Here is a 54,354-nt window from a genome sequence, read left to right as displayed (position 1 = left end):
CGGTGCAGGAACCGGATGACCGCGAGTACACGGCGATGGGGGGTCCTCAACAGCCGAAGCCGAAGCCGAAGCCGAAGCCGAAGCCGAAGCCGAAGCCGAAGCCGAAGCCGAAGCCGAAGTCGGAGGCCCGTCGAGCCCGGCGTTGGTTCAGACCCGCCCTCGCGGCACAACCCCCAACGCCGTCGCGTCCGCGAGATGCTGCCCCAGGCGCAACCGCTCCGGCCCGATCGGACCCGACAGCTCCGACAGCAGGCTCAGCGAGCCCACCGCCCGGTCCGAGGCCCGCAGCGGCACCGCCACCACACACGCGAAGCCCAGACTGCGCGCCATCGCCGTGTACGACGGCCAGTTGGCGCGCGCGTACGGATGCGCGAGCGGGACGCCGCTGATGGCCGTCGCGGAGCTGCGGCAGTCCAGGCCGGGGCCCTCGCCCCACGTCAGCGCGGCCCGCTCCAGACGTAGACCGCGTGGATCGGACGCCGCGACCTCGACCCGGGCCGCGGGCGGATTCAGCACCGCCACCGCCGAGGCCACCCCGAGCAGCGACACGCAACTGCCGACGAGCGCGCCGAGGGCCTGAGTACCACCCCGTACGGCGGCGTCGGCCACTTCCACGAACGCCGTCGCCAGCCGCTCGCTGTCCACCTGATACGGCTCGTACGGCACGCCACGCATGACGGCCCCCTCGCCCCTGTCTTGTCCGCCCCGCACGGCGCAGCCATCCGCCCTGCCACCTGCCCATCGGGCGGACTGTGCTCAGGGGGTATGCCCCCTGAATGGGCCGCGCGAACCAAACTCGCGCCGAACCAACCCGCGTCGGCCGAAGCCACGCCGACCACAGCCGCCCGTACCGGCTCACATGTGCACGGCCCCGTCGCCGGACATCACCTTCGGCCGCCCCGGCCGGTACAGCAGCAGCGTCACGACGAAGCCGACGCCGAAGAACGCGGCCGACCACCAGTAGGCGGTCGAATAGCTCTCGATCGCGGCCTGCGCCCGCACCAGCGGCGTGGGCCGCTTGCCGACGAGGTAGTTGGTCGCGGCGGTCGTGGCCAGGGTGTTCAGCAGCGCCGTGCCGATCGAACCGCCCACCTGCTGACTGGTGTTGACCATCGCGGAGGCCACGCCCGCGTCGTGCGTCGCGATACCGGACGTGGCGAGGTTCATGGCCGTGGCGAAGATCATGCCCATGCCGATGCCCATCACCAGCGTGGGTGGCAGTACATGGGCGGCGTAACTGCTGCCGAGGTCGAGGAAGGTCAGCCAGATCATCGCCACCACCGCCAGGGCCATGCCCAGCGGGACGATCGGCTTCGGACCGAACTTCGGCGCGAGCACGTTCTGCGTGACGATCGACGAGAAGATCATGCAGGCGACCATCGGCAGGAACGCCACACCGGTCGACACCGGCGAGAACTCCAGGATCTGCTGCAGGTAGTACGTCAGGAAGAGGAACACGCCGAACATGCCCGCACCGGCGATGAACATCGCCAGGTACGACGCACCGCGGTCCCGGTCGAGGGGCACGCGCAGCGGCAGCAAAGGATGCGCGGCCCGCGTCTCGAACCAGGCGAACGCGGCGAGCAGGATCGCGCCGATCACCAGGAAGCCCCAGGTCGCGAACTCGCTCCAGTCGTGCGTCTCGGCGTTGGAGAACCCGTACACGATGCAGAACAGGCCCGCAGACACCAGGATCGTGCCGGGCACGTCCAGCTTCGGCCGCTCCGCGGGGCGCCCGCCGTGCAGCAGGCGCAGGCCGCCAAGGAAGGCGAAGGCGGCGAAGGCCAGGTTCACGAACAGGCACCAGCGCCAGTCCAGATACTCGGTCAGCACACCGCCGAGCAGCAGCCCGACCGCGCCACCCGCACCGGCGATGGCACCATAGATGCCGAACGCCTTGGCCCGCTCCTTGGGGTCGGTGAACGTCGTCGTCAGCAGGGAGAGCGCGGCCGGCGCCAGCAGCGCGCCGAACGCGCCCTGCAGGGCACGCGCCGCGACGAGCATCTCGAAGCTGCTCGCCGCACCACCCAGCGCGGAGGCCACAGCGAAGCCGACCAGGCCCGTGAGGAAGACGGCCTTGCGGCCGACGAGGTCGGCGATCCGCCCGCCGAGCAGCAGCAAACTGCCGAACGCCAGGGAGTAGGCGGTGACGATCCACTGCCGGTTGCCGTCGGAGAACCCGAGGTCCTGCTGGGCCGACGGCAGCGCGATGTTCACGATGGTGGCGTCGAGGACGACCATCAGCTGGGCCAGGCCGATCACGGCGAGGATCAGCCAGCGGTGCTCGTGCTTGCCCCCGCCCGCGTACGGCACGGAGCCGCCGCCTGGAGGGGAGCTCTGTATGCCGGGCTCGGAGCCTGCCGGGGTGGTGTCGGGCGAGCGATCCATCGTGGCCTCCAAACCACCGGACCCCCCGATCGACTTCGCCCACCACGCTAAGCGCCCTGGTCATCGCGGGCGACTGGAGAGAGAACGGGGCCGTTCTCCATGACTGGAGAACGGCCCCGTCGGGTGCCGGGTTCGGCGGTGTGCGCCGAGGATCGGCGGTGGATCGGTGTGCGCCGAGGATCAGCGGTGGATCGTCAGCGGCTGTGCTCGTCCACGGCGGCCGGTCGGTCGTCGGGCTTCTCGCCCGGCTTCCCGTCCTCGTGCGCGACCTGTCCGGCCTGCGCCACCTCCGCGGCCTCCGCGACCTGCACGGCCTCCGTGCCCTGCTCGATCGCACGCGGCTCGGGAACCACGCCCACGGCCACCGCCGCGGGCTGCGGGAACAGCCGCTGCGCGAGGGGCTGGACGAACCGCGCGGTCAGCGGGCCCACGATCACCAGGATCAGCACGTACGCGGTGGCCAGCGGGCCGAGCCTCGGCTCGATGCCGGACGTCACGGCGAGGCCCGCGATCACGATGGAGAACTCGCCGCGCGCGACCAGCGCGCCACCGGCCCGCCAGCGTCCCTTGACGGAGATCCCGGCACGGCGCGCCGCCCAGTAGCCCGTCGCGATCTTCGTGCAGGCCGTGACCACGGCGAGCAGCAGCGCGGGCAGCAGCACCGGCGGAATGCTCGCCGGGTCGGTGTGCAGACCGAAGAAGACGAAGAACACGGCCGCGAACAGGTCCCGCAGCGGGGACAGCAGCGTGTGCGTGTTCTCGGCGACCTCACCGGACAGCGCGATGCCCACGAGGAACGCGCCCACGGCCGCGGACACCTGGAGCTGCTGCGCGAGGCCTGCGACCAGGATGGTCAGGCCGAGCACCACGAGGAGCAGCTTCTCCGGGTCGTCGCTCGACACGAACTTCGAGATGTGCCGCCCGAACCGCACGGCGATGAACAGCACCAGACCCGCGGCGCCGAGCGCGATGGCGAGCGTGAGCCCGCCGGCCGCCCAGCCGACACCGGCGAGCAGCGCGGTGATGATGGGCAGATACACGGCCATCGCCAGGTCCTCGAGCACCAGGATGCTGAGGATCACCGGCGTCTCGCGGTTGCCGAGTCGGCCCAGGTCGCCGAGCACCTTGGCGATCACGCCCGAGGACGAGATCCAGGTGACACCGGCGAGCACCACGGCGGCCACCGGACCCCACCCCATGAGCAGCGCGGCGGCGGCACCGGGCAGCGCGTTGAACGTCATGTCGACAAGGCCGGCCGGATACTGCGTCTTCAGGTTGGTGACGAGATCGCTGGCCGTGTACTCGAGGCCCAGCATCAACAGCAGCAGGATCACGCCTATTTCGGAGCCGATGGCCACGAATTCCTCGCTGGCGCCGAGCGGCAGCAGACCGCCCTCGCCGAACGCGAGCCCTGCCAGCAGATACAGCGGGATCGGTGAGAACCGCAGGCGTCCCGCGAGCCGCCCGAGCAGCCCGAGCGCCAGCGTGATGGCACCGAATTCGATCAGAAAGAGAGCACTGTGCATACGGTCACTCCCGCCCCAGAATCGCGGCCGCCGCGTCGACGCCCTCGCGGGTACCGATGACGATGACCGTGTCGCCGCCCGCGAGCCGGAAGTCCGGCGTCGGCGACGGAATCGCGTCGGCGCGGCGCAGCACGGCCACGATCGACGCGCCCGTATCGGTCCGCATCTTCGTCTCGCCGAGCAGCCGCCCGTTCCAGATCGAGGTGCCCGGCACCTCGATGCGTTCGGCGACAAGACCCAGGTCGGTGGTGTGCAAAAGGTTCGGGCTGTGGTGCGAAGGCGCCAACGCGTCGATGAGATACGCCGCTTCGCCCGACGTCAGCTTCAGCGACAGGTCGCAGGCGTCCGGGTCGTCCGCCCGGTAGGCGCTGAGGGTGCGGCCCCCGTCCCGATGGGCGACGACCGAGAGCTGACGCTGCTCGCGGGTCGTGAGGTCATAGCGGTAGCCGATCCCCGGCAATGGTGTCCTGCTCAGGCGTGAAGCGGGCACGTCTCTCCCCTTGTCCGTGCGTGGCCGCTGTCCCGGCGGCCAATAGATGGCAGATGCAACTTTAGATGGATGTCCGTCACCCTATACGCGCCAAGCTTTGGCAAAAAAACGGTCAGGTGTGGAAAAGGCCATACGGGGTCATGCGAGGTCATGCGTCCACGCCGAAGCGGCCGGCTGTCGGCACGTCAGGTGTCGAGCGACGGATGGGCGGCGAGCACCGCCTCCACCGTGTCCGCCTGCTCGGCCGACTTGTCCTCCCGGTACCGCACCACGCGCGCGAAGCGGAGCGTCACGCCCGCCGGGTAGCGCGTCGAACGCTGCAACCCGTCGTAGGCGATCTCCACGACCAACTCGGGCCGCACGGTCACGACATGACCGTCGTCACTGGTGGTCGACTCGAGCAGCCGCTCCGTCTGCCAGGTCAGCAGCGCGTCGGTGAGCCCCTTGAACGTCTTGCCGAGCATCGCGTACGTACCGTCGGGGCGGCGCGCGCCCAGGTGCAGGTTGGACAGCTTGCCGGTGCGCCGCCCGTGCCCCCACTCGGCGGCGAGCACGACCAGGTCCAGCGTGTGCACCGGCTTGACCTTCAACCAGGACGCGCCACGGCGGCCCGCGCTGTACGGAGCCTCGAGGCCCTTGAGCACGACACCTTCGTGGCCGCGCGCGAGGGTGTCGGCGAAGAATGCCTCGGCGGCGCCCCGCTGTTCGGTGATCTCCTCGCCCTCGTCCTCATTGACCACGACGCGCCGTACCCGCATCGGCTCCGGCACGAGCCGTGCCAGCTGCTCGTGCCGCCTGGCGAACGGCAGGTCCAGCAGATCCCGCCCGTCGACGTACAGCACGTCGAAGAACACGGGGGAGACCGGCAGCGCCTCCGCGGCCCGCGCGACGTCGACCCGCGACCCGACCCGCCCCGCGACATCCTGGAACGCGCGCGGCCGCCCGTCCGCATCGAGCGCGATGACCTCCCCGTCGAGAATGAACCGCTCGCCGGGGAACTCCCGTACGGCGTCGGTCACTTCGGGAAGCCGATCGGTGATGTCGTCGAGCGTCCGCGTGTAGATGTGCACGGCATCGCCGTCCCGATGGACCTGCACACGGATGCCGTCGAGCTTCTCCTCCACGGCGCAGGTGCCCAGCTTGTCGAGCGCCTCGCCGACACCACTCGCGCTGTGCGCGAGCATCGGCAGTACGGGCCGGCCGACGGTGAGCCGGAACTCGTCGAGCGCCTCGGTCCCGCGCGCGAGCAGCGCCTGTGCGACGTCCTGCAGCCCACCGGCCAGCATCACGGCGCGCCGTACGTCGGCGGGGGCGGCGCCCGTCGCCTGCGCAAGCCCCTCGGTCGCGACGGCGTCCAGGGCGCCCTGCCGCACCTCGCCGGTCACGAGCCCGAACAGGAACCGCTGCTCGCTTTCGGTGGCGGCCCCCATCAGCTCCCCGACCAGACGCTTCCGCTCGGCCTGGGACCCGGCGCCGGACACATCCCCGAGCTCGGTCATCAGCGCGTCGACGTCCTGCACGCTCAGCCGCGGCTCCGGCGCCGCCTCGACCCGCTCGCTCAGCACCCGCCACCCGACGCCGAGCCGCCCCTGGGGCAGCCGCCCCGCCAGATACGGGATGACGATCGGCACGTCGTCCGGGTCGGCATCCCGGAACAACTCGGCGAGCAGCGCGATCTTCCGCGACCGCGCGGAGGCGGCGGCGACGTCCTGGGACACCTGAGCGAGCCGGGCGAACAGCATGTAGCCATGGTGCTACGGGGGGAGTGGAGGCGCAGCGGGGCGGGCGCGGAGCGCAGGCGCGCGCCCAGCACTCAGCCCCCTGCGCCACGGCCCTCAGCTCTGCGCCGAGAGCTCCCGCTCGATGGCCGCCACGACCTCCGGCGCGTCCGGCGTCGTCTGCGGCGAGAAGCGGGCGACGACGTCACCGGAGCGCCCCACCAGGAACTTCTCGAAGTTCCAGCGGATGTCGCCGGTGTGCCCCTCCGCGTCCGCCGTGTCGACGAGGTTCGCGTACAGCGGGTGCCGCTCCTCGCCATTGACGTCGACCTTCTCGGTCATGGGGAACGTGACGCCATACGTGGCCGAGCAGAACTCGGAGATCTCGTCGGCGGTACCGGGCTCCTGCCCCATGAACTGGTTGCACGGCACGCCGAGCACCGTGAATCCACGGTCCGCGTACTGCTTCTGGAGCTCCTCCAGCGCGGTGTACTGCGGCGTGAGCCCGCACTTCGAGGCAACGTTGACGATCAGGACGGCCTTGCCCTGGTACTGGGGCAGGTCGGCGGCGCCGCCCTGAAGGTTGTCGATCTGTACTGCGTCGTAAATGGTCATGCTGCGGAGCCTACGCCGGGGCTGTGACAACAACGTGACCGCGCCCCACGGACGTAGGATCGCGGTCAGGATTCGTTCGGTGGAGTGGAGTTGACCGGCCGTGCCATGGTCCACATCCGCGCGGCCGTCCGACGCAATGCGCCCAACCCCTGGCCGCTCCCGGGCACGTCCTGAGGGCCCAGAGGGCGACACGCGCACCGTGCGACTTGCCTGTCGGCTTGCGCCGAAAATCGAACACGCGATCTAATCCGTCTCATGCGGAACACGATCACTGAAGATCTCGTGCGGTCACGGCGGGGCCCGACCGGCGGGGCGAAGGCTGGGGCGGCTCGGTGGGCGTATGGCGACTGAGATAGTCGTGCACCGTCCGTCGCCGTCGGGCGGAGGGCGGCGGGTCACGGTCGGCGGTGTGGACTTCGGTCTGGCCCGTGACGATCACGACCTGGTCGAGTTCCTGCGCCGGGCCGGGCTTGATGACGCCGATCAATTGGTGTCCGGGGACTCGCCGATCATCCAGTGGCGCGGCGGGCCTGCGCACGAGTACGAGGCTGTCGGGGGATAACCCCACCCTGATCCGGACGGCCGCCCCAGTGCGCGGCGCGTCCCGGGCGGGCATCGTGGTGAACTTGACTGGCCGGCTCTTGCGTCTTGAGCGTCGGTCCTCTCGGCTGTGAAACCGCACTTCGCGCCCCTTAGGGGTGGCTCCCAGAGGTTTCCCCGAGATACGTCAACTCCTCTCGTTTTCTTAGCCTTTATTCCGTTACCTGTAGGTATGCCCGACTACTTGATGTACGGCCTCCTTGTTTTGTGCGTCATGCCGCCGCTGGTGCCCAATTCATGGCTGCTCGTCAGTGCCGGGGCGATGGCGGCCGACGGTCGTCTCCAGCTCGCCGTCGTGCTGCTGGTGGTGTCGGGCGCCGCCGTCCTCGGGGACCTGCTGGTGTACCGGTGCACGCGGCGGTTCGGCGGGCCGGTGCTGCGGCGGGTGCGACGCAAGCGACGGCGTGCTGCACTGCTCGATTGGGCTTCCGTACGGGCGCGTCGGCACGGGATCCCGTTCATCATCGGGATCCGGTTCCTGCCCACCGGGCGGTTCGTCGGCGCGGTGGCGGCCGGGCTCGTCGACTTTCGGCCGGGCCGGTTCCTCGTGGCCTCGGGCGTCGCCGAGGCGGTCTGGGCCTCGTACTCGATAGGAGTGGGCCTGCTGGGCGGGATCGCCGCAGGCGGCCCTTTCGCCGGCGCGCTGCTCGGGATGGGCATCTCGGGCGCCGTCGCGGCCCTGGCCGGATGCGCGCAGTTCACATGGCGCGCAAGGACTCCGCGAGTGCCTGGTTGAAGGCCTGCGGATGCTCCATGTTCGGGTAGTGGGCGGCGTCGGGGATCGAGACCGACCGGCCGTCGGCGACACTGCTCGTCAGGCGCTCCGCCATGCCGATGTGGTCGGGCGAGTCGAGCGCGCCGTTGATGGCGCGGACCGGGACCGTGATCCTGGCGGCGCGAGTCCAGGTGTCCTTGAGCGGGACGCTCCAGTCGGGTTCGTCCGCGGTGTGTTTCGCCATCGTGCCCCACGTCATCGCCCGCAGGCGCTCGACGACTTGGGGGTCCAGGTCGTCCAGGGTGCGGTGCGGGCCCGACGCGAAAGTGGTGAACGCCTCCACCGCCGCGGTCACGTCGCCCGCGGCCATCGCCGACTGCCAGGTGGTCCAGAGTCCGGTCGTCCAGGGGTCCGTGAAGTACGGCTCGCTGGTGCCGGCTCCGCTGGTCACCACGCCGCTGACCAGTTCCGGGTGCTCCAGCGCGGTGTCGATCGCGATGCTCGCGCCCATCGACACGCCCACCAGGACGGCGGGGCCGGTGTCCAAGTGACGCAGCAGCGCCGCGAGATCGTCCGTGTGCCGGAATGGCCCCGTGGCGTTGGGGGAGCGACCGTGGCCGCGGGCGTCGGGCGCGATGACGCGGTGGTCCGACGCCAGGTACGCGATCTGGTCGTCCCACATGTGACGGTCGAGGAAGCCGCCGTGCAGCAGAACCAGGGGGCGGCCGGTGCCTTTGTCGCTCCAGAAGAGGTCGGACATGACAACCAGGTTGTCATCCTCGCCATTCACTGGCAAGCAGAATGACAACCCAGGTGTCATGATGGTGGGGTGAGCGAGAAGACGGGGCGCGGTGCTGTGCCCGCAGATGTGGCAGACCGGCTCTCCAAGGTGTTCGACCTCGTCGGGCCGCTGTACCGGCGCGCGTACGTGAGAGTCGAGCGGGACGTCGCCGCCGAAGGTCTGTCGGTGGGCGTGCGAGCCGTGCTCAGCATGCTGCACGGGCGGGGGCCCATGACGGTTCCTCAGATGGGGCGGTTCCAGGCGCTCAGCCGTCAGTTCGTGCAGCGCATGGTGAACGACGCGGCCGCGCGGGGACTCGTCGAGACTGCCCCCAACCCGGCCCACAAGAGGTCCTCCCTGATCCGGCTGACCGAGGAGGGGCGCACCGTCATCGGCGGCGTGCTCGACCGGGAGCGCGAAACCCTGCGCGGGGTCGACGGCGATCTCACCGAGGACGACATCGACGCCTGTCTGCGCGTCCTCTCCGGCCTCCTCGCCGTCATGGACGACTGAGCCGCCCCGCCCCTATGGACGACTGAGTCGCCCCCGCGCCACCAGTTCCACCGTCGTGGCCACCGCGATCGCCTGTACGGCCATCAGCGCCACCAGGACGAAGAGTTGCACCGCCCCGGCGGTCACCGGTGACGCCCCGCCCAGGAGCATGCCGACGAACGCGCCCGGGAGCGTGACCAGGCCCACCGTCCGGGTCTGGTCGAGGCCGGGGAGGAGGGCGTCGGACGTGGTCGGACGGACGATTTCGAGGCGCGCCTCGTGGGGGAGCAGGCCGAGGGCCAGGCACGCCTCCACCTCGCCCTTGCGCGCGGTCAGCTCGTCGAGGGCGCGACGCCCCGCCAGCACGGTCGCCGTGAGCGCGCCGCCGATGAGGATGCCGGTCACCGGGATCACGGCGATGCCGCGGAGCGGGAGCAGGCCGCAGGCGATGAGCGCCGCCACGAGCGGGGTTACCGGCGCCACGATCGGCAGGGCCGCCCAGATCCAGGTCCGGTTGGAGGTGAGACGGCGGCCCGCCGTGCGCGCGGCCACCGCCAGCATGAGCAGCAGGAAGGCCAGCAGCGCCGCCCCATGGCGCACCACCCAGCCGATCAGGAGCGACACCACGGCCAGTTGGACCGTCGCCCGCACCCCGGCGATCGCGATGTCGCGGGCCCGGCGGCGCGACCCGTCCGGGGAGAGGCGGTACACCGCCGCCACCCCTGCCGCGATCACGAGGAGAACGACAAGCACCGCCGCGAGAGTTCCGTTGACGGGGAGGAGGGTGGCCGATGCCTGGGTTCGAACGTGCACGGGAACACAGTAGGGCGCCCCGACCTGGGCACCGGTGCTGTTCTCCGCTTGACCGGTGAGCGAGGATGGGCGGGCAACAAAGCGTGAAGTTACCGCGATTCAGAAAGAGGGCTGACCGTCATGGCACAGCAGGTGCAGGGCGTGATCGCGCGGGCCAAGGGTGCCCCCGTGGAGATCGCGACGATCACGGTGCCGGACCCGGGTCCGGGCGAGGCCGTCGTGAAGATCCAGGCGTGCGGGGTCTGCCACACCGATCTGCACTACCGGGAGGGCGGGATCAACGACGAATTCCCGTTCCTGCTCGGTCACGAGGCGGCGGGTGTCGTCGAATCGGTGGGTGACGGGGTGAGCGAGGTCGCCCCCGGTGACTTCGTGATTCTCAACTGGCGTGCGGTGTGCGGGCAGTGTCGTGCCTGTCAGCGCGGGCGCGCCCAGTACTGCTTCAACACCCACAATGCCAAGCAGAAGATGACCCTCGCCGACGGCACCGAGCTGTCGCCCGCGCTGGGTATCGGGGCCTTCGCCGAGAAGACCCTGGTGGCCGCCGGTCAGTGCACCAAGGTGGACCCGGCCGCATCGCCGGCCGCCGCGGGCCTGCTGGGCTGCGGTGTGATGGCGGGGCTCGGCGCCGCGATCAACACGGGCAACGTGGGCCGTGGTGACTCCGTCGCCGTGATCGGCTGCGGTGGCGTGGGCAACGCCTCCGTCGTCGGCGCCCGGCTCGCCGGCGCCGCGAAGATCATCGCCGTTGACATCGACGACACGAAGCTCGCCACCGCGCGGGAGCTGGGGGCAACCCACACCGTCAACTCCCGCTCCACCGACCCGATCGAGGCCGTGCGCCAGCTGACCGGCGGCTTCGGAGCCGACGTCGTCATCGAGGCCGTCGGCCGCCCGGAGACGTACGAGCAGGCCTTCTACGCGCGCGACCTGGCGGGCACGGTCGTCCTCGTCGGCGTGCCGACGCCGGAGATGAAGCTGGAGCTGCCGCTGCTCGACGTGTTCGGGCGCGGCGGCGCGCTCAAGTCGTCCTGGTACGGGGACTGCCTGCCCTCGCGGGACTTCCCGATGCTCATCGACCTGTATCTGCAGGGACGCCTCGACCTCGACGCGTTCGTGACGGAGACGATCGCCCTGGACGACGTGGAGAAGGCGTTCGAGCGGATGCACCACGGCGACGTGCTGCGTTCGGTGGTGGTGTTCTGATGACCGACTCCACCCCCACCACCGCGCGGATCGACCACCTCGTCACCTCCGGCACGTTCTCCCTCGACGGGGGCACGTGGGACGTCGACAACAATGTGTGGATCGTCGGGGACGACAGTGAGGCGATCGTCATCGACGCCGCCCACGACGCCGACGCCATCGCCGAGGCCGTCGGAGACCGGCGGCTCGTCGCGATCGTGTGCACGCACGCCCACGACGACCACATCGACGCCGCGCCCGCGCTCGCCGCGCGCACCGGCGCGCCGATCCTGCTGCACCCGGCCGACACCGAACTGTGGAAGCGCACGCACCCGGACCGCGCCCCGGACGGGGAGCTGGCCGACGGGCAGCGGATCGCCGTCGCGGGCGTGGAGCTGACCGTGCTGCACACGCCGGGGCACTGCCACGGCGCGGTCAGCCTGTATGCTCCCGCGCTCGGCACCGTGTTCACCGGGGACACCCTCTTCCAGGGCGGTCCCGGCGCCACCGGGCGGACCTTCAGCGACTTCCCGACCATCGTGGAGTCGATCAAGGACCGGCTGCTCACGCTGCCGGCCGGGACCGTCGTACGCACCGGACACGGTGACAGCACGACGATCGGCGCGGAGGCGCCGAATCTTGACGAGTGGATCGCGCGCGGACACTGATCCCAGATCCCGGCCGGGGCGGCGTGAGTGTCGCCCCGGCCGGGACGTGGTTCAGTTCGGCAGGGTGTCGCCGCCGCAGGTCAGCAAGGTGTCAGCACCGCCAGCACCGTCTTGCCGCCCCTCGGATCGGTCCGCACGCTCCAGCGGCGGGCGAGCGCCTGGACCAGGGCGATGCCCCGGCCCGACTCGGCGGTCCGCGACTCGGGCGCCACGCGGGGGACGCCTGGCGCGTCGTCGTGCACGGCCACGGTCAGCTCGCCCGATTGCAGCCGCAGGCTCATCCGGCAGCTGCCGCTGTGCGCCTCGGTGGCGTTGGCGACCAGCTCCGACACCACCAGCTCGGCGTCCGTCACCCCCTCGCCCGTACGTCCGGCGAGAAACCTCCGGGTCATCCGCCGGGCCCAACGGGCGGCGCCGGATCCCTGCGGCATCAGGAATTCCACGCGCGAGGCACGCCGGTCGGCGTCCCTCGACGCACGCATGACGACCACTTCCTCTCATGCTGGATTGTGCGCGGGTCGTGCCTTGGTGACGGTCCCCCTTCCCGCCGTACCGCGGCGTCACCCTTGCTCCTGTGCACCGAGTGCCCCGCACCGGCCGGTTCAGGCCGTGTCAGCCGCTTTCCGTGGGGTGCGGGTGGGCCAGCGTGTCGAGGAACCGGTCGATGGCGGGGGAGGAGGCCCCGTCGGCGCAGGGGGAGCGCTCCACCTGCGGTATCGGCAACTTGCCCAGATGCGGTGCACGGGCCTCCAGGGCCCGCGTCAGTTGGAGCCGCTCCAGGGCCCGTTCGGCGGCTGAGGAGCGTACGTACTCGACCAGGGTCACGCCCAGATGGTCCGCATGACTGCGTACCGCGGCGTACTCATCCGGCGTGAAGAGCTCCCGTAGGAGCGCAGTACTACCGTCCATGTCGGCATGATGCCGCCCCGTGTCGCGCCGCGGGGGCGGTTGGCATATTCACCCCCCGTTCGCGTGGAGTTGGTGCTGTTCGATGGCGCTCGCGGGGGAGAGCAGCACTCAGAAACGGTCGGGGTCCGCGGCGGCCCAGTCCGCCGCCCAGGTCGCGGGCGGCTCCCCGGCCAACCGGCCCGGCTCCAGCCAGTCGTGGAGATGCGCGTAGGAGACCGGCAGGTCCGCCGTGGTGCGCCGCATGAGCTGAGCCGGACGCAGCTCGCGCGGATCCCGCACGCCCATCGCCGCCATGATCTGCGCCGCGCCGCGCACGGTCGCCTCTTGGTAGTGGCGTACGCGTTCGGCCTTGTCGGCGACGTCCAGGGCGCGTACGCGGCGCGGATCCTGCGTCGCGACCCCGACCGGGCAGGTGTTGGTGTGGCAGCGCTGGGCCTGGATGCAGCCGACCGCGAACATCATCGCGCGGGCGGCGTTGGTGAAGTCGGCGCCCTGCACGAGGCGTTTGACGATGTCGGCGCCGGTGGCGACCTTGCCGCTGGCCCCGATCCGGATGTGCTCGCGCAGGTCCGCGCCGACGAGCGCGTTGTGGACCGTGATCAGCCCCTCGGTGAGCGGGGTGCCGAGGTGGTCGGCGAACTCCAGCGGCGCGGCACCCGTGCCGCCCTCCGAGCCGTCCACGATCACGAAGTCAGGCGTCACGCCCTCCGCGAGCATCGCCTTGCACACGGCGAGGAACTGCGTGCGCGAGCCCAGGCACAGCTTGAACCCGACGGGCTTGCCGCCCGCGAGCCGCCGCAACTCGGCCAGGAACAGCACCAGTTGGCGCGGCGTCTCGAACTCCGGGTGGTACGGCGGCGACACCACCGTCCGCCCCTCGGGCACGTCCCGTACGCGCGCGATCTCCGCGTTGACCTTCCCGCCCGGCAGTACGCCGCCGATGCCCGGCTTCGCCCCCTGCGACAGCTTCAGGGAGACGCACTTGACGTGCTCGTGCGCCGCCTTGTCGGCGAACTCGGCGCGGTCGAAGCGGCCCTCGCGCGTGCGGCAGCCGAAGTAGCCGGTGCCGATCTCCCACACCAGGTCGCCGCCGTGCTCCAGGTGGTGGTCGGACAGGCCGCCCTCTCCGGTGTCGTGGGCGAAACCGCCGAGCGCCGCGCCCTTGTTGAGCGCGCGGATCGCGTTGCCGGACAGGGCGCCGAAACTCATCGCCGATACGTTGAGCAGCGCCATGTCGTACGGCCGGGTGCAGTCGGGGCCGCCGATACGGACAGCGGGCAGTTGCTCGGGCGGGTCGACCGGACGCAGCGACGGCACCAGGAACTCGTGCCCCGAGGCGTACACGTCGCGCTCGGTGCCGAACGGTTCCTCGGCCTCCTGCTGCTTCGCCCGCTCGTAGACGATGCTGCGCACGTCCCGGTCGTAGGGCCGGCCGTCGTAGTTGCGCTCGACGAAGTACTGCTGCATTTCGGGGCGCAGGGACTCCATCAGGAAGCGCAGATGCCCGAGGACCGGATAGTTGCGCAGCACGGAGTGGCGCGACTGGACGAGATCCCACACGCCCAGCGCCGCAAGGGCGAGCAGAGGGCCGGCGGCGAACCACCACCACGGGGAGAGCAGCAGCGAGAGGGCCAGGGCGGCGAGCGCTCCGGCGACGGCGAGGAGGAACACGACGAATCTGCGCACCCGTCGAGTCAATCGCACCGGGCCGCTCGCGGCGGCGGGCGACACAGGAAGACGGAAGCAGGGTGGGGTGGACCGCCATCGATCATCTCGGTTAAGTTAGGCAAGGCTTACCTAATGGAGGTTCGGGATGGGTGTCCGACAGATCGCTGCCGCCGTGCCCAGCACGGCGGCCCACGCACGCTCCGTGCTCACCGCCGCATGGACCTGCGGCGTCACCACCGATGTGGGGCAGGACGACCTCGTCGGCGCGCACCGCGTCGACGACGACGGCACGGTGCGCATCTCGCCGCCGCCCGACAGCGTGCTGGCCGCCGCCGTGCTCTGCTCACCGCATGGACGGCCCACCACGCTCCTGGAGTTCGCCGACGCGGCGCCCGTCCCCGTACGCGACCGGGTGCGCGCGCGGGTGTGGCTGTCGGGCGAGCTGGTCCCGGACGGCGAGGAGTTGGTGCTGCGGCCCGAACGGGCGGTCCTGCAGACCCGCGCCGGACGTACCGGCATCGACCTCGACGAACTCGCCGCCACCGCGCCCGACCCGCTCGCGCTCGCCGAGCCCCGGCTGCTCACCCATCTCGCCGACGCCCACCCCGAGGCCGTCGAACAGCTCACCCGGCTCATCGCCCCGGACAGCCTGCACGGTGTCGTCCGGGTCCAGCCGCTCGCCGTCGACCGGCACGGCCTGACGCTGCGACTGGAGCGGGTGCGCGGCCAGGCCGACGTGCGGCTCGCCTTCCACCGGCCCGCCGACGACCTGGGCTCGCTCACCGAGCGCATGCATCATCTGCTCGCCTCCGCGCAGACCGTCAGCCGCCGCCGGCGGTGACCTTCTCGCGGGCCCTCGCCTGTTCGGGCAGGGGCCGTTGCTCCGTCGACCGCCGGAACGCCCAGTCCATCCGGGGCTCGACGACGTAACGGAACACCCGCCGCACCGGTTCCGTGCACAGCACGGTGATGAGCGCGACCGCCGCCGCCGTCACGGCCAGCTCGCCGAGCGGGCTGCGCAGCCACGGGTGGTCGTACCAGCCCCAGAACCGGGAGGACTTGATGACGAAGCCGTGCAGCAGATAGGCGTAGATCGTCCCCGTGCCCAGGGCCGTGAACCACAGCCTGCGGCCCGGCACCCACGCCAGGAAACACGCGGTCAGCGCCAGTGCGAGCACGAACAGGGCGGGCGTCGCGATCAGGCCCGCCCACCCCGGCACGCCCCGCCCCTGGACGGCGCCCCGGTGGTAGAACCAGCCCGCGTCGAACCACGGCGCCACCCAGTACGCGGCGAGCAGAGCCGCGCCCGAGACGCCCAGTGCCACCCAGCGCACGTTCCACGTCCGTAGCCGCGCGAAGTGCTCGGGCCGCAGCACCAGGCCCGCCACGAAGAACGGCAGGAACTGCAGCACCCGTTGGAGCGCCAGGTCGCCGCCGGCGCCCGGCCACATCGACACGGCCGTGGCCACGGCCAGCGACACGGCCACCGGGTGGCGCAACTGCAGCCACAGCGGCGTCGAAAGACGCCAGACGAACAGGGCCGCCAGAAACCACATCAGATACCAGGGGTCCAGCAGGCTGATCGGATAGCCCGGATCGTCCTGCGCCCACCGGTAGAACAGCGTGTACGCCACCTCGAAGACGAGGTACGGCACGACGACCCCGGTCACCAGGCGCCGCAGACGGTGCGGCGCCATGTCGAAACTGCGCGAGAAATAGCCCGACACCAGCGCGAACGCCGGCATGTGGAAGGCGTAGACGGCGAGGTAGGTCGCCGTCACCGCGCGGGAGCCGTAGGTCAGCGGCTCCCACGCGTGCCCGCAGGCCACGAGGACGATTGTCAGGAATTTGACGTTGTCGAAGTACGACTCGCGTGCCTGCCCTGCCATTGCGCTCGCTGCACCCTCCACCTCGGGACGGTCGGGGTCTCCTGCCCCGTACCCCTCGCAGACCGTTCCATGAGTGGAGGTGTGACACAAGTGGCGTATGCGGCGTGGCGGGTCAGACCGCCGTGTATGCGCCATCCACGAGGTGGTAGCTGCCCGCGATGAACGAGGCGCGGTCCGAGAGCAGGAACGCGATCAGCTCGGCGACCTCCTCGGAGGTGCCCAGGCGGCCCGCCGGGTGCAGCGAGACGAGACCGTCGTAGGCGGCCTTGTCCATCTCCTTGAGGAGCGGGGTCTCGATGAAGCCCGGGCCTACCGCGTTGACGCGGATGCCCTTCGCGGCGTACTCGGCGGCGGCCGTCTTCGTCAGGCCGACCACGCCGTGCTTCGCGGCGACGTACGCGGGGGAGCCGGCGAAGCCGACCGAGCCGAGGATCGAGGCGACGTTCACGATGGCGCCGCCGTTGCCCGCGGCCTGCATGGCGGGGAGTTCGTAGCGCATCGAGTAGAAGACGCCGTCGAGGTTCGTGCGGATCACACGGTTGTACGCCTCGATGTCGTACTCGCCCGTGGGCGTGCTCGGGCCGCCGATACCGGCGTTGTTCACGGCCAGGTCGAGCCCGCCGAACGTGTCGACGGCGAACCGGACGGCCGCCTCGACGGAGGCAGGATCGGTCACGTCGACGGCGACCGCGGCGGCCTTCAGGCCCTCCGCCTTCAGCGTCTCGGCGGCCTCCTGGGCGCCCTTCTCGTTGTAGTCCGCGATGACGACGTTCGCGCCGCCGCGGCCCAGGCGGCGGGCGGTGGCCAGGCCGATGCCGGAGGCGGAGCCGGTGACGAGGGCGGTCTTCCCGGCGAACTCGGCGGCGTAGTCCGTCACGTTGCCGGTGGTGGGGGTGGTGCTCATGGTGCGATTCACTTTCTGGTAGCGACGTCGGGGGCCGCCGCGTCGGCGGCCTCCTCGATGAGGGCGTCGTAGGCCCGCGCCACCAGATCGGCGAGGTCTTCGGCGTCCGTGCCCGCGCCGCGCGCCCACGTGCGCAGCGCGGCGGTCAGCACTCCGGCGGCGGCCCCGACGACGACCTCGGGACGCGGGTCCCGGGCCGGGTCGGTGCCGAGCCGGTCGGCGATGATGCGTACGGACTCGTCCTGGGCGTCGACCCGGATGCGTTCGTACGCGGCGAACAGGGCGGGCTCCGCGTCCACGACGGCGTACAGCTCGCGCAGTTGCGGACGGTGGTGCCAGCCGGGCGCCTGTCGGTCGGAGAGATAGTCCGCGACCGCGCCCCGGTAGGCGAGCAGTGGTGGCTCGGCGGCGGGGCGGGCGCGCAGCGCCGCGTTGATCCCCGCGCCGTCGGCACGGGTGAAGTCGAGCGCCGCGTCCTCCTTGCCGGTGAAGTGCCGGCTGAAGGTGCGGCGGGTGACGTCCGCGCGGTCGGCTATCGCCTCGACGGTCACGTCGCCGAGCCCGCGCTCGAGCACCAGCTCGACCGCGGCCTCCGCGAGCGCCTCACGCGTCCGGCGGGCCTTGGCCTGCCGACGGTCGCCGGCGGGCCCGGAGCTGGTGGACTCGTTCGCCTTCATGTCTTCGACGGTACACCTGATGTCCCAATGAGACACATGTCCCAGTGGGACTTTTCTGTGGGTGGCCGTGACCCGGCGCGTCAGGCGTGCCAGTGCCCGTGCAGCGCGGCGGTCGTGAAGCCGGGCCCGTACGCGACCATCGTTCCGCGGGCGCCGGCCGGCGGCGGCTCCTGGTGGGTGCGCTCCAGGACGCGGAGCACGCTGACGCCTCCCAGGTTCCCCTCGTCGGTGAGCGTGGCCGTGGAGTGGCGGGCGTCGTGCGCGGTCAGCCCCAGAGCCGTGGCCGTGTCCCCGATGATCCGCGGGCTGCCCGGGTGGATCAGGGGGAAGTCGGTGGGGCGCTCGCCGAGCCAGTCGGTGAGGCTCGGCAGGGTCACGGCGAAGGCGGCGCGGCCCTGCTTCGTGGCGTCGAAGTGCAGACCGTCGGCGGTGATCCGGCCGCCCAACTGGGCGGCGGTGTCCGGAAGGACGTGCTCGAAGCTGTCCTCGTACGCGAAGCCGGGGCCGAGCGGCCGGTCGCTGACCACGGCCGCGCCGGCCGAGTCGCCGAACAGTGCCTTGTAGATCATCGCGTCGATGCCGGTGTCGCTGTGGTGGTAGACGGCGGAGATCACTTCCGCGGCGACCACGAGCACCTTGCTCCCGGGGCGGGCCGCCACCATGTCCGCCGCCCGGATCAGGCACTTGGTGCCGCCGGTGCAGGCCAGCGTCGTGTGGGCGAGGGAGCGGGCGGTGGGGCGCAGACCGAGCCGGGTCATGAGGTGGACGTCCAGGTTGGGCGCCGCCCACCCGGTCGAGTGCGTGGTGACCAGGCCGTCCAGGTCCTCCGCTCTCAGGCCCGCCGCCTCGATGGCCCCGACGGCCGCCTGCTCGGCGAGGTCGAGCGCGTCCGCGAACGCGGTACGGGCGCGCTCGGCGATGCCCGCCCCGCCCGCGACCGTGGGGGAGTCGAGCGGCCGGGCGAAGTAGCGGGTCCGCACACCGCATCCCTGAACGGCGCGCACCGCGGCGGCTATTCGCGGATGGCCCGGGTGACGGGCGCGTATGTCGTCCGCGATCTCGTCGGTGGACACCTTGTGGGCGCCGAGGACGGTGTGAGGCATCGAGACGTAGGCAGGCATGGGTGTCTCCCACGGGGCTGAAGGGGCTGTGGGGGGCCCGCTCAATCTACGTGGCGGGAACGTGTCTGCCACGGGGAGGTGTGGTGGGAGTGGCTGAAATCAGCCTGCGCGCAGGGCGGGCTTCCTGGGGTGCGCGCGGTGCGTCCCCGGGTGGAAGACCAGGATCATCAGGCGCGCACCCGGCGTGGTGAGCGGCTGGGCCGCGCACATCGTCGCCCAGCCGGGCCCCAGGCGGGCGTGGAGCAGCGGCCGTTCGTCGCCGTCGGGGTGCATGGCGGACCCGCCCGACTCGTAGATCGGGGCGGCTTCCGGGTCGGCCAGCACCTCCTTCTCGATCTGGGCGAGCGTGTCGTCGTCGGGGCGGGCGGCGAGGGCGGCGCGCAGTTGGGGGAGCAGGAGCGGCGCCCACGCGTTCTGCCAGTCCACCAGCATGTGGCGGGCGTGCGGATCCAGCAGCATCCAGCGCATCGTGTTCGCCGGGGGCCGGTGGTCGGGGAACAGCTCCGTGAACGCGCGGTTGCACGCCAGCAGGTCCCAGGACGAGTCCGAGAGGTACGCGATGTGGTCGATGCCGTCGACCGCTTCCTGCCATACGCCGGGGATCTCCTTGCCCGACGTCGGGTACAGCGGTCCCGGCGGATCCTGCAGCAGCGCGTAGCGGCACAGCAGCACCCACTCCTGCTCATTGAGCCCGAACAGCCGCGCCACATCGCGCAGCAGTTCCGCCGGGGCGTTGGGATACGTCCCCGACTCCAGCCGGTGGTACGTGCCGAGCGTGCGGTGCAGCAGTTGGTCGACCTGGTGTTGGGAGAGGCCACGGGCGCGGCGCCCCTGTCCCGTCGGTCTGCTGAAGCCGTGGGATTCCGGGGCTATGAGGGCGCGCCGTTCACGGAGCAGGGCGCGAAGCGCCGTCTTGTTCATGGTGGGTAATCCCTCGTTGTTCACGCCGAGTTGAGCGTGAGCAGTCTAAATAGTCCCAAGGTCTTTGGTAATAAACATTGCCCGAAGAAAACGATCAGCCGGTGCGCCATGATGGGTTGAGTTGGGTTTCCCACCTGCTGGTTTCCTCGTTCGTGCGCATCTGGGCGCGGCGATGCGGCACCTGTGCCGGGCCACTCGAAAATGGCTGAAATTTCCCGCTGCGGGTAACCCACAAGCCTCTGCGACCGTTCAGGCAAGTGCGAGTGGGGCCGGGCCACCAATTGCGTTCGATGTGGCCGGAAAATGCGTTGTGAGACGCAAACGCCCACACTCGTCCGGGCGGCCGGTGGAGGTCACTGGCTGCGGTCGGTGCCGTCACTCGCCATCACGTAGCGGCCACGGCACCGGCCGCGCCCGGTCCCATGCCTCGTCACCGGCCGGCCTTGTGCACATTCCGTACGTAGTCGTCGGCCGCCGCGTCGAGGCCGATGTCGTGCTGGGCGCGCTCGGACAAGTACCAGCGGTGCTCCAGGAGTTGGTGGTACAGCTCGGCCGGGTCCATCGGCGTGGACACCCGGTCGCGGACGGCACGGACCGTGGGGCGGAACACGTCACGGACCCAGCGGTGGGCGAGGACCTCGGGGCGGGCGTCCGCCGCGTCCTCCTGCGTCGCCATCCAGCTCTCCAGGTCGCCAAGGAGGCGACGCGCCTGGTTCTCCTCGGCGTCCATGCCGGTCAGGCGCAGGAGTTGACGCTGATGGTGGCCCGCGTCGACGACCTTCGGCACGAACGTGACGGTGTCGCCGTGCGGCGAGCGGGAGATCTGCATCTCGGCCACGTCGAAGCCCAGATCGTTGAGGCGGCGGATGCGGCGCTCCATGTAGTGGTGCTTGCCGGCCGGATACACCGACGTACGGGTCAGCTCGGACCACAGGTCCGTGTACCGCTGCACGATCTCCGTACCGAACTCGATCGGGTCGATCGACGGGTGCAGCGCGCCCGAAGCCTCCAGGTCGAGCATCTCGCCCGCGATGTTCACCCGTGCCAGATCGATGTCGTACTCCCGCTGCCCGTCGCTCAACTGCGGGTGCAGCTCGCCGGTCTCGGCGTCCACCAGATAGGCGGCGTACGCGCCCGCGTCCCGGCGGAAGAGGGTGTTGGACAGCGAGCAGTCGCCCCAGGCGAAGCCGCTGAGATGCAGGCGGACCAGGAGTACGGCGAGCGCGTCCATCAGCCGGTGCACGGTCGTCGGCCGCAGCGTCGTCTCGAACATCGAGCGGTACGGCAGCGAACCGCCCAGGTGCCGCGTGATGAGCACGGGCTCGAGCGGGGAACCGTCGGGCTGCTCGCGGCCCGTGACCACGGCGAGCGGATCCACCGCGGGGATCGCCAACCGGTCGAGCGTGCGCAGCAGTTCGTACTCGTTCAGCGCCGGGCGCTGGGCCAGCTCCTTCACGGCGACGACCTCGTCCCCGGCGCGCGCGTAGCGCACCACGTGCCGTGAGATGCCGCGCGGGAGCGGCACCAGGTACTCCTCGGGCCATTCCTCCAGCGGGATGTGCCAGGGCAGGGCGAGCAGGAGCACCGGGTGCTCGGGGTTGGTGGCGCTGATCTCGAGCGGCATGGCCACCAGCGTAAAGGGGGTTCGGACGCCCCCTCGTCGACTCAGTGTTCGGGGACCGGTTCCGCCCGGCCCGACGCCAGGGAGCGTTCGGCCGCCGCGAGGGTCTCCGTGAGCTGCAGGCCGAACCGGGCGTCGCACGGGTGCGCCGTGCGGCCGCGCGCCGCCTCCAGCAGCGTGTCGACGGCGGCGGCGAGCGCCTCCTGGGCCGTGCCGGTGCCCGTCGGCATCGTCGACAGGCCCTGTGTGCCGCGCAGTTCGACCGTGGTGCCGGCCGCCGCCGGGGGAGTGGTGAGGCTGAGCGCCGCCGTGCTGGTGGCGCCGCCCGCGTGCCGGAGCACGAGATGCACCGTGTCGCCGGGGCCGCCGTGCGCCGCCACCGTCCGCACGTCGCCCAGGATCGGCAGCAGCACCGACAGGGCGTGCGGGCCGACGTCCCACAGGGCGCCCTTCTCCGCCCGCCACGGCGTCGTGGCCCGCACGTGCGCGTCGTCGCCGGGCGTGTACAGCGCGCCGTACCAGTCGGCGCGGCCCGTGAACCAGCCTTCCGTCCCCGCCTGTTCGGCGATCCAGGCCGCCGTGATCGGCGCGTGCCGCAGCGTGCAGAAGACGGTCGACGCGACGCCCGCGGTGTCGGCCGCCTCGACGACGGCGCGGGCCCCGTCGGGGCGGGTGGCAAGGGGTTTGTCGAGGAGCAGATGGCAGCCCGCCGCGGCGGCCCGCGCGGCGAGCGGCGCCTGGACGTCCGGCGGTACCGCGAACGCCACGACGTCGCTGGCCGCGAACAGGGCGTCCACGTCGTCGTACGCCGTCGTGCCGTGCGCGGCCGCGAGCTCGGCCGCCGCCTGTGGCCTGCGCCCCCAGATCCCGACGAGGTCGACGGACTTGTGGGCCTCGAGCGTGGGGGCGTACGTCCGCCCGGCCCAGGAGCCGGTGCCGACGAGACCGAAGCGCGCGGGGCCGGAATCGGCGGCCGGGGTGGAAGAGGTCATGAGCGGCAGTATCGACCGGATGGATGCTCCCTGCACAGAGGACGGGCCGAGCGATGCAGACAGGGCGAGGAGTTCCGTGAATAATGCATCGAACCGTCGAATCCGCGTTCCCCCCGAACGGCACCGCCCGCCGCGACCGGAGACACATGAGTCCTGCCCCGATATCGGCGACGCCCCTGCGCGAGCGGCTCGCCGTGCCCGTGCTCGCCTTCGGCGGCATCCTCATGGCGGTCATGCAGACCGTCGTCGTCCCGCTCCTGCCCGACCTGCCGCGGCTGACCGGCGCCTCGCCCGCCGCCGTGTCCTGGATGGTCACCGCGACCCTGCTCGCCGGGGCCGTCCTCACCCCGGTCCTCGGCCGGGCCGGCGACATGTACGGCAAGCGGCGCGTGCTGCTCGGCGCGCTCGCCCTGATGACCGCCGGGTCGGTGCTGTGCGCGCTGACCTCCGACATCCATCTGCTCATCGCCGCCCGCGCGTTGCAGGGCGCCGCGGCCGCCGTCGTGCCGCTGTCCATCAGCATCCTGCGCGACGAACTTCCGCCGCACCGCACCGGATCCGCCGTCGCCCTGATGAGCTCGACGGTCGGCATCGGCGCAGGGCTCGGCCTGCCGCTCGCCGCGCTCATCGTGCAGTACGCCGACTGGCACGTCATGTTCTGGGCGACCAGCGCCCTCGGCGCGCTCGGCCTCGGCCTCGCCTGGTGGGCGGTGCGCGAGTCACCGGTCCGCTCCCCGGGCCGCTTCGACGTGCTCGGCACACTGGGTCTCGCCGCGGGCCTCGTCTGCCTGCTGCTCGGCGTCTCGCAGGGCGGCCAGTGGGGCTGGGGGAGCCCCGTGGTGCTCGGTCTGTTTGCCGGCGCCGTCCTGATCCTCGGCCTGTGGGCATGGCAGCAACTGTGCGCCAAGGGGCCCCTGGTGGACCTGCGCTTGGCCGTCGGCCGCCGCGTCGGGCTGCCGCACCTCGCGGCGCTGCTCACCGGCTTCGCCTTCTACGCCAACTCGCTCGTCACCGCACAGCTCGTGCAGGCCCCCGTCGCCACCGGCTACGGGCTCGGCCTGTCCATCGTCGCCACCGGCCTGTGCATGCTGCCAAGCGGCGTCATCATGCTGCTGTTCTCGCCGGTCTCGGCCCGTATCTCCGCCGCGCGCGGCCCCCGGATCACGCTCGCCATCGGCGGTGTGGTGCTCGCCCTCGGCTACGCGATCCGCATCGTCGACAGCACCGACCTGTGGGTGATCCTCGTCGGCGCCGCCGTCGTCTCCACCGGCACCACCCTCGCCTACTCGGCGCTGCCCACCCTGATCCTGCGCGCCGTCCCGGCCGCCGCGACGGCCTCCGCGAACGGCGTCAACGTCCTCATGCGCACCATCGGGCAGGCCGTCTCCAGCGCCGCCGTCGCCGCCGTGCTCGTCCACCACACGACCCGTCTCGGCGGCGCCGACGTCCCGTCCCTGCATGGCTACCAGATGGCCTTCGCCATGGCGGGTGCGGTTGCCTTGGTGGCCACAGCGGTCGCCCTGGTCGTCCCCTCCGACGGCGCGCCGGGCCGCGCCGTCACGGGCGCCCCGGCCCCGGTGCCCACCGCGAAGGGAACGTGAGGCGACGACGGCGGCCCGCATGTGCGGGCCGCCGAACAACCCCGCTCAGCCGTGCTGAACGTGCAGCGGCTCGAACCCGACGACGGTGCGCGCGCCGTCGCTCCAGCTCACCGTCAACTCCCCGTCCAGGACCGCGACATCGGACACGGCGTCCGCGAGCGGTGCCTGCGGCGGCTGCGCGCCGAGTGCGGCCAACGCGACGAACACGGCCGTCCCGTCCACGTCCGCCGCGAGGCGCGGCACCCGCACCCACGGCTCGTACGCCGTTCCCTGCGGCGCGCGCACCTCGTCCCGCAGCTCCCAGCCGCGCAGGCCGACCAGCTCCGAGTGCAACGCGTCCGTGGCCCAGCCGGTGAGCGTCGCCCGCGCGCCGTGCGGGGCGCCGACCACCCGGTGCACCCGCAGCTCGTAAGCGCCGCGCGCCACGGTCACGCTCTCGACGCGCAGCCCCGGCACCATCGGCGGCCCCGACGTGAACACCGGCCGGTGCCAGGACGCCGCCCAGCCCCAGCCGTCGCCCTGGCCCGCCCCCAGCGGATGGATGCGGCACCGGGCGCTGCCGACGCCGTCGCGCTCGACCGACAGATGGTTGTCCGCCGGGTTGGCCCGGGACGTGGGACCGGTGTGCGTGGAGTAGGCCTGACGGCTGTAGAGGGCGTCGGCATCGGCCGCGACCTCGCCCTCGAACGGGCGGACGTGGTCGCTGCCGTGGTTGTGCAGCCGTACGATCCCGTCCGCCTGCGTGGACTGCACCAGCAGGCCCGGCGCGGGCAGCGCGAGCACCCGGTCGGGGCCTTCGCTCGGCGCCGCCTCCTCGGGCGCCGTCCACAGCGGATCGTCCTCGCCCGCCAGCAGCGCGACGAAGCCCTTCGACGCCCAGTACGGGGACGCCGGGCCCGAGTAGTGCTGCAGCGTCGCGTCGTGCGGGCCGTGCCAGCCGAGGCTGAGTAGCCCCTCGTCCGTGACGCCGCCACGGTCCAGGAAGTAGCGCAGGTTCCCGCTGATCAGACGGCGTGACGTGCCCGGGGACAGCGGAGTGTGCCCGGTGACCGCGCCGATGCCGACGGCCGCCGACGCCGCGAACCGGTAGGTGAGCGAACGCCCGAAGTGGATCGGCGCCCCGTCGGCGCCGAAGAGCAGCGAGAAGCCCTCGAGGTGCTCGCGCAGGCGCGGACCCACCCGCTCCGAAAGGGCGGAGTCGCCCGTCAGATGGGCGTGCAGCATCGGGTACAGGTGCAGTGCCCAGCCGTTGTAGTGGTCAAAGGCCCGCCCGTCGCCGTCGCGGTACCAGCCGTCGCCCTCGTACCAGGTCTCCAGCAGGTCGAGCGCCCGCTGGATGGCGCGCGTCGTGGCCGCGTCGGCGCGGCCGACGGACTCCAGGAACGAGGCCACCATGAACGGGAAGAGGTACCAGTTGTTCGGGGCGGGCGTGTGCGTGATCGCGCCGCGCAGCCACTTCTCCGCCCGGTCCTGTACGTCACTGTCGAGCCGGTCCCACAGCCACGGCCGGGTCAGCGACAGGCCGAGCGCCACCGAGGCGGACTCCACCATCGGCTGGCCCTGGATGTGGTGGTCGAGGATCAGCGGCCAGGACTCGGCGTCGCCCTGCCCCGGCGTCCGGGTGCCCGCCGCGAGGCCGCTGGCGTACCGGTCGAGCCAGCCGTGCGGGTCCTTGCCCTGCGCGCCCGCGACCCGGAAACCGGCCGCCAGGAACGTACGGGCATAACCCTCGAGCCCGTCCGAGCGGACACCGGATCCCGAGGGCCGGCCCGGCAGATCGAGCAGTGCGCCCTCGGGTGTCGCCCACCGCCAGGCCGCCCCGAGCAGCCCGTCGGCGACGGCCTCCCAGTGCGCCCGGGTGAATCCGGTGTGCGGGCTCAACTCCCGGTTCTCGGCGGGGAGATCGAACGGGGTGGGGTTCATGCGAGGTACGCCAGCCTTTCGCGTCGTACGGGGTGGGCGAAGCCTTCGCCCCTGGACCAGCGGGTCAGTTCGCCGACCGCGGTGTCGGCGAGGCGCTGCCACTCGTTGCCCTGGGAGCCGGCCAGATGGGGGGTGATCAGCGCGTTCGGACAGCCCCACAGCGGGTGGTCCGCGGGCAGCGCCTCCGGGTCCGTGACGTCCAGGACCGCGCGGATGCGGCCCGCGCGGACCACGTCGGTCAGGGCGTCCTGGTCGACGACGGCGCCGCGCGCGGTGTTGATGAGCGTGGCGCCCGGCCGCATCGAACTCAGCAGCTCCCTGCTGACCAGCCCGGTCGTGCTGGGCAGCAGCGGCGTGTGGACGCTCAACAGATCGCTGCGCGTGAACAGTTCGGGCAGACCGACCCGCTCCACGCCCAGCGCGGCCGCATCCTCGTCGGAGACGTACGGGTCGTGCAGCAGCACCTCGAAGTCGAAGGGGCGCAGCAGTTCGATCACCCGGCGGCCGATGAGCGAGGCGGACAGGATGCCCACCGTGCGGCGGTAGTTGCCCACCTCGTGGGAGGTGAGCAGCCAGTCGCCGCGCTCGCGCTCGCGGTGGAAGTCGCGGGCCCGTTCCAGGACGTGCTTGCCGTGCAGCAGGATCATCGCGAGGGTGTACTCGGCGACCGGCAGCGCGTTGGCCGCGGCCGCCGAGGACACCGCGATGCCGCGCTCCCAACAGGCCTCGGTGACGTGCCCGCGCACCGAACCGGCCGAGTGCACCACGGCCTTGAGAGCGGGCGCCGCCGCCAGCACGTCGGCGTCGAGCGGCGGACAGCCCCAGCCGGTGACGAGTACCTCGACGCCGGCCAGGACCTCCTTCGCCCGGGCGGACGTGAGGTCGTCGAGCACGGGCAGCGGTGCGAGGTCGCAGACCTCCGTGAGCGCGGCCATGGACCGCGGCGAGAAGACGGCCGCCGCGGCCTGGGGGGACATGGCCAGCGCCACGCGGGGCTTGCTCACTTGACCGCCCCCGCCGTGAGGCCGGAGCGCCAGAAGCGCTGGAGGAAGATGAACGCGAGGACGAGAGGGAGGACCGCGAGGAGCGAGCCCATGATCACCACCGGGTAGTACTCGGGCGAGACGGTCGCCTGGCTGTTCCACTGGAACAGGCCGAGGCTGACGGGATACAGATCCTGGTTCGACAGCATCACCATCGGCAGGAAGAAGTTGTTCCAGATCGTGGTGAGCTGGAAGAGGAAGACCGTGACCAGGCCGGGGCCCAGCATCCGCAGCGCGACCTTGAAGTACGTCGCGAGTTCGCTCGCGCCGTCGACGCGCGCGGCCTCCAGGACCTCGTTCGGTACGTACCCCTGGGCGAAGATGCGGCCGAGGTACACGCCGAACGGGTTGAACAGGACCGGGATGAACACGGACCAGAAGGTGTTCACGACGCCTGTCGCCGAAGCGATCAGGTACAGCGGCAGCGCGAGCACCGTCTGCGGCACCATGACCGCCGCGAGCACCAGGCCGAACAGCTTCTCCTTGTGCCGGAAGTGGTACTTGTCGAAGGCGTAGCCGCAGGCGACGCTGATCAGCGCGCCGATCGCCGCGCCCAGGACCGCGTACAGCAGGCTGTTGCCGTACCAGCGGCTGTAGAGGCCTCCGTCCATCGCGAACAGGTCCTTGAGGTTCTGCACGAGGGAGAAGTCGCTGAACGACAGGATGCTGCTGCTGAACAGCGCGTCGCGGGACTTGGTCGAGGCGAGGACCAGCCACAGGACCGGAAGCAGCGTGTACAGAACGGAGATCGCGACGACGACGTTGACCGTCGCGCGCCCCAGCATCCGGGGACGGAGGAGGGTGGAGTCGGTGGCGCTCATCGGGCGTCCTCCTCGGCCGAGTTGACGCGGTTGGTCCAGCGGGTGACCCCGTAGGAGACGGCGATGGTGATGATCAGCAGGATCACCGACGCGGCGGCCGCGAGGGAGTAGTTGTTGCGGCTGAAGGCCGCGTCGTAGATGTACATGCTCGGCGAGAACCGGGTGTCCACCATCTGCGAGGACTGGTGCAGCAGCATGGGCTCGGTGAACAGTTGCAGCGCCCAGATCAGCGTGAACATCGCGACCATGACCACGGAGGAGCGCACGAGTGGCGTCTTCACCTGCAGCGCGGTGCGCACGGGACCCGCGCCGTCGACGACGGACGCCTCCAGGACCTCGCGGGGGACCGCCTGCAGGGCCGCGTAGAAGATCACCATGTTGTAGCCGAGGTTCGACCACAGGGCGATGTTCACGATCGACGGCAGCGTGGTGTGCAGACCGAGGAAGTCGATCTGGATGTCCGCCTTGCCGAGCACCTCGACGACCGGGCTGATACCCGGCGTGTAGAGGTACAGCCAGATCAGGGCCGCGATGATGCCGGGCACCGCGTGCGGCAGGAACAGGCCCAACTGGGCCCAGGACCGCAGCCGTACGACACCGGAGTCGAGCAGCAGCGCCAGCGTGAGCGAGCCGATCACCATCAGCGGGATGTAGATCACGCAGTACAGCGCGACCGTGCCGAGCCCGGACAGGAACGTCGGGTCGGTGATCACGGCGGCGTACGAGCGCAGGCCCACGAAGACGGTGCGCTCGGGGCCGAAGCCGAGGCCCGGCTGGTCGTCGCTGAAGAAGCTCAGCCACACCGCGGTGCCGACCGGGATCAGGAAGACCAGCGTGAGCAGGACGAAGAACGGCGCCATCAGGACGCCGGCCGCACCGCCGCGGCGGCGCTTGGCCGCCCGCTGTGCCTTGCGCGCGGTGTGGCTGCCCGCCTCCTGTGGGGCGGGCGCGGCCGTGGGGGCATGGGTTGTCGCGGTCATGGGTCACCTGCCTTTCGGGGTGCGGGCGTTCACGTGGAACGGGTGGTGGTCTTGAGGCCGAGCGCCTTCAGGTCGGGCATCGTGCCGTCCTGCGCCGCGCGCGCGGCGGACAGGAGGGTGCCGGAACCGGCACCCGCGCGGGCGAAGGCGTCCTGCATGACATAGCCGGTCGCGGTCATGCGAGGACCCCAGACCCAGCCGTCGCGGATCTTGTGCGCCTCCTCCTCGAAGAGCCGGTAGATGTCCTGCCCGCCGTAGTACGACTTGTCGAACGCCTTGCTGCCGACCGGGACCAGATCGCTGACGGCCGGGTACTGGCTGCTCGCGCCGCTGGACAGCCGGGCCTTGAGGGCGTCGGGGTGCGACACCTGCCACTCGATGAACTCCATGGCGGCCTCGGGCTTCCTGCTGTCCTTCGTCACGGCGAACGTGGAGCCGCCGTGGGTGCCGAGGGACGGCTTGTCCGGGGTCCACTGGGGAAGCGGCGCGATGCGCCACAGGCCCTTCTGTTCGGGGCGCGCGTTCATCTGCGCGCCCGCGTCCCAGGCCCCGCTGAGCCGGGTCAGGACCAGGCCCGTGCCGATCTGTGCGTCGGAGATGCGGGCGCTGGAGGCGTTGGTGTAGACGAGTCCCTCGTCGATGAGGCGCTGCCAGTACGCGGCGACCTTCCGGGTCGGGGCGTCCACCATGGAGACGTTCCAGGCGCCGTGCGAAGTGTCGAACCACTGGGCGCCCGCCTGGCAGGCCCAGGCGGCGAACTGCGTCATCCCGTCGGTGGGGAACAGTGTGAGCTTGCGCCCGCCGCCGGTACGCCGCACCTTCCGCGCAAGGTCCGCGAACTCGTCCCAGGTGGTGGGGACTTCGAAGCCGTACTTGTCGAAGAGGTCCTTGCGGTAGTGCATCACCATCGGCTCGATGTCCAGCGGCACGCTGAAGGTGTGCCCCTCGAACGTGGTCAGGCCGAGCGCCTGCGGAAGCAGCTTGCGGCGCAGCTTGTCGCTGATGAGCTCGGTGATGTCGCGCGCGACACCGTCGATGGCGAAGCCCGGCAGCTGGGGGTACTCGATGGTGGCGACATCGGGGGCGTTGCCCGCGCGCGCCGCGTTGCTCAGTTTCAGATAGCCGCCCTGCGTGCCGGACGGGACCTGCTGGTAGTCGACCTTGATGTGATCGTGCGTCTTGTTGAACTCGTCCACCACCTCCTGGCTGCCCCGAAGGGCGGACCAGAAGGTGATGGTGGTCTTGCCGGTCTTGCCTGTCCTGCTTGAGCTAGAGCTTGCCGACGCCGCGCTGTCGTTCCCACTGCAGGCGCCAAGGGCGCCCGTCAGGGGCAGCGCGGTGATCGCGGCGAGCACCGATCGACGGCTCTGTCGACCAGGCATGGGCGCCTCCCGCGGCTCCTGCGTGTTCGAGTCACGGGAATCCTGATCGGTTCACGAGATGCGGTCAATAGATCGATCAGAAGAAAATGAAACGGTCAAACGTTCAGTGTGCGGCGGGGGTTGAGGGCAGCGGGTCGCGATACGGGGCGGAACGGGTGGAACCGCGCACCTTGAGCGTCGGCAGCAGCTCGACCCGGTGAGCGGGACCGGCTCCCGCGCCCCGGCCAAGGCGCTGCAGCAGCAGCTCGGCCGCCGCCCGGCCGACCTCCGCCTTCGGCGGCGACACGGCCGTCAGGGGAGTGCTGCCGAGCCCCGCGACCACGTCGTCGTACGCGATCGCGGAGCAGTCCTCCGGGACGCGGACCCCCGCGTCGCGAAGCGACTGGACGAGCATCAGCGCGTCGACGTCACCGTGCAGCAGGACACCCGTGGCCCCCAGCTCCTCCAGCAGGGGCGGCAGTTCGAGGGGCTTCTCGCCGTCCTCCGCCTCCGGCTCGGGAACGGCGCGGGGGGAACTGAGGGCGACTGCCCACTTGTCCACCTGCGGATGGTCCGCCGCGATCTCGGTGAACGCGGCACGCACCGCGCGCGCCGTCGGACTGTCGTCGCGCGCCGCGAGCACGATACGGCGGTGACCGAGGCCCGTGAGGTGCTCGACGGCGAGGTGCACGCCGTACCAGTGGTCCGTGCACACGGTGTCCACGGCGTGCACCGCGCTGCCCCTGCGCGGCCGGCGCTCCATCACCACCGTGGGCACGTCGACCCGCGCGAGCCAGGCGTAGTCGGCCTCCTCGGTGGCGAGGCTGCGCCAGCGCGGGGCGATGAGCAGGCCGCGCGCCCCGTCCGCCAACGCCCGCTCCACGAGGGGCTGTTCGGCGCCCGGGGCGGCGGGGGCGATGTGCAGGGCGATGCGGACCCCGGCCTCCTCGAACGCGGTGCGGGCGCCGTGCAGCATCTCGTACAGGTACGCGTGACGCTCGGGGACGACGACGGCGACGGGGCCGCCGTCGGGGCCGTCGTCCAGGTCGACGCCCGGGGCCGCCGCCCGGGCCTCGCGCTGTTCCTGTCGCTGGTCGTGTCCCTCGTCCTGCTCCGGCAGGATCGGTCGGGCGACGCCGTGCCCGCGGCGCAGCTTGCCCGCGCGTGCGAGCTCCTCCACGTCGCGGCGGAGTGTCACCACCGACACCGCGAGCTCCGTGGCCAGATCGCTGACCCGCGTCGCGCCGCGCGCCTGCACGGCGGCAAGGATCCGCTGCCGCCTGAGATCGACCGGTTCGCGCATGCTGATGGCCCCCTCGTGTCCCGCTGGTCCTGTTGTTCGTTTGAGCGTTTCGTTGAACGCTTCGGGCGAGCATAACCAGCGGGCGGCGTCGGACGTCAGCCCTCCGTCGGATTCGGCTCCGGCGGTACGTGATCGAGGACGATGCCGAAGTGCTGGTCGTAGGCCTCGAGGACGGAGGCGTCGGTGGGGAGCTCGGTGACGGTGCGGTCGTCGTCGACGGTGGTCGTGAGCGTATGACCGCTGAGGGTGATCCGGCCGTCCTCGGTGAGCCGCGAACAGACCAGGGACTGTGTGAAGTGGGAGGCGGGTGAGGTGCGGTGGTACCAGGCGCCGGCCTCGAAGTCGCGCAGTGTGCGCGGGCGTTGCTCGAGCAGATACTGGGGCTCGCCGTTCCGCAGCACGAGGAGGTCGCCCTCGGCCGCGTCCTCGATCCGGAACACTCCGCCCGGGTCGGGCTGTTCGCCCCGTTCGTCGAAGGCCAGCGGATAGTGCGTGTGGGTGCCGAAGCCGACGTCTGCGAGCCACGTCGTGCCCTCGGCCGTGCGCACGCGGAGCGCCATGTGGTCGTACGGGATGCCGGGCCGGCCGTCCTTGCCCACGACCCGCGCCTGGAGCGGCGTCACCTCGTAACCGAGGGTGGAGAGCAGGGCGCCGAACGCCCCGTTGAGCTCGTAGCAGAAGCCCCCGCGGCGGCGGTCCACCAGCTTCGCGACCAGTGCGTCCGCGTCGAGGACGATCTCTTCGCCCAGATGCACGGAGAGGTTCTCGAACGGCACGGCGAGCAGATGCGTCAGGTGCAGCGTGCGCAGCGCGTCCGCGGTCGGCGCCGAGGGGCGGTCGGCGCCGATGCGGCGGAGGTAGGCGTCGGTGCGGAGGTGATCCATGACGCCAGTGTCGCAGCGGCGTCAGCCGTGGCGGGCGTCCGGCCCCGGGCGTACCGGGAGCTCGACCACCTTGTTGCCCACGAAACTCGAGTTCACGGGCAACTCCTCCTCGCGAACGGCCAGGTCGAGCGCCGGGAACCGGGTGAAGAGGCGCTCCAGGGCCACCGTAGCCTCGAGCCGGGCCAGCGGGGCGCCCAGGCAGTAGTGCGCCCCGTGCCCGAGCGAGAGATGCCGGCCCGGCAGGGCGCGCGTGACGTCGAAGCGATCGGCGTCCGGGCCGTGCGCCGCCGGGTCGCGGCCCGCGCCCGTGTAACCGGCGAGCACGGGCGTGCCCTTCGGTATCAGCGTGCCGTCGACCGTGAGGTCCCGGGTCGGGTAGCGGAACGGGAAGTAACTGACCGGGCTGTCCCAGCGCAGCGTCTCCTCCACGACATCCGTCCAGCCCGCCGCGCCGTCGCGCACGAGGGCCAGCTGCTCGCGGTGGGCACACAGGGCGCGCACCGCGTTCGTGATCAGGTTCAGCGTCGTCTCGTGCCCGGCGACGACGAACAGGATGAGGGTGCCGATCAATTCCTCGCGGCTGAGCCGGTCCCCGTCCGCCTCCTGGGCCGCGAGCAGGGCGCTCGTCAGATCGTCGCCCGGCTCCCGCGTGCGGGCGGCGACGACCTGGGCAAGCACCGACACCATCTCCTGGTTGGCGGCCACGGCTCTTGCCGGTTCGATGTTCGTGGCCACGACCTCGCTGGAGAGGCGGTGCAGTCTGTCTCTGAACTCCGCGTCCACGCCGAAGAGTTCGCAGATCACTCCCATGGGCAGCGGCAGCGCGAAGTGCCTGCGCAGATCGGCCACGCCGTCCCCGTCCCGCGCCGCCGCGGCCAGCCCGTCCAGCAGTTCGTCCGTCAGCGCCTCCACCCGCGGCCGCAGCGCCTCGACCCGCCGCGCCGTGAACGCCCGGCTCACCAGGGACCGCAGTCGCCGGTGGTCCTCTCCGTCGGCCGTCGTCATCCCGCGCACCGTCGCGAACGTCCGCAGCGGCCACCCCTCGGGTATTCGGCCCTCGGCGAGCGCCGTGAAGTGCCGGGCGTCCTTGGCGACATCGCCGTGCCCGAGGAACTCCTTCAGCGCATCGTGGCCGAGTACGAGCATGCCCTGTACGTCATCGGGCAGCAGCACGGCGGCCACCGCGCCCTCGGCGCGCAACCGGGCGTTGCGCGCGTGCGGGCAGCCGCCGGACGGGTCGATGCGGTGTGGCTGGTCCGAGGAGACAGTGGTCACGTCGAGCTCCTTGCAAGCCGGAGGAGTGGCGATGCACCGGAACACGACCGACACACCGTCTACGGATCAAGGCTGATGCTAGGGCGCCTCGGCCTCCAGGCCCAGACCATAGATCCGCTCGAGCAACCACGCCTCGTTGCCCGCGAGGCCCGCCCTGCTCAGTGCCTCGTCGGCCTCGGCGATCGGCACGGTGAGTACCGCGGCCGTGGCCGGTGGTTCGGATGAGGAGAGCGCCGCGCGTGCCGTGTGCATGAGGCGCAGGCACGCCTGAGCCGCGGCCAACTCGGGGTTCATGGTCAGCTGTCCGTGATTCCTGGTCCCGTTCATGACTCCACTCTTGCGCATGGGTCTGACAATCCGGCTGAGCGGACGCGGGACTACCCTCGGGAAGATCAACTCGATGGAGAGGAGGGACCCGCACTTGTCGTCCCCGCTCGCGTTCTCCCTGTTCGACCCGGACGCCGGACAAGGCCTGCGGCAGCTGGCCGAGTTGGGTCTCGCCCTGGTGCTCTCCACGCTGATCGGGGCGGAGCGCGCCGTCCAGCAGAAGAGCGCGGGGCTGCGCACGCACACCCTCGTCGGCGTGGGAAGCGCGCTGTTCATGGAGGTGTCGCAACACGGGTTCAACTCCGTGCTCGGCATGGACAGCGTGTCGTTCGACCCGTCACGTGTCGCCGCGCAGATCGTCTCCGGTATCGGCTTCATCGGTGGCGGCCTCATCTTCGTGCGGCGCGACGCGGTGCGCGGACTGACCACCGCCGCGACCGTCTGGCTGACGTGTGCCATAGGGATGGCCTGCGGCGGCGGCCTGCCGCTGCTCGCGTTCGCCGCGACGGCCTGTCACTTCCTGGTCGTCCGCGGCTACCCCTGGCTGACGCGGCGCGTACCGGCCCTGGCCACGGAGCGTCGCTCGGGTCTGCACCTCGCCTACCGGGTCGGTTCCAGCGTCCTCACCCGCGTCCTCGAGGAGTGCACGAGCCGCGGGTTCCGGGTCGTCGAACTGCGCAACGACAGCGCCGACTACGAGCCCGGCAGCGGCCGGATCGGGACGATGGCCGTACGCATGGAGATCGAGGGCGCGTCGGACGTACCGGAACTCGCGGCCGTGCTCGCGGAGTTGGACGGGGTGCTGGATGTGGCGTCGCTTGCGGCGGCGCCGGACGAGTAGCCCCGGCGGGAGCGGTGCGCCGGGGCTGCTCGCGGTGGCGACCCGCCAGGTCTACGTCCGCGTCCCGTGCCACGACCGCCACAGCGCGGCGTACGCGCCGTCTGCCGCCACCAGTTCCGTGTGCGGGCCGAGTTCGGTCAGCCGGCCGTCCTCCATGACCGCGACCCGGTCCGCGTCGTGCGCCGTGTGCAGGCGGTGGGCGACGGCGATGACGGTGCGTCCGTGCAGCACCGCCGCGAGGGCCCGTTCGGTGTGGCGGGCCGTCGTCGGGTCGAGCAGGGCGGTCGCCTCGTCGAGGACCACGGTGTGCGGGTCCGCCAACACCACGCGGGCCAGCGCCAGCTGCTGCGCCTGCGGGCCTTCGAGGCGCAGGCCGCCGGCGCCGAGTTCCGTGTCCAGACCCTGGGGGAGCGCGTCCGCCCAGTCGTCGGCGCCGACCGCCGCGAGTGCCGCGCTCAGGTCCGCGTCCTCCGCGTCGGGCGCGGCGATGCGCAGGTTGTCGCGGACCGAGCCGAGGAACACGTGGTGCTCCTGTGTGACCAGGACGATGTGACGGCGGAGCTGTTCGGGCGCGAGCTCCGTGACCGGGACGCCGCCGACGCTGACCGTCCCGGTGCGCGGCGCGTCGATCGCCGCGAGGAGTTTGCTCAGGGTGGTCTTGCCCGCCCCGGACGGGCCGACCACGGCGAGCCGTTCGCCCGCCCGCACGGTCAGGTCCACTCCATGGACGACATCGCCACCGCCCTCGTACGCGTAGTGCACTGAACGCAGTTGGATGGCGTCACCGGACGGAACGGCCGCCTCACGCGCGGGTGCGCGTGGTGGTGTGCCGCCGATGCCTTCGACGCGGGCGAACGAGGCGCCGCTGCTCTGTAGTTGCTCCACCCAGAACAGGATCGTGTCCAGCGGCCCCGACAGTTGGCGCAGATACAGGGCGCACGTGACGATCGCGCCGAGGCTCGGACCGCCGTGGGCATGCAGGGTGCCGCCCACAAGGAGGACGGCGGCGACCGGCAGGGCGTACGAGAAGTCGACCGAGGGAAACAGCACGCTACGTAGGGACAGGGTGCGCATACGGGTGCGGTAACTGTGCCGGATGCCGCGCTCGCACGCCTCGATGCGCTGCTCCTGGAGGCGGAACGCCTCGACGGTGCGGGCACCCGACGCCGTCGCCGCGAGCTGCTCGGCGAGGTGCGAGTCCGCCTCGCCCTGGGCGAGATACGCGGTGCGGGCCCGGCGCAGATACCAGCGCACCGCCACCGGGATGCCCACCAGGCAGCACAGGGCGACCAGGCCGAGCACCGGCTCGACCACGACGACGGCGGCCGCGAGGAACACCACTTGCGCCGCCGACACGAACACGTCGGGACCCGCGTCGCGCAGCGCGCTCGCGACGGCCGCCACGTCGTTCGTGCCCCGGTTGGTCAGGTCACCGGGACCCGCCCGGTCGACCACGGAGGCGGGCAGCCCGAGCGCCCGGTCCACGAACCGGTCCCGCACCCGCGCGGCGGTCCGCTCCCCGAACCGATGCCCCACCAGGCGCGCCCAGCGCAGCAGCAGGAGTTGGGCCACGGCGCAGCACAGGATCACCAGGGCCGCCCGATCGATGTGCGCCACACTCGTGCCGCCCCGCACATCGTCGATGATCCGCCCGAGCAGCCACGGCCCGACGATCCCGGCACCCGCCGCAAGGCAGTTGAGAACCAACGTCGAGCCGAAGGCACGCCGATCCGCGCGGACGAGTTCGAGCGCGGCGCGCCGCACGGCGGCCCGGTCGGCGACGGGCAGGGAGAAACGGGGGGTACTCATGACTCGGCTCCTGCCGGGGGTACGGCTCCTGGGTCCGGGACGGCGTCAGGGTCGGGCATGGCGTCCGGGGCCGGTCCGGCTCCTGGGCCCGGCGCGGCACCCGGGTCCGGGACGGCTCCGGGGTCTGGGACGGCGTCCGGGTCTGGTCCGGCTCCTGGGTCCGGGACGGCATCCGGGTCTGGCACGGCTCCCGGCTCTGGCACGGCCCCGGGGTCCGCGACTGCTCCCGGATCCGGGACAGCGTCCGAGGCCGGCACGGCGTCCGGGTCCGAGGCCGCCCCTGGGTCCGGTGCGGCCCTTACGTCCGGGACGGCCCCCGGGTCCGGGACGGCCCCCGGGTCCGAGACCGCCCCTGGATCCGGTACGGCCCTCGTGTCCAGGACGGCTCCCGTGTCCAGGACGGCTTCCGGACCCGGGACAGCGTCCGGGTCAGGTATGGCGTCCGTGGCGGGCAAGGCGTCCGGGTCCGAGACCGCCCTGGGGTCCGGCACGGCTTCCGTGTCCACGACAGCTCCCGGGCCCGGGACAGCGTCCGAGTCCGGCACAGCTCCCGCGCCCGCCCCGGCCCCCGCGCCCGCCCAGGCCCTCGCCTCCGACCCCGCATCCGCGCCCCGCCCCACCAAGCCCCGGTACTCCCCGTCCCGGCCCAGCAGTTCGCGATGGGTGCCCGTGGAGCGGACCGTCCCGTCGTGGAGGAAGCACACCTCGTCCGCCCGGTCGAGCAGGAGCGGGGATGTGCCCGTGACCACGGTGGTGCGGCCGTGCCGTGCCGCCCGGAGGCGGTCCGCGGCGCGTGCCTCCGTGTGGGCGTCGAGGGCCGACGTCGGTTCGACGGCGAGGAGGATCTCGGGGTCCGCGTACAACGCACGGGCGAGGCGTACGCGTTGTCGCTGGCCGCCGGAGAGGTTGCGGCCCTGGGCCAGGAGCGTGCCGCCCGGCAGGTCGTCGGCCGCTGCCGCGTGCAGGGCGCCCGCCACTGCCTCGTCGTCCAGTGCGCACCGCCCCGTGACCGCCTCCCGCACCGTCCCCGCGAACAGATCCGCCTCGGGCGCCGCGAGCAGGATCCGGCGCCGCACCTCCGCCAGGTCCACCGCGTCCAACGCGACATCACCCCAGGTGACCGTAGTCGGCGCGAACCGGCCCAGCCGGTCGACCACAGCCGCGGCCTCCCCGGGCCGCGCCGACACCAGCGCCGTGAGCCGCCCCGGTTCGACCGTCACCCCGGACACCGGATCGTGCAGCGCCGAGCCCGGCGGCGGACCCGGCACGGGGGAGCGGTGCCCGACCGACTCGGGCTCGAGGGACAGGAACCGCAGCACCCGCCGCGCCGCGACGAGCCCGCGCCCCAGGTCGTAGCCGCCCTCGATGAACGCCTCGACCGGCACGACCAGCATCGCCACATACCCGTACACGGCCACCAACTCGCCGATGGACAGCTCACCTTGGGCCGCCATCCGGGCGCCCAGCCACGTCACCACGGCGAGGAAGACCGCGGGAAGGCCGACGGCGAGCGCCTGGATCCAGCTGATCACGCGCGCCACCCGGTACCCCTCCGCGCGCAGCCCGGCGGTGTCCTGCCGCAGCCGGCCCGCGTACACGTCCTTGCCGCCGAGCCCCGCGAGCACCCCGAGACCGCCGACGAGGTCGGCGAGCCGCGACGCCAGCACACCCTGCCGCTCCCGGTAGCCGGACTCGGCGCCCTGCAACCGCGTGAGCAGCGGCCCGAGCGCTCCGGCGAGCAGCGGCACGCCCAGCAGGATCACCGCCGCGAGCAGCCCCGAGATCGACAGGAGGAGCCCGGCCACCACCGCGTACGCGACGACCGCGCCGACGCCGGGGCCCGCGATCGTCAGCGTCTGGCTGATCCGCTGGACGTCGCCGACGCCGATGGTGACGACCTCGCCCGCCGCCACGCGCCGCGGCAGCGCGGCCCCGAGCACGGTGGCGTGCCGCGTGACGAGCCGCGTCGTACGGAAGGTGGCGTCGAGCCGCACCCGCGTCATCGTGCGGTGCCGCATGATCGCGAGCCACGCGTTGACCGCGCCGAGGGCGAGGAGGGCGCCGCACCACCCGTACAGCGCGCGGGAGTCGCCGCCCCGCAGCCCGTCGTCGACGGCGCGCGACAGGACGTAGGGCGGCAGCGCGAGCCCCACCATCCACAGGCTGCCGAACAGCGCCCCGGCGGCGACACGGCCGCGTTGGCGGGCGATGAGCCACCCCAAGTAACGCGCCGGACCGCGCAGTTCCGGGACGCCGGGATCGACCCCCGAAGGTCTGTCGTGGGGCAGGTCAGTGGTGGTGACACTCATTGACGCACCCTATGTGGGGCGTCGGGCCCCGGGTAGATCACCTACGGGTCAGGTGCAGCCGCAGTCCGCGCGGCATCAGCGTCAGGCGCTCCGTGATCGCGAGCCGGTAGTCCGGCTCGGGCCGCAGGTCGTAGCGGCGCAGCAGCAGGCCGAGCACCAGCGTGGCCTCGTGCAGCGCGAACTGGCGGCCGATGCAGGCGCGGGCGCCCGTGCCGAACGGCTTGAAGACATGCGCGGGCCGGGCGCGGACCGCCTGCGGCGTGAACCGCTCCGGGTCGAAGACCTCCGGATCCTCGCCCCACGCGGCCGTGTCGCGGTGCAACATCGTCGTCAGGACCAGCGCCCACGCGCCGCGCCGCATCGGGTGCGTGCCGCCGAGCGTCGTGTCCGCTAGCGCCTCGCGGGCGAACGCCGGCGCGGTCGGCCACAGCCGCAGCGACTCGTCCAACACCCGCCGCAGATAACGCAACTTGGCGACCTGCTCATACGCGGGGACGTCCACGTCGCCCCAGACACGGTCGACCTCGTCGCGCGCCTTGGCGAGCACCTCGGGGTTCTGCGCGAGGTAGTGCAGGGCGAAAGACAGGGCGCCCGACGTCGTCTCGTGCCCGGCCACCAGGAACGTGATGACCTGGCGGCGGATGTTCTCCGGCGAGAGCCGCTCACCGGTCTCCGGGTGCGTCACCTCCAGCATCCGGTCCAGGAGGTCCCCGGGCCCGCCGTCGGAGGCGCGGCGCGCCGCGACCACCTCGTCGACCGTGCGGTTCAGATACGCGCGGTCCGCCGCGTTGCGCTTCTCGGCGCCGCGCAACAGTACGGACGACAGCAGCGGAGGCACGACGTTGCGGCGCTGCGCGAAGGTCAGGGCGCCTACCATCGCCGTGACGAACGGGTGCGGCCGCTCGCGCTCGAACGACCCGAAGTCGTGCCCGAACCCGGTCCGGGAGATCGTCTCCAGGGTCAGCTTGGTCATGTCTGTGGGCACGTCGACCGTCCGGCCCGCGGCCTCGCTCGTGTCCCAGGAGGCCATCAACTGCCCCGCCACGTCCAGCATCAGCGGGTGGTAGCCCGCCATCGCGTCGCGGCTGAAGCCCGGCGCCAGAATGTCGTGCGCCAGCTGCCAGTTGGGCTCGTGGTTGTACGCGGTGAACAGGCCGTCGCCCGCCACCGGGCGCAGATTCGCGACGCCGAGCCCGACGTGCTTGGCGAACCGCGACTCGTCGGCCAGCTCCGCCGCGAGATCCGCGCCCGCGACGAACACGATCTCCTTGCCGAACCCCTTGCGCCGGAAGATCGGACCGAGTTCGGCGGCGAGCTTCATCGAATCCTGCAGCGGGGAGCGGACGTTCGCGCCGACCACATCGCCGATGAACGGGACCCGGCGTGACGGACGCGGGATGCGGTCCAGGCGCGGCCACCCCTGCTCGGCGCTGCGAAAACCTCGCGGCAGTGGGGTTCCCGCAGTCTGTGTCACCTGCGGCGTCGTCGTCATCGTGTCCATCTCCCTTGCACCGATGCCCTGTTGGGACACCCGGACCACACTGTTAGACGTGGATTCAATAACGGGCCACAGTCTGATCCTGTTATTGAACTCACGTCAAGTAAGGAGCGGAGTGTCCAGTAGGGTGCGCCCCATGACCAGGGAGCGAGGGGGAGTGTCGGCACCGGGGGAGCGCACCCGGCGCAGACTCAGCACGCAGGAACGCCGCGAGCAACTGCTCGCCGTGGGTGCCAGGCTGTTCGCGCAGGCCCCCTACGGCGACGTGTGGATCGAGGAGGTCGCGGAGATCGCCGGCGTCTCGCGCGGGCTGCTCTACCACTACTTCCCGAACAAACGGGACTTCTTCGCCGCCGTCGTGCAGCGCGAGAGTCAGCGGATGCTGCGCCTTACGGCCGCCGAACCCGGCATCCCCGTCCACGACCAGCTCGGCACGGGCCTCGACACCTTCCTCGAGTACGTCGGCACGCACGCGGACGGCTTCCGCGCCTTCCACCGCGCGGAGGCGGCGGGCGACCCGGCCGTGCGTGCGGCGTACCAGGAGGGGCTCGCGGCGCACGAGGAGCAGATCATGGCTGCCCTCGCGGCGGACCCGCACATCGCCGACCGCCTCCCCGCACCGGATGCGCTGCGGCTCGCCGTGCGCGGCTGGCTCGCGTTCCTCGTCGCCGTCTGCCTCGACTGGCTGGACGCCCCGGAACTCACGCGGGAGCAGGTGCGGGACCTGTGCGCGCGGGCGCTGGTGGGGGCGATCGGCCTGTGACGAGACCAGGGCTCGTGGGTGCGTGACCCGTGACCCGTGACCGTAATCCGCAACCCAGAGATTCATAAGGGTAACTTGCAAGGCTTCCTGTCTACCTCGTACGGTGGCCGCATGTCAGGAACGCAGTCAGCAGCAGGGGACGAGCCGCCCACCGAGCAGGTCGCCGCCGATCTCGCCACCGTCGTCGGCAGGCTCTCGCGCCGGCTGCGCACCGCGTCGCCGGACAGCCTGCTCACGCCCACCCAGCGCACCGTCCTCGCCCGCCTGGAGAGCGAGGGCCCGGGCACTACCGCGGCGCTCGCCCGCGGCGAGTACGTACGGCCGCAGTCCATGCGGCTCACGCTCGGCGCCCTGGAGGAACAGGGCTTCGTGGCCCGCGAGCCGGACCCGAACGACGGGCGGCAGTCCGTCGTGTCCATCACGGACAGCGGCCGCGCCACCTTGGACGCCGTCCGGGCCGCCAAGCACGGCTGGCTCACGCAGGCGCTCACCGAGGAACTCGACGCCGCCGAGCGGCGCACGCTCGCCGAGGCCACCGCGCTCCTCGAACGGCTGGTGCGCAAGTGACGCAAGGCGTGGGAGACCAGGCCGTCGTCACCGGCGAAGGCGAGGCTCCTGTGCAGCAGGAGGGGTTCAGGGCCCGGCTGACCGCGCCCCTGCTCCTCGGCTCGGTGCTCAACCCGCTCAATACCACGATGATCTCCACCGCCCTGGTGGCCATCGGACACGACTTCGGGATCGGCGCCGCCGACACGGCCTGGCTGATCTCCGTCCTCTACCTGGCGAGCGCCGTCGCCCAGCCCGTGCTCGGCAAGCTCGCCGACACCCTCGGCCCGCGCCGCGTGTTCCTGGCGGGACTCGTCGTCGTGTGCCTCTCCGGGATCGTCGGCGCCCTCGCCCCCGCCTTCGGCTGGCTCATCGTCTCCCGGCTGCTCCTCGGTATCGGTACCTCCGCCGCCTACCCGGCCGCGATGGCCGTGCTGCGCGACGAGGGCCGCCGGGTGGGCCGTCGCCCGCCGCGCCCCGTCATGGCCCGCCTCTCCTTCGCGTCGCTCGGCAGCGCGGCCGTCGGCCCGACGCTGGGCGGACTGCTCGTCATGGTCGTCGGCTGGCGCGGCATCTTCGCGGTCAACGTGCCGGTGGCGGCGATCGCGTTCGCCGCCACCCTGCTGTGGATCCCGCGCGACCCTCCGCGTTCCACGGACGGGGAACCGGCACCGCGCCCCGCCCTCGACCCCCTCGGCATCGGCCTGTTCACCACGGCCCTGACGGTCCTCGTCTTCTTCCTGCTCGACCTGTCCGACCCCATGTGGTGGCTGCTCGCCCCCTTCGTCGCGCTCGTCGGCGTGCTGGTGTGGTGGCAGCTGCGCAGCAGGGCGCCGTTCATCGACGTACGCATGCTCGCCGGGAACGGCCCGCTGGCCCGCACCTACCTCCGCCACGGCCTCAGCTATCTGCTCATCTACTGCGTGATGTACGGCTTCACGCAGTGGCTGGAGGAGGGCCGCGGCTTCTCCTCCGGGCACACCGGGCTTCTGATGCTTCCGATGTCGCTCACGGCGCTGGTCTGCTCGCTGCTCGGCGCCCGCACCAAGGGCATCCGCGGCCCGCTCATCACCGCGTGCGTGCTGCTCACCGCGGGCGCGGGACTGCTCGTGTTCCTCGACGGAGACACGCCGCTGGCGCTGCTGCTGCTCGCGGGCGCGTGCTTCGGCATCCCGCAGGGGTTCGTCGGCACCTGCAACCAGGCCGCCGTGCAGGAGTACGCTCCCGCCGCCGACATCGGCTCCGCCGCGGGGCTCCAGCGCACCGCCCAGTACATCGGCGCCATCACCGCGTCGAGTCTGATCGCCCTCGCGTACGGGCAGCGCGCCAGTGACAGCGGGCTGCACCTGATGGCCGGCGTCTCCGTCGTCCTCGGTGTCCTCCTGGTGGCCCTGACGGTCACGGACCGGGCGCTGCGCAGGAGTTGAGGCACGGGCTCCCAGCTTGGCGCCATAATGCGCTCATGGATCATGTGACCGCACGGACGTTCGTCGACTCCTGGGTGACGGCGTGGAACGCGCACGACCTCGACGCACTGCTGGCCCACTTCGCGGACGACGTGACGTTCCGCTCGCCCGTGGCCGCCCAACTGCTCGGCGGTGACGGGGTCATGCGCGGCAAGGACGCACTGCGCGCCTACTGGACGGAAGGGCTGCGGCGCATCCCCGACCTGAGGTTCGAGGTGGTGGGCAGCTACGTCGGTGTGAACAGCCTGGTCATCAACTACCGCAACCAGAAGGGCGGTCTGGTGAACGAGGTGCTCATCTTTGACGGCCCGCTCGTCACCGACGGGTACGGCACGTACCTCGGCGAGGACGTCAACCCGGCCGGGGCCCGCAACCCGGCCGGGGCCCGCTGAGCCTCTCCGCGGCGACCGCACGGTCCACGAGGCCAATACTCATTCCGCGTCGTGGAACACGAGCCCGAGCGTGTGGCGCCGGCCCGAGCGGACCGTGCTCACGCCGTGCCGCATCGGGCCGTTCGACCAGCCGCGCACCGAGCGCACCGGCCGGTCACGCGTCGTGAACACCAGAGCGTGCCCCTGGAGCAGCGTCGTCGAGTAACCGCGCGACTGGGCGCGCGCCCGCTGCTCGGTCATCAGGAACTCGCCGCCGGTGAAGTCGCCGCCCGGCTCGTCCAGTCCGATCACGACCTGGAGCGGAAACACCAACTCCCCGTAGATGTCGCGGTGCAGCGCGTTCCAGTCGCCGGGCCCGTAGCGCAGCAGGATCGGCGTCGGCCGCTTCTGGCCCGCCGCATGGCACCGGTCGAGCCAGGCGTCGAGGGTGTCGGGCCAGGGCGCTGCCCTGTTCAGGCGCCGCGCCCACTCCTGGGCGACGGGCAGCAGCCGCGGATAGAACGCCGCGCGCAGCTCCCGTACGAGCTCGGGCAGCGGGTGGTCGAAGTAGCGGTACTGGCCGCGGCCGAACCGGTAGCGCTCCATGTCGATCGTCGACCGGAACCGCTGCACGTCGTCGTAGAGCGCGGCGACGGACCGGCACTCGTCGGCGGTGAGCACCGGGCGAGGGGTGAGGGCATGGCCGAAAGCGTCGAGCTCCGCACCCAGAGCGGGCCAGTCGAGGGCCTCCACCCGGGCGTGCGGGGCGGTGGTGGTGCCGGTCATCGCTGTGCATCTCCGTAGGTGGGCGGTATCGGCGAGGACTCCAGGCTCGTCGGTCCCGGCACGGTGTGCTGGCGGCAATCGGACGCGGTGTTCGGTGCGGTACTGTGTGCGATCCGTGCAGCACCGCGAGGGAACGAGGAGGTGAGTCCGATCACCGTTGTGTCAGGTCGGGAGCTCCCTTCTCGCGCCGTACGCCCCGCCCGCTCGCGCTGAGCGAGGCCTCGGCCGTCCGGTGACCGGGAGCCCCCTCGGCATCCCGAGAGGCCACCCCTTATGACGCTTTCCCCGTCGCCCAGCTCCCCCCTTCCGCTCGATTCCACGTCGGTGGTCGAGTCCCTGCGCGCCGCCGGCTGTGTCTTCGCCGAGGACGAGGCGCGCATCCTGCTGTCCACCGCCCGCGACGCCGCCGAACTGGCGGCCATGGTCGAGCGCCGCGCGAGCGGGCTGCCCCTGGAACACGTCGTCGGCTGGGCCGAGTTCTGCGGGCTGCGCATCGCCGTCGACCCCAACGTCTTCGTGCCGCGCCGCCGCACCGAGTTCCTGACCCGACAGGCCCTCGACCACATGCCGCCCGGCGCCGTCGTCGTCGACCTGTGCTGCGGCACGGGCGCCGTGGCCGCCGTCCTGGCCGGCCGCCGCCCGTCCCGGCTGTACGCGGCCGACCTGGACCCCGCGGCCGTGCGCTGCGCCCGCCGCAACCTCGCCCCGCTCGGCGGCGAGGTCCACGAAGGCGACCTGTACGGGCCGCTGCCCGCCGACCTCAAGGGCCACGTCGATACCCTGGTGGCGAACGGGCCGTACGTCCCCACGGGCGATGTCCCGCTGCTGCCGCCCGAGGCCCGCGAACACGAGCGGCGCATCGCCCTCGACGGCGGGCACGACGGCCTCGACGTGCTCCGCAGGGTCGCGGGCGAGGCCCCGCAGTGGCTCGCGCCCGGCGGACATCTCTTCGTCGAGACGAGCGAGCGCCAGGCCGCCGCGGCCCAGGCGGCCGTGCGCTCGGCGGGCCTGCACGCGCGCGTGGTGGCCGACGAGGACCTGTACGCCACGATCGTCATCGGAACGCGCATCTCCTGACCTGGGGTTTGACCCGCCGAGTCGCCGGTACCCGGAAGATCCGGACACCGGCGACGCAGAGGGAGCAGCCACCATGACCGACACGACTCCCGTCCACGGCTACGCCCCCACAGTGGTGGGCGTGGCACTCAGCGACTGCACACCACAGGACGCCGAAGCGGCCCTGCGCGTGCTGTCCACGGCCTTCCCCTCGGACCGCGCACCGAGCGAGCGCCCCGACGGCGACGCGACGGTCTGGCTCACCACGGTGGACACCGCGTCCCAGCCGGCGCCCTCCGAGGCGGAGCCCCTCACCGGGACGGTCACCGCGGACCTCCAGGGCGGCCACGAGGCCCTGGACCGCGTGCGCGGGGCACTGGAGACCGCGTTCACCGTCACCGAGGCGACCGCCGCCTCCGGCGACCAGGAGGAGGAGCTTCATCTGCGCCTGACGACACGGCACTGACCGGGGAATTCGGCGTGGGGCGGCGGATGTTCGTCAGGTTGACCGTGCCCAGGACAGCACCGCCCGTGTGAAAGGCTCTGCCTCCATGACGAACACCGCGCCGACCCCGGCCTCCGAAGTGCTGCACTACACCGCGTTCTCGACGAGCCCCGAGGGCGGCAACGGCGCCGGTGTCGTACTCGACGCCGCCTCGCTCGGTGACCGAGAGATGGTCGGGATCGCCGCCGAACTCGGCTACTCCGAGTCCGCGTTCCTCACGCCGGGACCCGACCCGCAGGACAAGCGGTCCTTCACGCTCCGGTACTTCAGCCCCAAGGCGGAGGTCGACTTCTGCGGCCACGCCACCGTCGCCGCCGCGGTCGCACTCGGCGAGCACTACGGCACCGGGGACTTCGACTTCCACACCGCGGCGGGACGCGTACCGGTCGCCGTCCGCCGCGAGGACGGCGTCCTCAAGGCCACGCTCACCAGCGTGGAACCGAGCGTGCACGACGTGGCCCAGGAGGACGTGCGGGAGGCGCTCGCCGCCCTGGGCTGGCAGGCCGGCGATCTGGACTCCGCGCTGCCCCCGAGGATCGCCTACGCGGGCGTGCGCCACTTGGTCCTCGCGGCCGCCACCCGTGACCGGCTGGCCGATCTGGACTACGACTTCGACGCCCTGCTGACCCTCATGCGCCGGCTCGACCTGACGACCGTGCAACTGGTGTGGCGCGAGAACGCGACCACCTTCCACGTGCGCGACCCGTTCCCGGTCGGCGGCGTCGTGGAGGACGCCGCCACAGGCGCGGCGGCCGCCGCCTTCGGCGCGTACGTCCGCGAACTGGGCCTCGTCCCCGAGGACGCGCACCTGACGCTGCACCAGGGCCACGACATGGGCCGCCCGTCGCTGCTGGAGGTCGACCTGCGTGCGGGGGACCCTCGGGTACGGGTGTCCGGCGCGGCTGTCCGGGTCCAGTGCTAGCCTTTCGGAGGCCGTGGGAGAGAACGAGGAGGTGGTACCCGTGAACGAATCGACATGGGTGCTCTCCTCCGGGGTCACGGTCGGGCGATAGGTCGTCGTCCGGGAGCGCCGTTCCTGAGCTCTCCCGAAAGGCACGACCATGCACTTCACCTCTGAACAACGCCTCGACGACGGTGTCGTCGAGCGCGCGTTCACCCTCGGCGACGTCCCCGGCATCCTGTGGACGCCCGCATCCGCCTCGGCGTCCGCACCGGTCCCGCTCATCCTGCTCGGCCACCCGCCGCTCGGGCTGCGGAAGATGTACCCCCGCCTCGCGGCCCGGGCCCGGCGCTCCGCGGCGGAGGGCTTCGCCGCGGTCACCATCGAGCTCCCCGGGAGCGGTGACCGGCCCCGCCTGGCCGCCGTCGACGAGGCCCGCGCCGACCTGCGCCGGACCTTGCAGGCCAGCGAGCCGGTCGGCGACGAGATCATCGACGCCGTCATCCTCCCGCTCGTCGATCAGGCGGTCCCGGAATGGCGGGCCGCCCTCGACGCCCTGCTGGCACTGCCCGAGATCGGCGGTCCGGTCGCGTACTCGGGAGGCGTGATCTCCATCGGTGTCCGGCTGGCGGTGGTCGAGCCGCGCATCGTGGCCGCCGGCCTCTTCGCCGGCAGCTTCGTGCCCCGCACCATGTTCGAGGAGGCCCGCCGGGTCACCATTCCGCTGCATGTCCTGTTGCAGTGGGACGACGAGGGGAACGACCGGCAGGCCGCCCTGGACCTGTTCGACGCCTTCGGCTCCAAGGAGAAGACGCTGCTCGCCAACATGGGCGGACACACGGGCGTCCCGCAGTCCGCAGGAGAGGACGCGGCCGGGTTCTTCGCCCGGCACCTGCGCTAGGGGCTAACCGGCTGGTCACGTCCCGTACTGGTCACGTCCCGTAGGTGACCTTCACGTCGCGGAACCCCAGGGAGTGCAGCAGGCCGCTCAACATCTCCGTCGTGTTCCGCTCGGCGCGGCCCGTCAGCTTGCTGTCCCGCGCGGCCTCGCCGATGTGTCGGGCGGCGAGCTGGCGCACCGCCCGCTCATCGCCCGGATTGTCGGAGAAGACGTCACCGAGCCGGTCGAGCAGGCCGCGCTGCTTCGCCACGGCGTACGAGCGGTCCGTGTCGAGAGTGGGCTTGGCGAGCCGGGCGTGGGGCAGGCGCAGCGTCGCGGACGTGCGCTTGTCGTTCACCCGCACATCGCCCGGGCCGAGCTTGCCCAGGTCCACATACGAGTTGACCGTGCCCGCGCCGATGTACAGCGTGCGCGTGCCCTGGATGGCGTCCGGGAGAAACTTGGAGTCCTTGTCCAGGTCGACGACCACCTGGTAGTTCCCGGCCGCGGCTTCGTAACGGCTCATGTCCCGTACGGACTTGAGCAGCGCGGGCCCCGAGCGGTCGTGCGTCTCGCTGCCGAACATGTCGTCAAGGCGGTGCACCATGCTCAGTCCGGTGCACACGACCGCCAGTACGACGAACAGCGCGAGCGCCGCCTTCGTCCACAGGGGGATTCGCGCGACCCTCGCCCAACGGGGCAGTGCGGTCCTCGGCGTCATGGGGCCTCCTTCCCATGACTACCAAATGCCACGGGAAGCGCTGATCATGCCCTTTTCAAGAAGCGGCGAACCGCCGTACGTACCGCTTCTGCCACGGCGTCTCAACCGCCCCACGCGCGTAGTGCTCGCGTACGTAGGTGACGGCCCTGTCGGCCGGTACTCCGTCCAGCACCGCTAGACACGCGAGCGCCGTTCCCGTACGGCCGCGCCCGCCTGCGCACGCCAACTCCACCCGCTCGTCCGCGCAGCGCCGCCACGCCTCGGCGAACACGGCACGCGCGCGTGCGCGGTCGGCGGGCAGCCGGAAGTCGGGCCAGCGCAGCCACGTCGACTCCCAGTCCGTGGGCGGGGGTTCGGCGCCCAGGAGGTAGATGCCGTACGTCGGCGGGGGACCGGCGGGCAGTGGATCACGCAGCCCCCTGCCGCGCACGAGCCGCCCCGAAGGCAGCCGCAGCACACCCGGCGCCCCGGCCTCCCACGCCCCGGCCGTCACCGCGCGTCCTTCGCCGCCGACAGCAGGAACGCCGCCATCCTGCGCGCCCGGCCGAAGGCGTCCGGGAACACATCCAGTCCGTCCGAGACCAGCGCGCCCTCGTGCAACAGCATCAGCGAACGCCCCAACTCCCTTGCGGAGTCCGGCGCCACGTCGCCCGCGAGCCGGGTGAACAGCTCCAGCATCCACCGCTTCTGGCCGGTGATCACCGCGTACGCGGGGTGCGCGGGGTCGCTGATCTCCGCGTGCGCGTTGACCATGCTGCAGCCCTTGCCGCTGTTGGCGCGCATCCACTCCTGGGAGGCGTCGAAAACGGCCAGCACCCGCTCGGTGGGGGAGAGTTCGGCGTCCTCGTGGTGGCCGGCGAGGTAGGCGCGCCAGCGGGCGTCGCGGGTCGCCAGGTAGTCGACGACGATCTGCTCCTTGGAGCCGAAGCGGTCGTAGAGCGTCTTCTTCGTGACGCCCGACTCCGCCGCGATCAGATCCACGCCGACCGCGTGGATGCCGCGCTCGTAGAACAGCCGCGAGGCGGTCGCGAGGACCTTGCGCGCGGCCGGTGTGAGGTCGGGCCGGTCCGGGTCGACGGCCGGCGGGGCGGGGTTCGTCGTCGTACGCATGCCTCCAGGGTATACCGATCTGTATAGTGGAGCCAGGTAGACAGATCTGTATACCTCTGCACTTGAACCCGATCACGCGAGGCGGTGGCCGCGCCATGAACGTCCTTCTGTCCATCGGATTCGTCCTGACCTGGAGCTCCGGCTTCATCGGAGCCAAGCTCGGCGCCGGCGACGCGAGCGCCGTGACCACGCTGATGTGGCGGTTCCTGCCGCTGGCGCTGGTCCTCGGCGCCGTCGCGGCGGCAGCCGGCAGGAAGCGATGGCGCGGGCTCGGCAGGCGCGCCGTCGGACGGCAGGTCGTCATCGGCGCCCTCTCGCAGAGCGGCTACCTGCTGACCGTCTACTACGCCATCCAACTCGGCGTCTCCAGCGGCACGACCGCCCTCATCGACGGCACCCAGCCCCTGGTCGCGGGCGCCCTCGCCGGACCGCTGCTGCGGCAGTACGTCACCGGGCGGCAGTGGCTGGGCCTGTGCCTGGGTCTTGCCGGGGTCGTCGTCGTCACCACGGCCGACGCCGGCGCCGTCACCGGCGTCCCGTGGTGGGCGTACGGCGTCCCGTTCCTCGGCATGTTGTCGCTGGTCGCGGCCACCTTCGTGGAGAGCCGCTCGCGCACCCGGGTCGAGCCGATGGTCGCGCTGACCGTGCACTGCGCCACCAGCGCCGTCGTCTTCAGCGGACTCGCCGTCGCGCTCGGCGAGGCCGCGCCGCCCGCCGCGCCGTCCTTCTGGGGCTCGATCGCCTGGCTCGTCGGCCTGTCGACGTTCGGCGGCTACGGCCTCTACTGGATCGTGCTGCGGCGCGGCGGCCTCACGCAGGTCAACACGTTGATGTTCCTGATGGCGCCCGTCACCGCCGTGTGGGGAGCGCTGATGTTCGGCGAGCCCTTCGGGATACGCACCGCGCTGGGGCTCGTCCTCGGCCTCGCGGCCGTCGTGGTCGTGCGGCTCGGTACGCGCGCGTACCCGCTACGGAGCGGCCGCGACCAGGTGGCGGTTGGGGAGCACGGCCGCGTCGGCCAGCTCCGGGACCTCCACCACGGTGACGCCCGCTGACGCGAGCACCCCGATCCCGTCGGCGCCGGGCACGAACGTGTCCGGCTCCCGCCACGCCGTCACCACGCGGCGCACCCCCGCGTCGACGATGAGCCGGGCGCACGGCTTCGGCCGCGAGGCCCGGTGGGCGCACGGCTCCAGGCTGCTGTAGACGGTGGCCGTGGCGAGGCGCGGGTCGTCGGCGGCGAGCTTGCCGAGCGCGGACTCCTCGGCGTGCACCACCGGGTCCTCGCCCTCGCGCGAGTAACCGCGCGCCAGCTCCGTGCCGTCGTCCGCGACGACCACGGCGCCGACGCTGAACGCGGTCCGCGACGGCGGGCACTCGGAGGCCAGTTCACAGGCCAGCCGCAGCCAGTGCCGGTCCGCCGCGGTGGCCGCCGCGCCGGGGCCCGGGACGGTCGGCGCGTACCGGGTGACGATCACGTCCCCGACCCGCTCCGTGGCGAGTACCCGCATCCGGCTGCGCGGCCCGCCCGGGTAGGAACCGGGCCCGAACAGGCGGGGCGCGCCCGGCTCGCCGACCACCAACGGGGCGACGGCGAGCCGCAGTTCGTCCGCGAGCCCCAGCTGCAGCAGCTGCGTGTGCACGCGCGCGCCGCCCTCGACGAGCAGCCGCCGCACGCCGCGCGTGCCGAGGTCGTCGAGGAGCGCCGCCCAGTCCAGGTGCCGGCCGAGCGCCACCACGTCCGCAGCGCCACCCACGCGCGTGCGGGCGAGCGTGGCGCCCGACTCGGTCGTGTAGACGAGCCGTTCGCCACCCGTCGTCCAGAACGGGTCACCCGGATCCAGGTCCCCCGAGGCGGTGACCGCCACCCTCAACGGGTAGGCGGGCAGCCCGTCGTCGACCCGCTTGGCGCGCCGCTGCGGCGAATTGACGAGCAGCCGGGGCCGGTCCGCGCGCAGCGTCCCCGCCCCGACGAGGATCGCGTCGCTCGCCGCCCGCACCGCGTCCACCCGCTCGAAGTCCTCCGCCCCCGAGAGCAGGAGCCGCTCGGGGCCGGTGTCGTCGAGGCATCCGTCGAGCGACACCGCGGCGGACAACAACACGTGGGGGCGGGACATGGCGACTCCGTGACCGGGCGGAACGTACGCCCCGACCCTATCGAGACACCGGCGGCGTGCCGTCCCCGAAGGGGCGCCCGCCCAGCTTCTCGCGGCCGTGCGGGGCGAGCCAGCCGGACGGGTCCGGGCCGAGCGGCACGATCCGCGTGGGGTTGATGCCGGTGTGCACCTGGTAGTAGTGCCGCTTGATGTGGTCGAAGTCGACCGTGTCCCCGAAGCCGGGTGTCTGGAACAGATCCCGCGCGTACGCCCACAGGACCGGGTCCTCGGCCAGCTTGTTGCGGTTGCACTTGAAGTGGCCGTGGTAGACGGCGTCGAAGCGGACCAGCGTCGTGAAGAGCCGGACGTCCGCCTCCGTGATCGTGTCGCCGACGAGATACCGCTGGCCGGCGAGCCGCCGCGACACCGTGTCGAGCCTGGCGAACACGTCCCCGTACGCCTCCTCGTACGCGTCCTGCTCGCTGGCGAATCCGGCCCGGTACACGCCGTTGTTGACGTCCCGGTAGATGCCCTCCATCACCTCGTCGATCTCGTCGCGCAGCGGCTCCGGATACAGGTCGGGCGCGCCGTCCCGGTGCAGCGCCGTCCACTCGGTCTCCAGGTCGAGCGTCAGCTGCTGGTAGTCGTTGGTGACGAGCTTCCCGGACGGTACGTCGACGATCGCGGGCACGCTGACGCCGCCCGGATACCCGGTCTCCCGCGCGTCGTACGCCTCACTGAGGAAGCGGATGCCGAGCACCGGATCGCGGTCGTCCGGGTCGAGCGTGAAGCGCCAACTGCGGTCGTCCTGGATCGGGTCGGCGACCGCGAGCGACAGCGCGTCCTCCAGGCCGAGGAGGCGGCGCACCACCAGGGCGCGGCTCGCCCAGGGACAGGCCTTGCTCACGACGAGCCGGTAGCGGCCCGCCTCCACCGGCCAGCCGTCCCGACCGTCGGCGGTGATCCGGTCGGTGAAATGACTGCGGGACCGTTTGAAGGCCTTCTTGCCGTACGAGGCGTTGCCGGGCACGTGGGTCTCCCTCCGGGGTCGGACACGATCGTGCGCCCCGAGCCTGCCCGAGGAACGGCCCGCGCACCACCGCGGCGGAGGCGGCTGTCGGTGCCCGATGAGAGGCTCGGAGTGAGCACTGACCGAGATGGCATGGAAGGCGCAGGCATGACGACCACGACCGGCAGCTACCTCACTCTGGACGACGGCCGTCCCGCCGTCCGGTTCACCCGCACGTACGAGAAGCCGATCGACCGCGTCTGGCGCTATGTCACCGACCCGGCCGACCTCGCGCACTGGTTCCCGTCCCAGTTCGAGGTGGGCGAGCTGAGCCCCGGCGCGACGATCCGCTTCTTCGGCGATCCGAACATGCCGGAGTCCGAGGGCACGGTCGTCGCCGCCGAGCCCCCGCGCCACTTCTCCTTCATGTGGGGAGGCGACGAGCTGCAGTACGACCTGGAGGAGCGCGGCGACGGCGGCACGCACCTGACGCTCACCAACGTGCTGGTGACCGCGGACACCGCGGCGCGCAACGCGGCGGGCTGGGAGGTCTGTCTGCTCGCCCTCGACGCGGCCGACCGCGGCGAGCCCCTGTCCGAGGGCCACACGGGAGCGACGCCGCCGTGGAAAGAGCTGTACGACGCCTACACGGCGGCCGGCTTCCCCTCCGGCGCGCCCGTGCCCGGTCTGGACGAGGCGTCCTGAGGCGGCCGCACCGCGTGTGCACACGGTCACCGTCTGAATAGCGGGATCCCACGAACGGGCGCAAAATCGGACGCATGTCCTTTATGTCCGCGAGTGTGACGTGGCTCGGACTCGGCCTCACGGTCGGTACCGCGGGACTGGTGACCTACGGTCTTGCGGCGCTCCCGTGCGGGGCTTCGGTCCGGCAGGAGGAGGCCGAGGCGGTCTGCCGCCCGGCCAGGCGGACGGCGCTCGCCCTCGGTGCGCTCGGCATCGCGGCGTTCGTCGTCGGAACGGTGTTCCTGTTTCTGGATGTGACGAACTTCGGCTGAGCCCGGCCGGGGAACGCTTCCGGAATTTCTTTCCGGAAGCCGTCACACATCCGCCGTGGCGCGGGTCGTAGCAGCGAGAGTCACGTAACGAGTGAAGGAGTACTCCATGACCAGCGGTCAGCAAACGATCATCGCCCCCGTCCGGGACCTCGCCGCCGCCAAGGCCGTCTACACCAAGCTGCTCGGCGTGGAGCCGTCCTCCGACGAGGCGTACTACGTGGGCTATGACGTGGCGGGACAGCACTTCGGCCTGAATCCGAACGGGCACCAGCAGGGCATGACAGGACCCGTGGGCTACTGGACCGTCGACGACATCGAGGGGATGGTCAAGTCCCTGGTCGAGTCCGGTGCCGAGGTCATCCAGGACGTCACGGAGGTCGGCCCGGGCCGCCGGATCGCATCGCTGAAGGACGCGGACGGAAACGTCTTCGGGGTGCTGCAGGACAGCTGAGCGGACGAC

At 71.8% G+C, this 54,354-nt stretch carries 55 protein-coding genes and 1 pseudogene; 20 read left to right on the top strand and 36 right to left on the bottom strand.

What is annotated here, in order from left to right:
- Positions 1-147 precede the first annotated feature (147 nt).
- The 6 genes from ACYSUO_RS20720 to ACYSUO_RS20695 all read right to left on the bottom strand — a co-directional run bounded on the left by ACYSUO_RS20720 (position 148) and on the right by ACYSUO_RS20695 (position 6,737).
- Positions 148-675: a hypothetical protein gene (locus ACYSUO_RS20720; RefSeq protein ID WP_461777666.1), complete on the bottom strand. Its 528-nt coding sequence runs from the start codon at positions 673-675 to the stop codon at positions 148-150.
- Between the two features lie 180 nt (positions 676-855).
- Positions 856-2,388, bottom strand: a complete 1,533-nt coding sequence (locus tag ACYSUO_RS20715; protein WP_461777665.1) for an MFS transporter — start codon at positions 2,386-2,388, stop codon at positions 856-858.
- A 194-nt stretch (positions 2,389-2,582) separates the two neighbouring features.
- Positions 2,583-3,914 carry a cation:proton antiporter gene (locus tag ACYSUO_RS20710; RefSeq protein ID WP_461777664.1) on the bottom strand — a complete coding sequence of 444 codons (1,332 nt, stop codon included), beginning with the start codon at positions 3,912-3,914 and terminating at the stop codon, positions 2,583-2,585.
- A 4-nt stretch (positions 3,915-3,918) separates the two neighbouring features.
- Positions 3,919-4,404, bottom strand: coding sequence for a cation:proton antiporter regulatory subunit (locus ACYSUO_RS20705; RefSeq protein ID WP_461777663.1), 486 nt, complete (start codon positions 4,402-4,404; stop codon positions 3,919-3,921).
- Positions 4,405-4,589: 185 nt separating this feature from the next.
- Complete coding sequence (locus ACYSUO_RS20700; RefSeq protein ID WP_461777662.1) at positions 4,590-6,146, bottom strand: ATP-dependent DNA ligase; 1,557 nt, start codon at positions 6,144-6,146, stop codon at positions 4,590-4,592.
- Positions 6,147-6,239: 93 nt separating this feature from the next.
- Positions 6,240-6,737 (bottom strand): glutathione peroxidase, encoded by a 498-nt coding sequence (locus tag ACYSUO_RS20695; protein WP_461777660.1) that lies wholly within the window; start codon positions 6,735-6,737, stop codon positions 6,240-6,242.
- Between the two features lie 340 nt (positions 6,738-7,077).
- On the opposite strand from ACYSUO_RS20695, the gene ACYSUO_RS20690 reads away from it, so the two are divergent.
- A complete protein-coding gene (locus ACYSUO_RS20690) occupies positions 7,078-7,299 on the top strand; it encodes a hypothetical protein (RefSeq protein ID WP_461777659.1) in 222 nt (73 codons plus the stop codon).
- Positions 7,300-7,509: 210 nt separating this feature from the next.
- A complete protein-coding gene (locus ACYSUO_RS20685) occupies positions 7,510-8,073 on the top strand; it encodes a DedA family protein (protein ID WP_461777657.1) in 564 nt (187 codons plus the stop codon).
- Here ACYSUO_RS20685 and ACYSUO_RS20680 read toward each other — a convergent pair.
- The gene (locus ACYSUO_RS20680; protein WP_461777656.1) at positions 8,036-8,812 is read right to left on the bottom strand and encodes an alpha/beta fold hydrolase; all 777 of its coding nucleotides are present in this window, start codon (positions 8,810-8,812) and stop codon (positions 8,036-8,038) included. The genes ACYSUO_RS20685 and ACYSUO_RS20680 overlap by 38 nt on opposite strands.
- A gap of 69 nt (positions 8,813-8,881) precedes the next feature.
- Between ACYSUO_RS20680 and ACYSUO_RS20675 the strand changes: the two genes are divergently transcribed.
- Positions 8,882-9,346 (top strand): MarR family winged helix-turn-helix transcriptional regulator, encoded by a 465-nt coding sequence (locus ACYSUO_RS20675; protein WP_461777655.1) that lies wholly within the window; start codon positions 8,882-8,884, stop codon positions 9,344-9,346.
- Between the two features lie 12 nt (positions 9,347-9,358).
- Here ACYSUO_RS20675 and ACYSUO_RS20670 read toward each other — a convergent pair whose 3' ends face one another.
- Complete coding sequence (locus tag ACYSUO_RS20670; RefSeq protein ID WP_461777654.1) at positions 9,359-10,138, bottom strand: ABC transporter permease; 780 nt, start codon at positions 10,136-10,138, stop codon at positions 9,359-9,361.
- Positions 10,139-10,258: 120 nt separating this feature from the next.
- On the opposite strand from ACYSUO_RS20670, the gene ACYSUO_RS20665 reads away from it, so the two are divergent.
- The gene (locus tag ACYSUO_RS20665) at positions 10,259-11,344 is read left to right on the top strand and encodes an S-(hydroxymethyl)mycothiol dehydrogenase (RefSeq protein WP_461777653.1); all 1,086 of its coding nucleotides are present in this window, start codon (positions 10,259-10,261) and stop codon (positions 11,342-11,344) included.
- Positions 11,344-11,991 (top strand): MBL fold metallo-hydrolase, encoded by a 648-nt coding sequence (locus ACYSUO_RS20660; protein ID WP_461777652.1) that lies wholly within the window; start codon positions 11,344-11,346, stop codon positions 11,989-11,991. Before ACYSUO_RS20665 ends, ACYSUO_RS20660 begins: the two co-directional genes overlap by 1 nt.
- Positions 11,992-12,071: 80 nt before the next feature.
- On the opposite strand, the gene ACYSUO_RS20655 is transcribed toward ACYSUO_RS20660, so the two are convergent.
- From ACYSUO_RS20655 to ACYSUO_RS20645, 3 genes are all read right to left on the bottom strand, one after another.
- On the bottom strand, positions 12,072-12,473 hold the full coding sequence (locus ACYSUO_RS20655) for an ATP-binding protein (protein ID WP_461777651.1): 402 nt from the start codon (positions 12,471-12,473) through the stop codon (positions 12,072-12,074).
- A gap of 130 nt (positions 12,474-12,603) precedes the next feature.
- Positions 12,604-12,900 carry a hypothetical protein gene (locus tag ACYSUO_RS20650; RefSeq protein ID WP_461777650.1) on the bottom strand — a complete coding sequence of 99 codons (297 nt, stop codon included), beginning with the start codon at positions 12,898-12,900 and terminating at the stop codon, positions 12,604-12,606.
- A gap of 108 nt (positions 12,901-13,008) precedes the next feature.
- Positions 13,009-14,571 (bottom strand): FMN-binding glutamate synthase family protein, encoded by a 1,563-nt coding sequence (locus ACYSUO_RS20645; protein WP_461777692.1) that lies wholly within the window; start codon positions 14,569-14,571, stop codon positions 13,009-13,011.
- 142 nt (positions 14,572-14,713) lie between these two features.
- Between ACYSUO_RS20645 and ACYSUO_RS20640 the strand changes: the two genes are divergently transcribed.
- A complete protein-coding gene (locus ACYSUO_RS20640) occupies positions 14,714-15,409 on the top strand; it encodes a DUF2470 domain-containing protein (RefSeq protein WP_461777648.1) in 696 nt (231 codons plus the stop codon).
- Here ACYSUO_RS20640 and ACYSUO_RS20635 read toward each other — a convergent pair.
- The 7 genes from ACYSUO_RS20635 to ACYSUO_RS20605 form a co-directional block, all read right to left on the bottom strand.
- Entirely contained in the window at positions 15,390-16,457 is a 1,068-nt protein-coding gene (locus tag ACYSUO_RS20635) for an acyltransferase family protein (protein ID WP_461777646.1), read from the bottom strand. The two genes, ACYSUO_RS20640 and ACYSUO_RS20635, sit on opposite strands and share 20 nt — an antisense overlap.
- A gap of 112 nt (positions 16,458-16,569) precedes the next feature.
- Positions 16,570-17,361 (bottom strand): SDR family NAD(P)-dependent oxidoreductase, encoded by a 792-nt coding sequence (locus tag ACYSUO_RS20630; protein WP_461777644.1) that lies wholly within the window; start codon positions 17,359-17,361, stop codon positions 16,570-16,572.
- A gap of 8 nt (positions 17,362-17,369) precedes the next feature.
- Complete coding sequence (locus tag ACYSUO_RS20625; protein ID WP_461777642.1) at positions 17,370-18,038, bottom strand: TetR family transcriptional regulator; 669 nt, start codon at positions 18,036-18,038, stop codon at positions 17,370-17,372.
- Positions 18,039-18,118: 80 nt separating this feature from the next.
- Entirely contained in the window at positions 18,119-19,159 is a 1,041-nt protein-coding gene (locus tag ACYSUO_RS20620; protein ID WP_461777641.1) for a beta-ketoacyl-[acyl-carrier-protein] synthase family protein, read from the bottom strand.
- Between the two features lie 99 nt (positions 19,160-19,258).
- On the bottom strand, positions 19,259-20,080 hold the full coding sequence (locus tag ACYSUO_RS20615; protein ID WP_461777640.1) for a helix-turn-helix transcriptional regulator: 822 nt from the start codon (positions 20,078-20,080) through the stop codon (positions 19,259-19,261).
- Positions 20,081-20,510: 430 nt separating this feature from the next.
- Positions 20,511-21,704: a DUF4032 domain-containing protein gene (locus ACYSUO_RS20610; protein WP_461777639.1), complete on the bottom strand. Its 1,194-nt coding sequence runs from the start codon at positions 21,702-21,704 to the stop codon at positions 20,511-20,513.
- Between the two features lie 41 nt (positions 21,705-21,745).
- Positions 21,746-22,693 (bottom strand): Gfo/Idh/MocA family protein, encoded by a 948-nt coding sequence (locus tag ACYSUO_RS20605; RefSeq protein WP_461777638.1) that lies wholly within the window; start codon positions 22,691-22,693, stop codon positions 21,746-21,748.
- 146 nt (positions 22,694-22,839) lie between these two features.
- On the opposite strand from ACYSUO_RS20605, the gene ACYSUO_RS20600 reads away from it, so the two are divergent.
- On the top strand, positions 22,840-24,294 hold the full coding sequence (locus ACYSUO_RS20600) for an MFS transporter (protein WP_461777637.1): 1,455 nt from the start codon (positions 22,840-22,842) through the stop codon (positions 24,292-24,294).
- A 45-nt stretch (positions 24,295-24,339) separates the two neighbouring features.
- On the opposite strand, the gene ACYSUO_RS20595 is transcribed toward ACYSUO_RS20600, so the two are convergent.
- From ACYSUO_RS20595 to ACYSUO_RS20555, 9 genes are all read right to left on the bottom strand, one after another.
- Positions 24,340-26,217, bottom strand: a complete 1,878-nt coding sequence (locus ACYSUO_RS20595) for a DUF2264 domain-containing protein (RefSeq protein WP_461777636.1) — start codon at positions 26,215-26,217, stop codon at positions 24,340-24,342.
- Positions 26,214-27,194, bottom strand: coding sequence for a hydroxyacid dehydrogenase (locus ACYSUO_RS20590; protein ID WP_461777691.1), 981 nt, complete (start codon positions 27,192-27,194; stop codon positions 26,214-26,216). The genes ACYSUO_RS20595 and ACYSUO_RS20590 overlap by 4 nt, the downstream gene beginning before the upstream one ends.
- Positions 27,195-27,217: 23 nt before the next feature.
- Positions 27,218-28,081 (bottom strand): carbohydrate ABC transporter permease, encoded by an 864-nt coding sequence (locus ACYSUO_RS20585; protein ID WP_461777635.1) that lies wholly within the window; start codon positions 28,079-28,081, stop codon positions 27,218-27,220.
- The gene (locus ACYSUO_RS20580; protein ID WP_461777634.1) at positions 28,078-29,061 is read right to left on the bottom strand and encodes a carbohydrate ABC transporter permease; all 984 of its coding nucleotides are present in this window, start codon (positions 29,059-29,061) and stop codon (positions 28,078-28,080) included. Before ACYSUO_RS20580 ends, ACYSUO_RS20585 begins: the two co-directional genes overlap by 4 nt.
- Positions 29,062-29,090: 29 nt before the next feature.
- The gene (locus ACYSUO_RS20575) at positions 29,091-30,443 is read right to left on the bottom strand and encodes an ABC transporter substrate-binding protein (protein ID WP_461777633.1); all 1,353 of its coding nucleotides are present in this window, start codon (positions 30,441-30,443) and stop codon (positions 29,091-29,093) included.
- 103 nt (positions 30,444-30,546) lie between these two features.
- Positions 30,547-31,725, bottom strand: coding sequence for a substrate-binding domain-containing protein (locus ACYSUO_RS20570; protein WP_461777632.1), 1,179 nt, complete (start codon positions 31,723-31,725; stop codon positions 30,547-30,549).
- 95 nt (positions 31,726-31,820) lie between these two features.
- Entirely contained in the window at positions 31,821-32,609 is a 789-nt protein-coding gene (locus tag ACYSUO_RS20565) for an arylamine N-acetyltransferase family protein (RefSeq protein ID WP_461777631.1), read from the bottom strand.
- 21 nt (positions 32,610-32,630) lie between these two features.
- Entirely contained in the window at positions 32,631-33,884 is a 1,254-nt protein-coding gene (locus ACYSUO_RS20560) for a cytochrome P450 family protein (RefSeq protein ID WP_461777630.1), read from the bottom strand.
- 78 nt (positions 33,885-33,962) lie between these two features.
- Positions 33,963-34,211, bottom strand: coding sequence for a hypothetical protein (locus tag ACYSUO_RS20555; RefSeq protein ID WP_426895882.1), 249 nt, complete (start codon positions 34,209-34,211; stop codon positions 33,963-33,965).
- Positions 34,212-34,284: 73 nt separating this feature from the next.
- Between ACYSUO_RS20555 and ACYSUO_RS20550 the strand changes: the two genes are divergently transcribed.
- Positions 34,285-35,052 carry an MgtC/SapB family protein gene (locus ACYSUO_RS20550; protein ID WP_461777629.1) on the top strand — a complete coding sequence of 256 codons (768 nt, stop codon included), beginning with the start codon at positions 34,285-34,287 and terminating at the stop codon, positions 35,050-35,052.
- A 51-nt stretch (positions 35,053-35,103) separates the two neighbouring features.
- Here the strand turns inward: ACYSUO_RS20550 and ACYSUO_RS20545 are convergent, their stop codons facing one another.
- From ACYSUO_RS20545 to ACYSUO_RS20535, 3 genes and pseudogenes are all read right to left on the bottom strand, one after another.
- Positions 35,104-36,861, bottom strand: coding sequence for an ABC transporter ATP-binding protein (locus ACYSUO_RS20545; protein ID WP_461777628.1), 1,758 nt, complete (start codon positions 36,859-36,861; stop codon positions 35,104-35,106).
- A 581-nt stretch (positions 36,862-37,442) separates the two neighbouring features.
- Positions 37,443-39,170: pseudogene (locus ACYSUO_RS20540) on the bottom strand (ABC transporter transmembrane domain-containing protein); the annotation flags it as partial.
- 37 nt (positions 39,171-39,207) lie between these two features.
- A complete protein-coding gene (locus ACYSUO_RS20535) occupies positions 39,208-40,662 on the bottom strand; it encodes a cytochrome P450 (protein WP_461777627.1) in 1,455 nt (484 codons plus the stop codon).
- Positions 40,663-40,804: 142 nt separating this feature from the next.
- Between ACYSUO_RS20535 and ACYSUO_RS20530 the strand changes: the two genes are divergently transcribed.
- The 4 genes from ACYSUO_RS20530 to ACYSUO_RS20515 all read left to right on the top strand — a co-directional run bounded on the left by ACYSUO_RS20530 (position 40,805) and on the right by ACYSUO_RS20515 (position 43,835).
- Positions 40,805-41,431, top strand: coding sequence for a TetR/AcrR family transcriptional regulator (locus ACYSUO_RS20530; RefSeq protein ID WP_461777626.1), 627 nt, complete (start codon positions 40,805-40,807; stop codon positions 41,429-41,431).
- 111 nt (positions 41,432-41,542) lie between these two features.
- Positions 41,543-41,998 (top strand): MarR family winged helix-turn-helix transcriptional regulator, encoded by a 456-nt coding sequence (locus ACYSUO_RS20525; protein WP_461777625.1) that lies wholly within the window; start codon positions 41,543-41,545, stop codon positions 41,996-41,998.
- 8 nt (positions 41,999-42,006) lie between these two features.
- On the top strand, positions 42,007-43,404 hold the full coding sequence (locus tag ACYSUO_RS20520; protein WP_461777690.1) for an MFS transporter: 1,398 nt from the start codon (positions 42,007-42,009) through the stop codon (positions 43,402-43,404).
- A 35-nt stretch (positions 43,405-43,439) separates the two neighbouring features.
- Entirely contained in the window at positions 43,440-43,835 is a 396-nt protein-coding gene (locus tag ACYSUO_RS20515) for a nuclear transport factor 2 family protein (RefSeq protein WP_461777624.1), read from the top strand.
- 39 nt (positions 43,836-43,874) lie between these two features.
- Here ACYSUO_RS20515 and ACYSUO_RS20510 read toward each other — a convergent pair whose 3' ends face one another.
- The gene (locus tag ACYSUO_RS20510; RefSeq protein WP_461777623.1) at positions 43,875-44,600 is read right to left on the bottom strand and encodes a 2OG-Fe(II) oxygenase; all 726 of its coding nucleotides are present in this window, start codon (positions 44,598-44,600) and stop codon (positions 43,875-43,877) included.
- Positions 44,601-44,873: 273 nt separating this feature from the next.
- Between ACYSUO_RS20510 and ACYSUO_RS20505 the strand changes: the two genes are divergently transcribed.
- From ACYSUO_RS20505 to ACYSUO_RS20490, 4 genes are all read left to right on the top strand, one after another.
- Complete coding sequence (locus ACYSUO_RS20505) at positions 44,874-45,677, top strand: putative protein N(5)-glutamine methyltransferase (RefSeq protein WP_461777622.1); 804 nt, start codon at positions 44,874-44,876, stop codon at positions 45,675-45,677.
- Positions 45,678-45,750: 73 nt separating this feature from the next.
- Positions 45,751-46,122, top strand: coding sequence for a hypothetical protein (locus tag ACYSUO_RS20500; RefSeq protein WP_461777621.1), 372 nt, complete (start codon positions 45,751-45,753; stop codon positions 46,120-46,122).
- 85 nt (positions 46,123-46,207) lie between these two features.
- Positions 46,208-47,083: a PhzF family phenazine biosynthesis protein gene (locus ACYSUO_RS20495; RefSeq protein WP_461777620.1), complete on the top strand. Its 876-nt coding sequence runs from the start codon at positions 46,208-46,210 to the stop codon at positions 47,081-47,083.
- Between the two features lie 139 nt (positions 47,084-47,222).
- On the top strand, positions 47,223-47,963 hold the full coding sequence (locus ACYSUO_RS20490; RefSeq protein WP_461777619.1) for an alpha/beta hydrolase: 741 nt from the start codon (positions 47,223-47,225) through the stop codon (positions 47,961-47,963).
- 31 nt (positions 47,964-47,994) lie between these two features.
- Here ACYSUO_RS20490 and ACYSUO_RS20485 read toward each other — a convergent pair whose 3' ends face one another.
- Genes ACYSUO_RS20485 through ACYSUO_RS20475 form a run of 3 tightly spaced genes read right to left on the bottom strand, consistent with a single transcriptional unit; the run spans position 47,995 to position 49,773 of the window.
- Entirely contained in the window at positions 47,995-48,663 is a 669-nt protein-coding gene (locus tag ACYSUO_RS20485; RefSeq protein WP_461777618.1) for a DUF4230 domain-containing protein, read from the bottom strand.
- Positions 48,664-48,718: 55 nt separating this feature from the next.
- Positions 48,719-49,156 (bottom strand): protein-tyrosine phosphatase family protein, encoded by a 438-nt coding sequence (locus ACYSUO_RS20480; RefSeq protein WP_461777617.1) that lies wholly within the window; start codon positions 49,154-49,156, stop codon positions 48,719-48,721.
- On the bottom strand, positions 49,153-49,773 hold the full coding sequence (locus ACYSUO_RS20475) for a TetR/AcrR family transcriptional regulator (protein WP_461777616.1): 621 nt from the start codon (positions 49,771-49,773) through the stop codon (positions 49,153-49,155). The genes ACYSUO_RS20480 and ACYSUO_RS20475 overlap by 4 nt, the downstream gene beginning before the upstream one ends.
- A 95-nt stretch (positions 49,774-49,868) precedes the next feature.
- Here ACYSUO_RS20475 and ACYSUO_RS20470 point away from each other — a divergent pair, with 95 nt between their 5' ends.
- The gene (locus ACYSUO_RS20470; RefSeq protein ID WP_461777615.1) at positions 49,869-50,828 is read left to right on the top strand and encodes a DMT family transporter; all 960 of its coding nucleotides are present in this window, start codon (positions 49,869-49,871) and stop codon (positions 50,826-50,828) included.
- On the opposite strand, the gene ACYSUO_RS20465 is transcribed toward ACYSUO_RS20470, so the two are convergent.
- Positions 50,742-51,890 (bottom strand): dihydrofolate reductase family protein, encoded by a 1,149-nt coding sequence (locus ACYSUO_RS20465; protein WP_461777614.1) that lies wholly within the window; start codon positions 51,888-51,890, stop codon positions 50,742-50,744. The genes ACYSUO_RS20470 and ACYSUO_RS20465 overlap by 87 nt on opposite strands.
- A gap of 37 nt (positions 51,891-51,927) precedes the next feature.
- Positions 51,928-52,899, bottom strand: a complete 972-nt coding sequence (locus ACYSUO_RS20460; RefSeq protein ID WP_461777613.1) for a glutathione S-transferase family protein — start codon at positions 52,897-52,899, stop codon at positions 51,928-51,930.
- 147 nt (positions 52,900-53,046) lie between these two features.
- On the opposite strand from ACYSUO_RS20460, the gene ACYSUO_RS20455 reads away from it, so the two are divergent.
- From ACYSUO_RS20455 to ACYSUO_RS20445, 3 genes are all read left to right on the top strand, one after another.
- Positions 53,047-53,583 (top strand): SRPBCC family protein, encoded by a 537-nt coding sequence (locus ACYSUO_RS20455; protein WP_461777612.1) that lies wholly within the window; start codon positions 53,047-53,049, stop codon positions 53,581-53,583.
- Between the two features lie 74 nt (positions 53,584-53,657).
- Positions 53,658-53,894 (top strand): hypothetical protein, encoded by a 237-nt coding sequence (locus ACYSUO_RS20450; RefSeq protein ID WP_426895843.1) that lies wholly within the window; start codon positions 53,658-53,660, stop codon positions 53,892-53,894.
- Positions 53,895-54,000: 106 nt separating this feature from the next.
- A complete protein-coding gene (locus tag ACYSUO_RS20445) occupies positions 54,001-54,345 on the top strand; it encodes a VOC family protein (RefSeq protein ID WP_461777611.1) in 345 nt (114 codons plus the stop codon).
- Positions 54,346-54,354: the final 9 nt, after the last annotated feature.

The sequence above is a fragment of the Streptomyces sp. UC4497 genome, assembly GCF_054871485.1.
Note: the sequence above shows the minus strand (reverse complement) of the source record. Positions and strands in the feature narration are given on the sequence as shown.

Coding starts and splice junctions, on each gene's coding strand:
- ACYSUO_RS20660 (WP_461777652.1), top strand. CDS start 11,344: ATGACCGACTCCACCCCCACCACCGCGCGGATCGACCACCTCGTCACC.
- ACYSUO_RS20455 (WP_461777612.1), top strand. CDS start 53,047: ATGACGACCACGACCGGCAGCTACCTCACTCTGGACGACGGCCGTCCC.
- ACYSUO_RS20690 (WP_461777659.1), top strand. CDS start 7,078: ATGGCGACTGAGATAGTCGTGCACCGTCCGTCGCCGTCGGGCGGAGGG.
- ACYSUO_RS20695 (WP_461777660.1), bottom strand. CDS start 6,737: ATGACCATTTACGACGCAGTACAGATCGACAACCTTCAGGGCGGCGCC.
- ACYSUO_RS20685 (WP_461777657.1), top strand. CDS start 7,510: ATGCCCGACTACTTGATGTACGGCCTCCTTGTTTTGTGCGTCATGCCG.
- ACYSUO_RS20600 (WP_461777637.1), top strand. CDS start 22,840: ATGAGTCCTGCCCCGATATCGGCGACGCCCCTGCGCGAGCGGCTCGCC.
- ACYSUO_RS20550 (WP_461777629.1), top strand. CDS start 34,285: ATGGAGAGGAGGGACCCGCACTTGTCGTCCCCGCTCGCGTTCTCCCTG.
- ACYSUO_RS20700 (WP_461777662.1), bottom strand. CDS start 6,146: ATGCTGTTCGCCCGGCTCGCTCAGGTGTCCCAGGACGTCGCCGCCGCC.
- ACYSUO_RS20445 (WP_461777611.1), top strand. CDS start 54,001: ATGACCAGCGGTCAGCAAACGATCATCGCCCCCGTCCGGGACCTCGCC.
- ACYSUO_RS20570 (WP_461777632.1), bottom strand. CDS start 31,725: ATGCGCGAACCGGTCGATCTCAGGCGGCAGCGGATCCTTGCCGCCGTG.
- ACYSUO_RS20615 (WP_461777640.1), bottom strand. CDS start 20,080: ATGAACAAGACGGCGCTTCGCGCCCTGCTCCGTGAACGGCGCGCCCTC.
- ACYSUO_RS20555 (WP_426895882.1), bottom strand. CDS start 34,211: ATGAACGGGACCAGGAATCACGGACAGCTGACCATGAACCCCGAGTTG.
- ACYSUO_RS20605 (WP_461777638.1), bottom strand. CDS start 22,693: ATGACCTCTTCCACCCCGGCCGCCGATTCCGGCCCCGCGCGCTTCGGT.
- ACYSUO_RS20485 (WP_461777618.1), bottom strand. CDS start 48,663: ATGACGCCGAGGACCGCACTGCCCCGTTGGGCGAGGGTCGCGCGAATC.
- ACYSUO_RS20465 (WP_461777614.1), bottom strand. CDS start 51,890: ATGTCCCGCCCCCACGTGTTGTTGTCCGCCGCGGTGTCGCTCGACGGA.
- ACYSUO_RS20630 (WP_461777644.1), bottom strand. CDS start 17,361: ATGAGCACCACCCCCACCACCGGCAACGTGACGGACTACGCCGCCGAG.
- ACYSUO_RS20575 (WP_461777633.1), bottom strand. CDS start 30,443: ATGCCTGGTCGACAGAGCCGTCGATCGGTGCTCGCCGCGATCACCGCG.
- ACYSUO_RS20650 (WP_461777650.1), bottom strand. CDS start 12,900: ATGGACGGTAGTACTGCGCTCCTACGGGAGCTCTTCACGCCGGATGAG.
- ACYSUO_RS20710 (WP_461777664.1), bottom strand. CDS start 3,914: ATGCACAGTGCTCTCTTTCTGATCGAATTCGGTGCCATCACGCTGGCG.
- ACYSUO_RS20655 (WP_461777651.1), bottom strand. CDS start 12,473: ATGCGTGCGTCGAGGGACGCCGACCGGCGTGCCTCGCGCGTGGAATTC.
- ACYSUO_RS20580 (WP_461777634.1), bottom strand. CDS start 29,061: ATGACCGCGACAACCCATGCCCCCACGGCCGCGCCCGCCCCACAGGAG.
- ACYSUO_RS20590 (WP_461777691.1), bottom strand. CDS start 27,194: ATGTCCCCCCAGGCCGCGGCGGCCGTCTTCTCGCCGCGGTCCATGGCC.
- ACYSUO_RS20640 (WP_461777648.1), top strand. CDS start 14,714: ATGGGTGTCCGACAGATCGCTGCCGCCGTGCCCAGCACGGCGGCCCAC.
- ACYSUO_RS20535 (WP_461777627.1), bottom strand. CDS start 40,662: ATGACGACGACGCCGCAGGTGACACAGACTGCGGGAACCCCACTGCCG.
- ACYSUO_RS20495 (WP_461777620.1), top strand. CDS start 46,208: ATGACGAACACCGCGCCGACCCCGGCCTCCGAAGTGCTGCACTACACC.
- ACYSUO_RS20490 (WP_461777619.1), top strand. CDS start 47,223: ATGCACTTCACCTCTGAACAACGCCTCGACGACGGTGTCGTCGAGCGC.
- ACYSUO_RS20715 (WP_461777665.1), bottom strand. CDS start 2,388: ATGGATCGCTCGCCCGACACCACCCCGGCAGGCTCCGAGCCCGGCATA.
- ACYSUO_RS20595 (WP_461777636.1), bottom strand. CDS start 26,217: ATGAACCCCACCCCGTTCGATCTCCCCGCCGAGAACCGGGAGTTGAGC.
- ACYSUO_RS20470 (WP_461777615.1), top strand. CDS start 49,869: ATGAACGTCCTTCTGTCCATCGGATTCGTCCTGACCTGGAGCTCCGGC.
- ACYSUO_RS20515 (WP_461777624.1), top strand. CDS start 43,440: ATGGATCATGTGACCGCACGGACGTTCGTCGACTCCTGGGTGACGGCG.
- ACYSUO_RS20680 (WP_461777656.1), bottom strand. CDS start 8,812: ATGTCCGACCTCTTCTGGAGCGACAAAGGCACCGGCCGCCCCCTGGTT.
- ACYSUO_RS20585 (WP_461777635.1), bottom strand. CDS start 28,081: ATGAGCGCCACCGACTCCACCCTCCTCCGTCCCCGGATGCTGGGGCGC.
- ACYSUO_RS20450 (WP_426895843.1), top strand. CDS start 53,658: ATGTCCTTTATGTCCGCGAGTGTGACGTGGCTCGGACTCGGCCTCACG.
- ACYSUO_RS20665 (WP_461777653.1), top strand. CDS start 10,259: ATGGCACAGCAGGTGCAGGGCGTGATCGCGCGGGCCAAGGGTGCCCCC.
- ACYSUO_RS20625 (WP_461777642.1), bottom strand. CDS start 18,038: ATGAAGGCGAACGAGTCCACCAGCTCCGGGCCCGCCGGCGACCGTCGG.
- ACYSUO_RS20500 (WP_461777621.1), top strand. CDS start 45,751: ATGACCGACACGACTCCCGTCCACGGCTACGCCCCCACAGTGGTGGGC.
- ACYSUO_RS20475 (WP_461777616.1), bottom strand. CDS start 49,773: ATGCGTACGACGACGAACCCCGCCCCGCCGGCCGTCGACCCGGACCGG.
- ACYSUO_RS20510 (WP_461777623.1), bottom strand. CDS start 44,600: ATGACCGGCACCACCACCGCCCCGCACGCCCGGGTGGAGGCCCTCGAC.
- ACYSUO_RS20610 (WP_461777639.1), bottom strand. CDS start 21,704: ATGCCGCTCGAGATCAGCGCCACCAACCCCGAGCACCCGGTGCTCCTG.
- ACYSUO_RS20620 (WP_461777641.1), bottom strand. CDS start 19,159: ATGCCTGCCTACGTCTCGATGCCTCACACCGTCCTCGGCGCCCACAAG.
- ACYSUO_RS20720 (WP_461777666.1), bottom strand. CDS start 675: ATGCGTGGCGTGCCGTACGAGCCGTATCAGGTGGACAGCGAGCGGCTG.
- ACYSUO_RS20565 (WP_461777631.1), bottom strand. CDS start 32,609: ATGGATCACCTCCGCACCGACGCCTACCTCCGCCGCATCGGCGCCGAC.
- ACYSUO_RS20530 (WP_461777626.1), top strand. CDS start 40,805: ATGACCAGGGAGCGAGGGGGAGTGTCGGCACCGGGGGAGCGCACCCGG.
- ACYSUO_RS20525 (WP_461777625.1), top strand. CDS start 41,543: ATGTCAGGAACGCAGTCAGCAGCAGGGGACGAGCCGCCCACCGAGCAG.
- ACYSUO_RS20545 (WP_461777628.1), bottom strand. CDS start 36,861: ATGAGTACCCCCCGTTTCTCCCTGCCCGTCGCCGACCGGGCCGCCGTG.
- ACYSUO_RS20635 (WP_461777646.1), bottom strand. CDS start 16,457: ATGGCAGGGCAGGCACGCGAGTCGTACTTCGACAACGTCAAATTCCTG.
- ACYSUO_RS20505 (WP_461777622.1), top strand. CDS start 44,874: ATGACGCTTTCCCCGTCGCCCAGCTCCCCCCTTCCGCTCGATTCCACG.